The organism is Sporosarcina sp. SAFN-015 (assembly GCF_059415085.1).
Genome location: NZ_JBPFDR010000001.1, coordinates 57672 through 115342, shown reverse-complemented (window position 1 = coordinate 115342; position 57671 = coordinate 57672). Strand labels below are relative to the sequence as shown.

The window sequence follows — 57671 nt, the reverse complement described above, 5'->3', positions numbered from 1 at the left end:
GTAGTTGCGGAGTATACCGGTTTCACAGTGCCTTACGTCGGTTACTTTATAAATTTTGCACAGTCGAAGAATGGAGCACTACTACTGCTGATCCCTGGTTTTCTATTGCTTATCTACTCTGCCTTTACAATTTGGAAGGTTCTTTCTCAAATCGAACTGCCTCAAAAAAAGCAAGCGGATGTATAAGGAGGCACTATTATGAGCAGGTTGTTTCGACTTTTTTCACTAATTTTATTGATCAGCGGATCATGTTTCATACCAATAGCGAGTGTATTTGCGGATGGTGAGAGTGAGACGGACACGAATGAATTGAACATCAGCCTTTCGCCGACAGGTACTTTATTCGACATTAGCAATATGAAGCCCGGCGACTGGGCGCCTCGGACGATTATAGTCAAAAATACGGGAAGCAAAGATTTTGACTATCAAATGAAATTGCAGAACGACGGAGAAGTGAAGCTATTTAATGAGTTATTGGTGGAGATAAAAGCCGGTGACGTGGAATTGTATACTGGGAAATTGTCTGAATTTAAATCGTTGCCGGCGAGAAAACTTGTGAGTGGCAATGAGGAAAGTTTGGACATTACAATTCGTTTTCCAGAGCATCTTGGAAATGATTTTCAAGGGCTATCATCTGCATTTACATTCACTTTTGCAGCGGAAGGGAAAGAAGAGATGGCAGTCCAAGCTATGACAAAAGGGATGATTGACAGTGGGGTATTAGCTTCTTCAGGATTTACCTTGAAAGCTACGTCGGGAAAAATATTTAATTTCATGTTAATTGGTTCCGTGCTGGTTACAGGTGGAATTGTATTTATGATTGTTAGGCATTATAGAAGGATGAAACTGGCTCAATAGACAAGTTTTGGGGGCTGCCTGTGCATGGCGAAACGTGCATGGGTGGCTTTTCATTTATGCTGAGTAGAGAGAATGCGACTTATCTATTTATTCGACAAAAATAGAAGGGATAGCACCGCAGGAATCGACGGAATGCTCCTATCTTAATTGTTATACTAGCCGATAATTAGGACTGATATTGACTTGGAGGGGTGATTTTGCTGAATAGAATCTTAGCAACTGTATTAAAGAAGAACAATAAGAAACTTTTTGTCTCTCTGTTGTCTTTATTGCTCATAGTAGGTATCGTAACTATTTATACCTGGATCATACCGAACGCGAATACAGCCCAATCTGAAGATGGCATACCCGAAATGGTAACTGCATTTGACTATAAAGCAATGGTTACTCCGAACGTCCTTCATCCAAATGGAGGAACGGTAGAGGCTGGCGAGACACTATATAAAAACATCACTACTGCAATCCCTATCGATTTAAAATCCATCATAAGTGCTGATGAAGAAGTACTCGCCAAGGGATCATACGAAGTTCAACTACTTATTAAAGCAGGAGGCAATTGGGAGAGGGCTTTCTCTTTGCAGGACAAGCAAAGCTTTGAAGGGAAAGGAACGGATATATCCGTTATCAGCAGTTCCTATCAAATCGACTTGGGCCAAGTGAATGCTTTTATTCTTCAAGTTGAGAATGAAACGGGAGTGAGGCACCCAAAATACGAACTTGAAGTCGTTCCAACGATTCAAGGAGAACTTCAATACTCGGATAAGGTAAAGGAGCTCGATATCCAGGACAAGCTCATATTCGATTATTTACCTGAGGAAATTAAACTTGCTAGTGAGAAAGCCTACTCTACTGCTATTGAACCTAATGAAAATCAAACTCTGACGAAATCATTCAGTATACTTGGATTATCTATTCCCTTGCTTCTTGTACGAATTATTAGTATATCGTTATTCCTTCTTCTTATATTGTCCATTCTATTTTCGCTCGTATATTTGGACGAGGGTCCGGTGAATGATGACACATCGGAAGCGGAAAGGCTTAGCAAGAAGTACGGAAGGCGGGTGATCCCGATTTCGGAACAAATTGATTTCACAGGAAAGACCATTGTCCATTTCGCTACATTTACATCCATGCTGAAGATTGCGGATGAAATTGAACAACCGATATTTTTCTATGAAAATGGGAATGATGATAGCCAAATGTACCTCATAGTGGATCTATTCTGTGTGTACATGTATGCGCCGAACACCGATATACCACCAGCAAGACCAGCTAAAAACCTTGCAAATAGAAAAGATTATGTAATCGGTTAATATGCAAAAATTTTGGTGCCTGTGCAGCACGCAATTCTGTTTATTCACTACAATTGTATATTGACGCGAATGAAAGTCATCCGTTTAAGACGGATGACTTTTTCATTGTATGAAAATACCTCTGAACGAATTGTCATAAATGCGTCTTACACAGGCAGCTAACCCATCTACAAACAATTCAGCTGGTACAAAAGTATACCGACTTACACAAAGGGAGAAGAAGGAGTCATTAGAAAGTGTATGGATGTGAGCACTAAAGAGGAATGAAAAAGTATCCGAAGGAGGGAAGAGGAGTAGAATCATAGGACCTATACTGAGTACAGATAGAAAAACCCACTAATCAATCTTAGGTAGGCTAAATGATACTTGAGAGTTAGTGCAAAAGAACATGGTTAACTGAAGGGGTAGGTGATAATGAAAAGAATTGCGTTCGGATTCATAACTTGCTGCTTTTTGCTCGCAAGTACCTCAATTTATGCTAAGTCGGAGTTTGCTCTAAATATTGCTCATTCGTTTAAAGGGAAATTTGCATTCATTACTGATCAGTCAAGTGAAGAGGTACAACAAGGAATCTCCTTACTGGAGGAAGCCGTAGCCACACAGCAAGAACAGTCAATGAAAAAAGCAGAACAATCGCTTGAGAATTTCGGTCAAGTAACTGCAAAAGATAAGTTTAATGAAATGAGCAAATACAAGAGCGAATATCTTCAGCAAATCTCAGAAACCCAAGAATCCTTGATGAATAGCGAATGGGTTATGGATGATGAAGATTTGCTAGAAATGATGAATGAAATCGAAAATGATTTTCTCGACGTTTTGGAAGATATTTTATCAGAGTAAGGTTTCTACGGTTCACTCTATGGGTGGACCTACAAATAAAAATAATATATAAAGGGGAGTTATAAAATGGGAATGACTGTTAAGAAAAAAGTATTGGCTGGGGCAATTTCGGTAGGATTATTATCAGGCGTTGGAATGGCATTTGCTAACACAGACGCAGGCGGGGCTTTGAAGTCTTGGTACGATGGGAAGTTTGGCGAAACGTTATTGGCCATTAACTCAGATGTATCAAAATATGCACAAGAGCAATTGCCTGGATTGAAAAATGAGTATAACGGAATGAAAACTGAAGCAGAGACTGACATTAATAATAAGAGGGATAGTGAAATTGGGGCTGCTACAACAGCAATTACAAATGCAAAAGCAAGCAGGATAGCATCGGTGGAAAGTACGAAGGATGAATTGATCGATGGTGCAGGACTAGCTTTCTATAATGAATTCCTTAAAGGTTATTTTGAAATTCAAGAAGCTGGAGACGCAGCGCTAGCATATGCTACTACTGATTTAACTGCATTTACAGGTGAAAAGGGACAAGCAGCTATTGAACAAGTCACTAATGACTTGACTGCAGCGAAAGACGCGGCCGTTACTGAGTTGGAAGAAGCGATTCGAATTGCAAAAGAAGAACTGACTGCCGAGTTAGCAACACAACAGGAAATCAACACTCGTAATTTGAAAAACCGAATCGATTGGAAGATTGACGAAGTGCGTGGACAAGTTGAAGGAATTCTTGCTGACCTAGTTGCAACACAAGAAGGCTTAATTGCCACGAAAGCGGCGGAACTAGAAGCTGAAGCAATTGCTGCACTAGACGAAGTCGTTTCCAGCATCAATGAATAAATAATACTTGTTAGGGCCTGCCGTTTAATTTGCCAGGCCCTAATATTTTAATGAGGGGGTTGCAAAGTGGATACTAGAATAACTAGATATAGAAATAAAAAATTATACTATATGAAAAAGGTTAAATTCCTAATTGGAGCTGTTCTTTTGACTGGGGTACTTGGAAGCGGTGTATCGATCGCTTTCGCAAAGCAGGATGTACATTCACTTCTTACAAATTGGTTTACTTCGAAAAGAGGAACTGCAGTTGAAGAGATCAAAGATGCTATCGAGAATGAACGTGATATTCAAATTGGTCGCATACAAGAACAGTTGCAAATAGAAATTCAACAAGCAAGCCAATACATTGACTCTTTTACGATTGCGGAAAAGGAAATGAGAACTAGCAATTTAAGAAACTATGCCGATGAATTGATCAACAACATGGTAATTGACAAATCAGCTGGGGAAAGTAGTATTCAAAAGGAATTGGATAGTATTTACCAAGAAGCAATTAGGGAAATGGAAAAGGCCATGCAAGGTAGTATTCCAGGCAATTCACCTGGAGTGGAGGCGCCTCAGCCAACTCCTGTGCCTGAGCCTACTACCGAAGTTGAGAATGAAGAGGGTACCGGATCAGATGAGAAAGGAAGCGAAACGGAACCTGGAACAGAGGTCGGTACAGAGGTAGAAACTATACCTGATGTTGAGTCAGACAATCCTGATGAATCAGATGCTGAAATCGAAACAGAAATCATTCAAGAACCTGAACAAGATCAAGAAATTGGTTCTGATGATAGAAAAGGACTTGATATATAATGCATATGATCAAACTTGATGTTGCCCCAACAACTCAAAAGGAAAAAGATACAAATAAAGTTATTGAGAGTATAGTAAGTTGGGTGAAATTTGTGCTGATTGTAGCGGCGATTGTTTTCATTGTTCGCAGTGTAGTCGGTATAACAGTAATAAGTGGCAATTCAATGGCCTCATCAATCAATAACAATGACGTAATTGTAACGAGCAACCTGTTTTACGAACTCGAGAGAAATGACATTATTCTATTCCGGGATCAGCACGGTTTTGATGTTATTAAACGAATTATTGCAGTGCCAGATGACACAGTTGAAATTGTAGGCGGAGCTGTACTTGTGAACGGCGAAGCTGTAAATGAAGAATTCGCAATGGGAACCCCGAATGATATGGCTCTAACATCTGTGCTCAAGGACTCATATTTTGTTATGGGGGACAACAGAACGCCTGGTGAAAGCTTGGATAGCCGGAGTAGTGATGTAGGGTTGATACCGAAGGAAAGAGTAAAAGGTGAAGTGTTCATTTCCCTATATCCATTTAAAAACTTCATGAATCAGTAATTGATATCCCGAATGGTCGAAATTTACCGTTCGGGATATTTTTATGTAAATAAAGCACCTTGCCCGTTTGGACAAGGTGCTTCGATACTGCACGATTAGAAAGGGAAAGCTCCTCGAAATTTTCTCGACTTTTTACGAAACACATTTACCATTCTTCTTCTCATTTTCCTGTCTATAAATGGATATACCATTAGCGGTAATCCTGGAATGATCGAGATAATGATTAAGGCCAGCCAATAAGATTTCTGTGCAAGAAAATAGATGACTGATGAAGGCAGGAAAGGATAAAAGATCCCAACGCGTATGGCTGTTTCGTACTTTCCTGGTTTTTCGGCATGCAACGTGTATTCTGCTTCAACAAGTTGTCCTTTTGTAAGGTTGAGCCTTTCGTGACTTAAATCAATTTGGTTATCATTCGTTGTAATGACGCCGATTGAAGGGATGAAGCCATCATTTCGTAGTTCGGATAACGGTTGTGTTATAACATCACCGACTTGCAAAATACCTAAGGAACTTCCCATAAGAACCCCCTTGCTCGTTTCAGATACCTCATATATAAGCTTCACATGTTGGCTGGAAGCGAGCATTGTACCTCCCATGATCATGGCAATAACAAAGCCGCCACCTATATAGATTAGTTGCAAATCCATGCCTTTATTTTTCTTTTTGTGCCGTCTGCCTGATTTCAATTCTCCGATTCCAATAAGCAAAGCTAAGATGACGGCAAACACGGGCAATACATAAGGATTACCTTGGTATTTTTCCATCCAAAGAGAGAAATAGCCTGCTTTAGGTATGACGAGAGGAGAATCTCCGATTGTAACGGCCTTGGCAGCAATCCATTCTCTTTTAATCAAACCTGACCCCGCTGATTCCTGATCCGTCTGCTTATTGGCATCCCCTTTTGTGATGAATCCTTCTTCATCATTTCCTTCCATTACTCGATGTGCAATCCATCCTTTTGTGGCCAAGCTTCCTTTGTCGGTTGTAAAGAATACGATATCTCCCACATTAATAGTATCTTTTTTGCCTACATTTTTAATCACTACCATATCTCCTCGCTCCCAGACAGGTACCATACTGTCGGAGCGTATAACAGTGAGCAATATCGGCTTTTTCATAATGGCAGATCCGACTGCTGCACTTAGCGTAAGCAGGATAACGAATAGAAGCAGGATGTTAAAAACCTTCGATAATCGCTTCAATATATATTCCCCCTTACTGTAATTGTAAGATAAATATCTCCTGAATTAACCCCTCTCAAGAGGGAGGGGAATGGTACGAAAGTATACTTGTTAGTAGCCATTCGTAGTAGTCTCAAGTATCAAAAGTAGCTTGCAATGTAGACGAAAGAGTTTTAAAAAAGTGTTCTTACGAGCGACGAAGTCTATGAATATCTCTCCTATACTTAAATCAGTTAGACAACGGCGAGGAGCCGAATAAAAGAAGAGGAGATGGTATTTTGAAGACGAAAAAAAGTTTGTTGATGGTAGTGTTGCTGCTAGCCATTTCAAGTTTGATGGCTGCAATGTCGTATTCATCTGCGACAGTGACAAGTGCGATGACAGGAACTGTGAAAACGACGGATACAGCCTTATTGGCACTGAATGCAGGAAAGCACAATGCGGCAAAAATTGAGGACGGCGTATTGAAAATTGACTTCAATAAAGGCAATGTTACAAGTATGCCAGTCAGTACGTACGGTGTTCAAAAACAGAGTGAATATGTATGGGACGGACTTTTCAGCGTGAAAAACAACTCTGAAAACCAAGTTGCAGTAACAATCAAAACAGAAAACAATCCAGCTGCTGGCGTTACTTTGTACGCAAAGGCTGGAAATGGTGAATGGACGAAAATCGACAGTGTCAACGGAGCTTTCATTGGCGAACTACCGATTCCATTTAAGAACTTGAGTAAGCATGAAGTTAATGTAGATATTAAATTGGTCGTTGACAGCAAAGCGTCCCTCGGTAACTTCAATCCTAACTTAGTTGTAGCTGCAGAAGCGCAAGTGAAATAATGTCGAAAAAGGGTTGATGGCATTTGTCATCAATTCTTTTTTCGTAAAAGAAGAAAAGGGGTGTCGAGGTGCGAATGAAGAAAAGTGTATTGATGATCGTTTTATTACTTGCAATTTCAAGCTTAATGGCCGCTATGTCGTATTCATCCGCAACAGTAACGAGTGCGATGACAGGAAGTGTTGTCAGTACAGACGAAGCGCTTCTAGCATTAAATGTCGGAAAACATAATGCGACAACGATTGAAGATGGTGTGTTAAAGATTGATTTCAACAAAGGGAATAATAATTCGTCATTTGGATTGCAAAAAAATAGTGAGTATATATGGAATGAGCTTTTTACTATAGAAAACAACTCGGAAAATATTGTGTATGCAACTATTAAAACCGAATATAATTTGCCGGAAGGCATCAGTGTTTGGGTGAAGAGTGGAAATGATAATTGGACTGAAATCGACAGTATAAGAGGTGCTGATGTTGCGAAATTGACAGCTGCTTCAGGTGTCTCGGCTCAAATGAATGAAATGGCGAAAGTCGATGTGAAAATCGTTGTGGAGAGCAATGCAAGCCTTGGCAATTTTGCTCCGAACCTTGTTGTCAGTGGAGAGGCTGTCGATTAATAGAAAAGTGCTTTTGAAGAATTGATCTATACGGTCAATTCTCTTTTTTTGATTGATGGAAAAATTCGACAAGTAGTGCCAAAATAAAATCTTATTAATCAAAAATAGAACTATACTCCTTACGAGTAATGACAAAATATTCAAATTGCGTTCGTTATAATACTTGTAATACTACAAATTTATCATGGGAACGATGAAATACGTCCTGTATTTGGGCACCTTGGACGTATGGAGTTAATGGTGCAACCGACCTGATTAAATGCGGACAAGCGTCCGATTTGATTGGGTTTTTATTATTTTTGGGAGGTATTTCGGTGAAAAAATACTTATATGGTGCCGTATTATTATTGTTCTTATCATTTTTATTTCTACAAAGTACTAGTTTTTCTAACACGGAACTGCGGAACAAAGCGACAGTATCCTCAGTATCTGAAAGTCATGCTTTATTATCTGTCCATTATGGAGAAGGCCGGCTATTTTGGATAACAAATAACATGGAAACCGTTGTGCAGGTAAGGGACACAGGCGGCATAGCTCCGAATGAATCATTTCAAATCGGACCAGGAAGAAGTGCCGGTTTTACAATTCAAGGCCATCCTGAAGAAATAAGCGAATCGATTTTATTGGATATCGAATGGGATGGTGGATATGCATTGGTAGAGACGACTATTCCCCAATCCAATATAGAACAGATCCTTCTTGAGCTGTTGATAGAAGAGGATGAGAAAGAAGAAGAGGAAGTGGAAAATCCTGAACAAGAAGATAGCGATGAGAAGGAAGAAGCGGTTATTGTGCAAGAAGACCCGGAAGAGGATGCTCCTGAAGAGCATGCGGAAGAATCGCTGCAAGTAGACGAATTAGAAATGACTACCGAAATAGATGATGAAATCGAAGAGTAAAGGAGTGGCTGGTTTGAAACAATTTTTAATGAGATGGAATAAAACACGAAATCTGATCCTTTCTAGTGTCCTTGCTGTATCCATTGCTATTTTAATCTACTCCTTCCTACAACCAACCACTTCAACTACGACGACACATTCAAATCCAACTGGAATTACAACAATATACGACTATAAAGCTACCATCAAACCGAATGTCCTCAATACGTCTGGAGGAACAGTTCCGGTTGGAGATACGATTTTAAAGAAGATTACAACCGCAATTCCGATTGATATGAAAACGATCATTACTTCCACAGAGGATATAGTTGTTGAAGGAGAGCATGAAGTCCAGTTAACAGTGGTCGCCCAAGATCTTTGGGAAAAGACATTTCCGTTGGAGAAAAAACAATCATTTCAACAAAAAGGGACAGCCATATCGATTATGGATGGCACCTACTCGATTGATCTGGATAAAATAAATGCGTTCATTACCCAGGCGGAAGAGGAAACAGGTATTACGCCTTCTAAATATTCCTTACTAGTAACCCCGATGATAAAAGGGACTATTCATTTTGATGGAATCAAAAGGGAATTGCAAGTAAATGAGAACCTTGTTTTCCATTATTTATTCGACAGTATTGTTTTGGCTAGTGAAAAAGAATTTACTTCACCGATTCAGTTCGGCTCTATTGAAACTATTACTAATACACTCAATTTTTTAGGTGTCGTTGTACCAGTAAGCGTTTTAAGGATTTCAAGTTTACTGTCGTCACTAGTATTGTCGCTGCTATGGATTTATGTGAACAATATTATGAAACCGAGAAAACGAAAGTCACAAATTGAATCGATTAATAAAAAGTATGGAAATAGAATTATTGCCGTATCGAGAAATGAAGGCATGGATGGAAAATCAATATTGCTGTTATCAGATATAAAGTCGCTTCTAAAAATAGCGGATGAGAAGGAACTTCCTATTTTCGTTCAACAAGAAGGGGTAGAGAGAGCTAGCTATTTTATTGTGGACGGGAACCAATTATATAAATATGAAGCGTTTGAAGCGCACTTGGCCGTAATCGATGAAATATGGGACGAAGGTAGAAGCATTTATGCGGAAGAGTAAGGAGATTTTGCGAGCATTAACAGGGAGCCTGGGGAATATTCTAAACTTGGCGTTGTTATTTCGGGCTATATCACTACTGTTAACTTCGGTCTTTTTTCTCTTCGGTCCCCAAGCACCATGGATTTTTAAACTTGGCATTATCGGTGCATTATTAGTTGCGGCATGGATCATCGCTGATTTGCAAAAAAGATATATAGGAAATGTAAAAGTGATTCAGGCTATCGTTCTAACTGAAACAATCGGGTTAACGTTATTGTTAATTCCGACTGGGGGCATTACGAGTCCATTCATCTGGTATGCATTGAATCCAGTGCTTATCGCTGCAGGATATTTGGCACCGTTATATTGCTGGGGCGCATTAACATTTTATCTTGGCAACGCGACTTTCATCACGTTCTCGTTAGCTGGAGCAGATTCCATTCGGCAAGTGGTCGAGGAACGATCTTATTTTTATTTAGTCTGTTTGTTGACGACCTTGCTTGTCAGTTTATTTTCCAGACTGACGAAAGAGTTGGATGCTAATGCTCGTCTTCTGCGAATCCAACAAGATGAACTTTTATTCGTGAACGAAAAGCTGAGAATAACGAATGAAAAGTATATAGAAACAATGGAACATATCATGTCTTTCTACCAGTTGACAGAAGGGATGACGAGCAAAAAAAATGCCGGAAAAGTCATGGTGGAAGTGACCGAGTCATTACGGAAATGCACTCGATGTGAAGAGGCTTTTTTCTGGCTTATCAGTGCTGAACAACGAAGTCAGATTGTTAATAGGACAAAATTTGCGGGATTGGAATTGGAGCTGCAAAAAGCCTGGCATTGGATTCGCAATCAAAGTGGGGCATTTGCTGGGAATTTCGGTGAAGAGGTATATCTGATGAAAGTCATTCGCACTTCATCGAATAATGGAGTTGTCGGTGTGAAAATCGGCAATTTACAAGAGGATTGGAAGCCGCTACGTATAAACCGTCCGTTTGAAGCTATAGCAGAACTCGGTGAACTTATGCTTGAACGGATTTCAATGGATCGAATGATGGACCAAATGCTTATATTGGAAGAGCAGAACCGCATTGCGAATGAAATACATGATAGTGTGTCACAAAGATTGTTTGGTATCGTCTATTCTCTTCATAGCTTGAAAGGTAAGAGTCAATTCATGACAAAAGAAGAACTAGATGAGGAGTATACATTTCTATCGGTATCCGCTCAAGAAACAATGAAGGAATTACGGGCCGCTATTTACAGTCTAAGTCCTGTGAAAAAAGGAGAGAAACCATTCTTTTCAAGGATTGCTAAGTATGTTAAAGATTTTGCGAAACTTAATGACATATGCATTAACCATAATCTCGAGGGGCATGAATCAATTCTTTCCTCCGATTTAAAGGAAGCGATTTATCGAATCGTTTGTGAAGCTTGTGGCAATGCGGTGCGCCATGGCAAATGTAAACGAATCGAATTGGAAATATTAATTACCGATGAAAAGACTGAAGTAACAATCTGGGATGACGGAAATGGTTTTCAGTCGATGAGAGGACGAGATAGGAAAGAACAAGGGATCGGCCTTTACAATATGCAGCAGAGTGTCAATTTGTTTGGCGGCAACCTTTCCATTGACAGCCCACCAGATTTTGGGACCACAATCCGCATAGAGATTCCAAAAAGTAAAACAGGGAAAATGAGGGAGATGATAGAGCTATGAAAATTGTAATTATTGATGATCATCCATTAGTAAGAAAAGGTTTAACTGCTATCCTTTCTCTTGAACATGATATAGAGATTCTTGGGGAAGCGGCAAACGGCAAGGAAGGGCTGCTTGTATTGAATTCCTTGAAGCCTGATTTGACGATTGTCGATTTAAGGCTAGGCGACGAATCAGGTCTTGACTTGATTGCCGAAGCAAGAAGGCAAGGCGCAACTTGCAAGTTTGTTGTGCTCACCTCTTCAACGGATAAAGAAGATTTCAGACGGGCAAAAGAAATGGAAGTCGACGGGTATGTGTTAAAAGAAGCGTTGCCGGAAGAAATGTTGCATGCACTACGCATGATCAATAGAGGACGAACGTATTACGACCAAGGTGTGCTCGAATTTGTAATGAAGCCGAGCACCTCTTATAAATCGGAAAAGCAAACCGAAGTGTTAACGCCTAAGGAAATGGAAGTGTTAATGGAACTCGGAAAAGGCTTTTCAAATAAGGAAATCTCCCAAAAAATGTACATCACCGAATATACCGTGAAAAAACACGTTAGCCAGGTTCTTGCGAAGCTCGAACTGGCAGACAGAACACACGCCGCGTTATATGCCAATGCGACTGGGCTGGTTAGATATGTAGTAAATTGAAGTGGGAAACGGGTAGGGTTTTATTCAAACTTCCTGGTGTTTACCATATTGTGTTCATAAACATTAATAAAAAGCGACCATTCTTAAAACAGAATGGTCGCTTTCTTTCACTTCTTATTCTTCAACTTGTTGGGGAAACTTAGGACGAAACGTTTAACATGTCTTTTAGTAATCATTGAAGTATTAATAAATTCAACAAATAAATCATTATCGGTATCGTTAGCAATGCGGCGAGCGTGGAGAAAATGGTTGTGATGACACCCATCTCTTCGTCTGCGGAATATTTAGCAAACAGAATGGAAGAAAGAGTCAAGGTCGGCATGGCTGCCTGAATGAGCAAGGTTTGCAGCATCACCAGATGAAGAGACAAGGTCTTGCCGATTAAGACGGCAAAGACCGGCAGTAAAATGAGCTTGACCATTATCGGCAGCCACAGAGTCGACCGCGATATCTGCAGTCCTCGTGCAGGTTTCGTTTGAAAGAGGTTCATCATCATGATTCCGATATAGAACATGGCCAGCGGGGCTGCAATGGCTGCTAAACGATCAAACAGATCTACAATGAGTAGCGGTGGGCGGTATTGGGAGAGCGCCATCAGTATTCCTATGAAAATCGCAATGATTGGAGGATTGATCATTGTACGCAGCATGCCTAATCCGACTCGCCGGTTTTTTTGAAGCAACAGAGCACCGACAGTCCAGATTGTAAAGTCAACCCCCGCATCAAACATGGCTGCATACAAGGCTCCTTCAGGTCCTAATAGTACAGCGCATAGTGGAATTCCGATAAACCCTGTATTTCCCAAACCAGATAGAATGGCAAGTTCCTTTGCTCGGTCGACTTTCTTATGAAATACAATTGCAAAAAGATAGCCCATGCCAATGCCGAGTACGTTAATGCCAATGGAGAGGAAGAATACAAGTAGTATTTTTTGAAGAAGATCCCCGTTAATGTCCACTTGTAAAATACTCGACAAGATGATGCAAGGCATACCGACGTTTACAATCAGACTAATAAAGACGTTCCGCGTGTCTTCGTTAAAATGGAATGTTCGCGCCAGGATAACTCCAATTGTGATCATTAAGGTGATAATTCCGATGGAGTGAAAAATCAAACCAAGTGTCAACGGGTTCCCCCCTTTCTTACTAGAAAGCACTGTGCTTTATGCACAGTGCTCAACAAATTAGTTTTGGGTTTTGAGGAATTTTAGAATCGAATGGACGAGAAGCAGGGTTCTTGGCTCAAAAGTGTCAAGTTCCATGTATTCATCTGTCCCGTGCCAGTTTCCGCCTACTGGCCCCATTCCACAGATTGTCGGGATGCCCAAGGAGGCAGTGAAGCCCGCATCGGCGGCGCCTTTTGTACGTTGTTCGGTAATATTGATGCCAAGCTCACTGCCTGCACATTTAACTACGTTGAATAGTTTTTCCACACCGCTATGTTTTTCCATCGGCAACATGCCAATATCGCCGGACAGCGTACTCTTGGATCCGTCAATATAAGAATGGTCAACAATTTTACGTATGTTCTCTACTGTTTGTTCGTACTGGTCCAATGTCCAAAAAGCAAGGTGAATGGTAGCTGATGCAGATGGCGACACGACGTTGTTACCAATTCCTCCATGGATTTTGCCGAAGTTGATTGTTATCCCCTTTTCGATATCCATGAGTTTTTTAATTTCAATCATCTTCCTTGCAAGTTCATCGTTAGCACTTATACCATTTTCAATAAAAGCCCCCGAGTGGGCTGCTTTTCCTTCGACATCGATCCTCAAATGGGCTGAACCTTTGCGCGCAGTGACGACTGATCCGTCCGGACGGCCGGGCTCAAGGTTAAATACAGCAAGCGCATCGGCCGCCCGTTCTTCTATAATCGACCGGGAAATAGGAGATCCGATTTCCTCTTCGGATGTGAAAAGAAGTTCAATCTCGCAAATTTCATCTTCCGCAAGCTCTTTCAAGGTTGCAACAGCTTCCATCATGGTCACAAGACCAGACTTCATATCCGATACACCTGGACCTCGAAGCATATCGGCCTCTTTTTTAAATGGACGCTCATTAGCCGTGCCGACCGGAAATGCGGTGTCCATATGTCCCATGAGCAGAATTTTTCCATCCCGTTTTCCAGTCACTTTGGCAATGATCGCATCCCCGTAGGTTGCGTGAGGTTTAACTTCATATGTTATGCCATCCTGGTCAAGCCTTTGTCGGATCAATCGTCCTACCTGATCCACCGACTGTTTGTCCAAAGCAGAACTATCCGTATTTACCAGCTCAGCTAGAAAATCAACCGCCGATGGCTGACGTTCCTTTATGTAACGTGTAATTTCCTTTAGCAGTTCACTTTGCATTTGCTTGTGACTCCTCCTTACGCTTCCAATTTTCTTTTTCTCCATTCTTTCAGAATAATTACCGCAAAGATCGTGAGGGTGACAGCGAGAATCACTGCGCTCACTGGGCGGGTTGCAAAGATGGAAAAATCATTATGCGATAGCAGCATCGAACGACGGAAGTTCGTTTCGACAATCGGTGCCAAAATCAATGCCAATAACATCGGCGCAAGTGGAAGGCCGACTTTTAACATAACGTAGCCTAACAATCCGAATACGAGCATGATCAGCACATCAAATGTCGAGTTCGCAATCGAATACGAACCAAGCAAGCAGAGTACAACGATTGCTGGCATCAGGATTTCTTCAGGAATTTTAAGGATTTTCGGGAACACTTTTGAAGCTCCTAAACCTAAAACAAGCATGAAGATGTTTGCTAGGATCAATGCTATGAAAATACCATAGACAATATCGCCATTTGTCGTAAATAGCATAGGACCTGGTGTCAGTCCCTGAATCATTAATGCTCCAAGCATAACGGCAGTTATTACATCACCTGGAATGCCAAGTGTCAAAAGAGGAACGAGGGCACCGCCTGTGACCGCATTATTAGCCGATTCGGTTGCGGCAATTCCATCAACATTTCCTTTGCCGACTGACGATTTATCTTTTGCAACTCGTTTCCATTCGTTATAAGCGACGAATGATGCTACACCCGATCCAGTTGCGGGGATAATACCGACAAATGTTCCAATAGCGGATGAACGCAACAAATTGAACCAGTTGCGTTTTAATTCTGCAGCTTTCAACCCGATAGAAGAGTTGCCGATTTTACTTCTTAGCTGTTCTGCTTTCCCTTCCAAACGGCTTAATACTTCAGAGATGGCAAACAGTCCAACAAGCGCGGGTACTACATCGATGCCATTCAGTAAGTTTGCATTACCGAACGTAAAACGGTTGACCCCTGTAATAGGGTCCAAACCGATAACAGCAATGAATAGTCCGATTAAACCTGCGATAATCCCTTTTAATAGAGAGTCGCCAGAAACACCAGCAACAATTGAAATTCCGAACAGGGCAAGTGCAAAGTATTCTGGAGGTCCAAACGACAAAGCGACTTTTGCTAGTTGAGGTGCGATGAAAATGAGGGCCACACAGCTAAATAATCCGCCTATGACAGATGCAACTGTTGTCATCGTCAAGGCCTTCTTGGCTTCTCCCTTTTTTGTCAATGCTGGACCTTCCAAAAGGGTAGCTGCAGCTGCAGCAGTACCAGGCGTACCAACGAGGATTGCGGTGATTGAACCAGCGTATACCGCACCTACATATACCCCGAGCAGGGCACTGAAACCGACTACTGGATCTAATCCAAATGTAAGCGGGATGAGTAGGGCCACCCCCATCGTTGCAGTCAGCCCAGGAAGTGCGCCAAAAACAATTCCAAGGCCTACTCCGAGCAGGTTGGCAAGAATTGCGGCCGGTGCTAAGGCGAATAATAAGCCAGCGATGAATTCTTGAGACATGAAGCATCCTCCTTTCGATACGTTAATTTAAGGTAATGGAATCTTAAATGCCAGTGTGAAGATGAAATAGAGTAAAATCGGCAGGATAACCGCAACACCTGCGAGCAACACAACCTTCCGTAATCCAAAAATCCATTGGGCTGCAAGCAGAAACAGGATGGTCGAAATGATAAATCCGACCCAAAAGAAAAGCAGTATATAAGTTATTAACAATGCGATGAATAAGACGATTTTTCCAACAGCAGACCGATCAAACTGAATATGTGGCACGCTTTTTTCTTTTTTCAGACGTAAAGCTCCTCCGACAATCAGCAAGGCTGCAGAAATCGCCAATAGCGTCAAAATCAGTTTCGGAAAGAAATCCGGCCCATAAGCTTGTCCGTTCCCGAATTGTCCGGCCATCAAGAACCCTATTGCTGATAGCAACAATAGAATTCCGCCTGTAGAGATGTCTAAAATTTCTTTTCTCATCTACACATCCCTCCTAGATTAGTTGTTTAGCGATTTGATTACTTCTTTATTCTTTTCATTCTCTTCCATTGTTTTCTTCGTAAACTCCTCTGAATTTAGGAAGGAGATCGGCAAGCCCGCTTTCTTGAACTGAGCGATGACTTCTTCATCTTCGAGGGCCTTCTTAATACTTTCCTCAAGCTTAGTAACGACGTTGTCCGGAGTATCTTTTGGTGCCATAAATCCGAACCATGCACCTGTACTAATCAATTCATAGCCAAGTTCTTTGAACGTTGGTACATCTGGCAGTTCTTCCAGACGTTCGTCAGAAGTCACAGCTAAAATCGTAAGCCCGTTTCCATCATGGGGGAGCAGTTCAGATATTGTGTTAACTGATGCATCAACGTGATTGCCGAGCAGTGCAGTTACTGCCTCTGCTCCGCCTTCAAAAGGAATATGCTCCATGTCGAGATCTCCCTGACTTTCAACAAATGCAGCTGTTACGACATGCTGATGAAGTCCAGCACCGGTCGTTCCATATGTCACACTCTCTGTTCTTGCAACTTCAAGCAATTCATTTAAACTACTAATGCCAGAGCTTGAATTCACAGCAATTCCATAGGGAGCTTCTGTAATTTGTGCAATTTGCTTGAAGTCTTTTGTTACGTCGTACCCTACGTTGTTGGCATTTGGCGTGAGTGTAGAAGGTCCGACCGCTGTGAGGATAATATTATAACCATCCGGTTTTGCCGTTTTCACAGCAGTCATACCTGTAGAACCTGCACCGCCAGGCTTTGAAATGATGTTGACCGTTTGACCAAGATCTTTCTGAATGGAGTCACTAATAATACGAGCTTGAAGATCTGCACTACCTCCAGCGGCATACGGTATCGTCAATGAGATTGCCCGTGAAGGATAATTATCATTCTTGCCTGCATTTGATGCAGCGCCATTACACGCAGCCAACCCCGCTACTAGTCCTCCAACCATTAAAACACTCATTATTTTTTTGAATTTCATTCATTTTCCCTCCCAATATTGTTATCTGATCAAAAATTGATGCTAATTAGAATTTTATATTGAAAACGATTACATGTAAAATATATAATAAGAGTAGAATGTATATAAAAAATATATAAAGGAGGGTTTTTATGGATTTTGATCGGCTGCGGTATTTTATTATGGTCGTCGAAACAGGCTCCATTTCAAAAGCGGCGATTGCCCTCAATATGACACAGCCACCTCTCAGCATAGCCATTCAGAAATTGGAAGAGGAATTAGACGTTAGTTTGTTCATTCGAAGTGGCAAACGACTTACGTTAACGGAGACGGGTCATCTCCTTTATAAACGGGGAAAACAATTGATGCTGTCTACTAGTGAAATTATGAAAGAAGTTGCTGAACACGATTCCGGGGAATACGGAACTGTCACAATCGGATGCTCGACAATTGCTAATATTACGATCATCCCAGAGGTCGTAAAACGACTGAATGAACGGGGAAGTCGTATCACAATCCGTGTTCTTGAAGGGAACACTGCTTTCATTTTAGAACAGCTTCGGCTGCATAAGATGGATATAGGGCTTGTCCGTAATATTTTCGACAAGAAAGACTTCCATACGACCGCCCTGCTGACCGAGTCCCTCTACGTTGCGCTGCCGCCCGGGCATCCGCTTGCGGATAGGAAAACAATCGAATTGAAAGAACTTAAAAAAGAAAACTTTCTTATGCCACACACTACCCTTGGCTACGGCATCTCTGACTTTATATTGGAAGGATGCGATGCAGCTGGCTTTACGCCTAATATTATCTATTGGGGTACCGAAACTTTTCCTATGCTTAACATGGTCCGAGAAAATCTCGGAATTGCATTTGCTCCTGCTCTCTTCCAGAATATTAACAACTATGAACTCCCACCTCTCGTCGAACTAATTAATCCAACCATTGAAGCTAAACTCAACCTAGTTACTTTAAAAAACTCTATCCAAACAGCTGCCACTGAACAGTTCTTGGCGGTGACAAAGGAAGTTATTGAGGAATTGAGATAAGAAGGTCTTGACCTTAAACTTACTCGAACCTTTATAATTAAAATAGGTAGAACATACCGAATTTATTTTCAAAAAGGGGATGGAACAAATGGTTTTCCGTTGGGATGGTGGATTTATTATGGTGGCTTGGGACAAGTTTGAAGAGGGGATTGAATGGTATACCAAGCATATGGGTTGGACTTGTTTAGATAGTGTCGTTACACCTGTCGGAAAAAAGGCATTCCTTAAGATGCCGAGATTAGGTGTGGTGACATTGAAGTCCTTTGAAGGGGAATTTGAACATTTTAAATCTGAAGGCGGTTTTGAAGGACATACTAGGGTAGGATTTGAGGTGGCGAATCTTGAGGATACTCTTGCCTATTTTGAAAAGGAAGGGATCAAGATTTCGAATATGGTTACGTTGCCTGCTGGACAAGTTAGTTTTGATATCCAAGCTTTTGATAATGCAAGGCTGACAGCAGTACACAATAAAGCTTTGGAAGGGCAATTCCCTGAAGCTAGGGTAACGGGTTTTGGTGATGTTAATGTAAGAATAGGTGTAAAAGATATCAATAAGGCGGTCACTTGGTATAAAGAGAACCTTGGGGTTCAAGTAGTAGAACAAAATGACAATTACGCACACTTACAAGTTGAGGATGCATATGACTGGATGCAGCTCTCTCAAGTGTTCTACGACAATATATGGTTGGAAAAAATAGAAGATATGCCTTTCGAAAAAGCAAACCCTACAGTTCGTAATTACTTTGACGTCAGGCCAGAACTATTTCATGAAACGTACATTCAACTTAAGGCAAATGGCTTGCACCCATCTGAAGTTGCTGGTAATCCCCATAATGGCTGGGCAGGTTTTCACTTCTTTGATTTAGATGGAAATCGCATTAACGTTTGGTCTTATCCTGCGTAACGGCAAAAGGAAGTGAAGAGAAATGGGGATGAAAATCAATGAATTTTCGGAGCGAACTGGCTTGCCACCAAGTACTCTTCGATTCTATGATCAAAAAAGATTGTTAGAGCCTAAAAAACGTTTAGAAAACGGCTATCGGATTTATACAGACGATCAACTATCCCAAGCATTAATGATTCATTCACTCCGTTTGGCTGGTATTAGCATTGAAGACATTTATCAGTATTTGCATTCAAATGAGGAAGAGATGGAACGCTTAATTTCCAATTGGAGACATGATGTAGATTCGAAGATATCTTCATTGAAGATTGCCAAACAATATTTAAATGGTGTGACTGCTAAAGAGCAGCATATCAATTTAGTTAAATGGGATGAGTCCGTAGTATTTATATGGTTTAGACATGAAGTGCAAAGAAAAATAAGCCCTTTTCAGTCTGTGATGATCTCGAGTTCAGAGAAGGTTAAAAAATTGGGGCTAGGAGTTAGACCCGGTATTTTTATAAGAACATTAGAATCAAAAGGGAATACAATGGTCGGCGAAGTAGGATTCATCCTGAATAAAGAATATCCATCCAACTTGGGTGATGTGAGTAATATGTATATAGAGCAACAAGAACCAGCGCTTTACGCTACGATGGAGTGTAATGTGCACGATCCGTTTATCTGTTTTAATTTTATGAGGCTCGTCCATCGTTTCGGTTTTAAGTCAAAAGGTTTAAAGTTAGAGAAGTTCGAGTCACCAATCGAAAGTACTTTTAGTTACATGATTCCACTTTTAGCTCCTCATTGATTCTATAAATAATGGGCGTTGGATGAACTGCACCCAAAGAATTTCAAAAAGGTCTGAACGTTAAGAAACTATTCTGGATGAACCCATACTTTAGTAACGAGATGTTATACTTATTATGCAAATTTGACTGATTTTCAATAAGATCAATCTTCCGTAAACGGGGTAGGTTGTTATGAACATAGAATCGACTAAAGGAGTGGGTTTCTTGAAAGCTAAATGTCTCATATTCAATGAATTTGGCAACCCCCAAGAAGTGCTTAAAGTTGAATATAAAGATATTCAACCTCCGAAAGAAGACGAAGTACTTGTGCGCATGGTAGCCAGACCAATTAACCCATCTGATTTAATACCGATAAGAGGTGCTTACTCTCATAGAATTGCATTACCAAATATTCCGGGTTATGAGGGAGTCGGAATTATTGAAAACGTAGGTCCCACGGCATCTCGAAGTCTTATTGGCAAACGTGTTTTGCCTTTGAGAGGAGAAGGCACTTGGCAAGAGTTTGTTAAAACAAAAGCAGAATATGCAGTAGTAATTCCAGATTCTATTGATGACAGTACAGCTGCGCAAATGTACATAAATCCAATTACAGCGTGGGTTATTTGTACGGAAGAATTAGAGTTAAAACCAGATGATGTCCTCTTGGTCAATGCTTGCGGTTCAGCTATCGGGCATATTTTTACTCAATTATCAAAAGTTCTCGGCTTCCGATTAATTGCGATAACCAGGAATGATAAATACTCAAAGGATCTACTAAAGTTCGGTGCTTCTCATGTGATTAATACCTCTCTATATCCATTGCGTGAAACAGTTATGGATTTAACTGGTGGAGTTGGAGCCGATGCAGCTATTGATTCGATTGGAGGAGCAGCTGGTAATAACTTAGCATTTTGTGTTCGTCCTGAAGGTGCTTTTTTATCCTTAGGTCTTTTATCAGGAATCCAAGTAGACTGGGCAAGAATTACAAATGAGACAAAAGTGAATGCAAAATTATTTCATTTGCGGCATTGGAATAATAGGATCTCCGCGAAAGCTTGGCAAGAGACGTTTAACCATTTAATCACATTGATCATAGATGAAAAAATCAGTCTTATGAGGCCTGAATCATATTTCAGCTTATCGGAAATACGGGAAGCCGTTCGGATCGTTGAGTCTTCGGATGGAAATCAAGGTAAGGTGATCTTAACGAACTGATAGGGCCATTTATTGCCTTACATGGTGTGATTGTTGTAAATCATAAACCGAATTCCTTGCTTTAGCGAGGATGTAACAAAGGTACAAAAACTATCTTTTATCCGTGAAGCAAAAAAGAGCTTTATAGCTCTTTTGATTAGACTTTCAAATGCAAAATATGTTGAGGCCCCTTTGGACCTTCATAAAATTCGTTCTCGTCTACAAATCCTGTTTTTAAGTAAAGATTGTAAGCAGGCGTGTTCTTTTGGTTGACACCGAGTACAAATTCATCAGTTCCAAAAAGGTTATTTCTAACAAACTCAGGTAATAGCTGCAGCCCAATTTTGGCTAATCCCTTTCCTTGATTTCTAGCATCGATTGAGAAAGATGTCAGCAAACGAGCAGTAGGATTAGTACTATACTTTAAAAGCTTTTCGCCATCTTCTAGAGCAAAATAACCTACAGGAACACCGTCTTCGAGATTTAAGACATGGTTAGCAGTGCTAGAAACAGAAGGATTGTTGATTTTATCTAATGGCATACTTGTAAATTGGAGTTGTTCTTCCGGTAAATAGTAGTTGGATAGGTGTTCCTCGTATGTATCGGTATACTCAACCAGCACAACTGAAGCTTTAGTAGACAGCATTATACGAACCTCCGAATTAAATTAATCCCAAACACGTACTCTTGGAACCCCAGCCGTTCTTAAATAATCCAGTAATTGACCGGTATGGACTGATTCATGATAGGCGACTCTTAGCAACATATCACCCAAACTTCTTATGTAACCTGAATCAGAACGATCAATATTAATATTTGATAAATCTTCTTTTGAAAATGACTTAACCGTTTCTAAGAACTGATTTCTAAATGGTTCTGCAAATTTCAATTCCGCATCTACAGTAGAAAAAGGTCTATTTTCAAATGGAGAGTCAAATACCTCCAAACTGCCCCTATTTTGGATGGCTAAATGGTAATAATGCTCACTTTCTAGCACATGCCTAATCGTCTCTATACAAGTCATTGCCTCATCGTCGGGCTTCCAGTTCAGTTTTTCTTCGGGGATCGATGTCCATACTTTAATACTTCTTCTTCGTACTTCGCTGAAATTTAATAAAATTAAATCGATTGAGTTCATCATTTATTCTCCTTTCATCGGTATGTATTAAATATACACGAATGAACGTTCGGAAGAAAGGATAGATTTTGGGAGAGCTATTAAAAAAACAGAAGTTAGATTTAAAGTCTATCTTCTACTGCAACGTCGAATTTTGATACGATGGTTTCTTATACTACTAAAAAGGCTGGTAGGAACATTTCCGTAATGCTGATTGCTGCCGTTTTGGCAACTAAAAATGGATTCGGTACGTGTAGGAGTGTTGTAATTGGGTCTTCTGAGATAAAAAACGACCGCATAAGCAGTCCTCTAAATCTATTTCACTTTCGATCGTTCAACAGAAAGAGATGCAAAGATGACAATAGGCGAGATCGTCACAATCAGAAGTATTATTTTCACTATGTTTTCCATGGAATCGGCCTTGACGAAGTTAAATATCGTAAACCATAGCGCAATGATCGGTAGAATGAGCTTATTTATATGTTTCATTAGTAAAAACTTCATGCTTCTTCTTACTTTAACGACCGTCCCGATATTAGGGATGTCCAATTCGTTTCTTGTCGTTGCAGGAATACCGATATATAAGTGACTATCTGTAAATTCGTCTTCGACTTTAAAAACTTCCCCAATATGTTTTGTATCTAAGTCAAGTATCGGTAATTTCACACGTTTCCCGTTGTAGGCAATGACGATTTTTTCGCTTTCTTCGACACCTAGAAATCTCCTGATGTTTGGGTGGATTCTAGAAACTTTATGGCTTTCATCGAACGGATAAATATATCCAATTCGCAGCTCTATCTCACGATATCCGATGAACCAATTTCCGATAGTTTTTACTGTGTTATTACAAATAGATAATATCTTTTTTATGATTTTTCGAGTCATTGAGACACTCTCAATGGGTGATTGAGTAATGACAAGTTTTGTATTACTATCTTTTTCTAAGTTGAGAAGTAACATATGATATCGGTTGATAAAGACTTTATTTTGTGTCATGTTGTCTTTTCTTGCGCGTAACTGTAGCTTCATTCTAAAGCCAGTCTTGATATTTATGAGTTCCACTTGGTTAGAGTACTTTGCAATTAGATCAGGGGAGGCATAGACAATTTTCTTTTTAATATCATCCACTTTTGGAATTCCTCGATTGATAAATTGAAATTCAGCGGGATGAATGAAGATGGACTTCGTTTTGGAATCCAAACATTGTAAGCACCTTTTCGATAGTTTTGCTTGTCCAATTTGGATAGTAGAATTGGAAAGAATCATACATCTAACTTCATTGCCGTATTCGTCCCCGACTGTAACATAAAGATGGTTTTCCGTTTTTAATTTTGTTAAATCGTTTGGGTGAACTTCTATTTGATGTCTTGCGACGAATGAAGGCGTGTTTGTCAAAATATAGCTGGGTGTTTCCATTACAATGATTCCTTTCCGAAGTGATCGACAATGTCAACTAACGATTGCAGCAATGTCGAAAACTGAGCCGTATTATTCGGGTTGCGATACAAATAATTAATCTCCATTTGTATCGCATTGATGTTCAGTTTATGTTTAGTGAAGTGAGTGACCGTTCCTTTATGGGAAGCAGGGAATGTATCATTCAATCGAATATCATGAATTCCATTCTGATTGAACAGACTTTTCATAATGGAAACACTTGTTTCGTCAATAGACGTTCCATCCATCGTTCCTAAATCGATATCGAATTCTCGAGTGGCGGCAGCACCATGCAAATCGATCACAAGACGAATATCATGTTGTGTGCAAATTTCTTTAACCGCATCTTTGTATTTGCCGCCAATCGTGTAGTTTGGATCTTCATCTGCTATTCGATTACTATAAATACAAAAACAGTTTGTATAAAGTTGAATAATAGACGCAATCGTCCCCGTATATAAATCCGCTTTTTTCACTTCATTATTCCTCATATGATTGACAGAATGCGGTGCTGAAAGTAGCACCGGCTTCGTCCCAAGCTTCACATCATATGGAAAGAGAGAATGTTCAAATCCATTGTAGTCATTATAAGAAAATTGGCTTTCGATAATATCCGACATGCTCTTTACATCCGATTTAGAGAACATAATCTGCTCCTTTTTCAGTGAATTCTACTACATAGTAACATAGTGTGATAGGATGGTTTGGGAAATTTTTCGGAATTCCCTGGCCTGTTTTATTGCAACTGGCTTGCAACGCAATGAAGCGTAATCGCAACGCAATGAATGGGGCTCGCAACGCAATGAAGCGTAATCGCAACACAACGAACGGGGCTCGCAACGCAATGAAGGGTAATCACAACACAATGAACGGGGCTCGCAACGCAATGAAGCGTAATCACAACACAACGAACGTGGCTCGCAAGGCAATGAAGTGTAATCGCAACACAACGAACGTGGCTTGCAAAATAATGAAGCGTAATCGCAACGCAATGAACCGGGCTTGCAACGCAATAAAGGCAAATCGCAATGCAATGAATGTGGCTCGCAACACAACGAATGAGACATCTCTCCGCAAGCATGTGCTCAAGTTTTTCAACAGCTTCTAGTGATTCCATTTAACTATGCATTTTTAATCGTTTTATTGCAAAAGTAACAACAAATGGATAATATAAAAGTAGCTGTGTATATGGGTAGTGGAGGGAGAAAAGACATGGTGTTAAGTATCAACAAACGTACTGAAATATCCTCTGATAAGTTGTATGATTTCTTTCAAGAAAACTTCGATAAGCAATATGAACAAAATGAAATTGACGTCACGGAGTTGGAACTGTCGATTGAAGATATAAAAACGAATTTTAAACCGGAAAAGAATCCGGTCGTAAAGGACTTGGTCAGTGAGTACGGCGAGGTTATTTCCACGACGGTGATAAATGCATTCGGGCTAGGGCCTTTCTTTCATCAAAAAGATCAAACTGGTGGACAGGTTACGACCATACATAATGCACAAAACGAAATTTATGCCAATGAACAAACTTCTTATCGGCGTGAAAAATATAAATATAAAGCAGCCGCGGATCAGGTCCGTGCGGAGAATTTTAATAAAAACGGTGCTTATATAGATGGTTATACAGGCAAAGTTACCGATTCACCGAATGTGGATCATATCGTTCCGTTGAAAAGCTTCCATAAAAACGGCGGTTTCATGCTGAGTGATGACGCGAAGGCAAATTTCGCAAGTGACAAACGGAATTTGATTGTCATCGATGGATCTGTGAATAAATCAAAGAGCGACCAATCATTGGAGGAATTCATTTCAAATACGCCTAAAAGTCAGGAGGCCACAAATAAGGAGCGATTCGGTTTGGATGGCCGACGTACGCGTGCAGCGGGACAACGGGGAAACGAAGCTTACGATGATCATGCACCTACAAAACTACAGAAGGCCACTTACTATACAAAAGAAGGCGGAAAAGCGGCCGTTACAGAAGGATTGACGTTGGGCATTCGCCAAGCATGGGGCATGTTTATGTATGTCTTCTCAAAGGAGCTTTTTGAGGAATTTAAAAAAGAACGCAGTGAGTTCAAAAGGTACTATAAAGAAAAAAGGCTGACGAAAGAACTGAAGGCAATGCTTTCACGTGTTGTGACGAAAGTGAAGAACCAGCTTTCCAATATTATGAGTGCGTTAGGCGAGGGGATTGTTTCCGGCTTTTTCAGCAGTATTCTCACAACGATCATCAATTGCTTTAAAACGACAACGAAAAGGATTGTCCGCATTATACGGGAAGGTGTGCTTTCGATTGTCCGGGCAATAAAGATGCTGATTTTCCCGCCAAAGGATATGACTTATCAGGAAGCGATTCGGGAAGCTATTAAGTTGTTAGTCTCCGGTTTGTTTGTTGCAGGGGGATTATTCATTGAGGAAATCGTTGAGAAGAAGTTGGTAGCGCTCGGGATTCCTGGTGGCATTGCAAATATTATTTCAACGACGTTAGTCGGGATTATGACGGGAATTTGCATCGTGACGGTTGTTTACTTGATTGATAAGTTAGTGGACGAACTCCCTTCGACGAAGACGCTTGTTGAAAAATCGAAAGAATTGATGCAGCACGGGAATAAGCTGGAACTTCAATATAGCGCGGTTTCCAAGGATATTTTTTATGATAAAGACGAGCATTTCATGAAACGGATTAAAAGGACAGATCAAAATGTAGACGACATGATCGACTTTTTTGACAAGGAGGATTAACATGCCACTACCATTAGCCATTATTGCCGGTGCCGCTGCGCTAGCCGGGGCAGCAGGAGCGACGGGATATGTAGCGGGACGCAAATCCCGAAACGCAGAAGTTGCTGAACTAAAAAATACGATTATCCAGTTACAACAGCAAATCGAAAAGTTGAATACAATTATCGAAAAGCAAAATCATACGATCCAAGTGTTAAAGGCAGAAAATAAAAGCCTGAATGCACTGCGGATTATTGAAAAAAGCAAGTTGAAAAAACGTACGCGCGGCGCGATTTTGTTTGAATATGCGATGTTTGAGTATATGGAATTTCTGCGGTTAGAAGTGAATGGCACCCGTGATTTGGATGAAACGGAAAGTACAATCTTCGCCATCCTCGATAAGATGTTTCACGGAAAGAGCATCTTGTTGGAGGAGAAGGGCTTGATTAAAATGTATATTTCCAATAAATATTCCTATGAAGTGAAGCACTTAATTTCATTGAATGAAAATGCATTAGAGAGTGTCGATGGAGGTCAACATGCTTCTTAGTATCGTGTATTTCATAATCGGCTTTGTAAAGCAGTTATTCTTCGGAGGGCTAGGTCTCGGCCTCGTTTCGTTAATATTAGGATTCCTATTCCCGCCGGCCCTTTTTGTTGTCGTCCCTTTAGGTGTGATAGGGTTATTGATATCCTGTTTTACAGAAGGGAAGGAAATGGCGTCGGATTACTTGGCTGCGAAACAAGCAAATAAATATAGGAAAAGAAATATTAAGGCAGCCGAAAGAAAGAAAAAGAAGCTCAGAAAAGTATTCGATGAACATGAACTATTTGAGTTTGACCGTGCACTGCGTGAGGTGAACCGTGAATTCCAATCATAATGGCTCTTTTCCGTGTACAATGTGTGGCGGGTGTTGCCGCAACATCGACAAAGTGGAGGAGTTGGCTGAGTACAACAATGGCAAAGGTGTCTGTGTCTATTTGTCTCCTACAACGAATTCATGCCTGATTTACAACCGAAGGCCGGAGATTTGCAGGATTGATAAGATGTATGAGCGTCACTATAAGGATACATTGTCGTTAGAAGAATTCTACGACTTGAATAAAAAGGCTTGCAATGAAATCCAGGAAGCGTTGAGTTTGCCTAGCTCATTTCGTTTGACGTGATGTAGAGGGGCGTAACAAGAAGGTTGATATCATAGAAAAATAAAACGAACGTCCGCACTGGACGTTCGTTTTGTGTTGCATGATTTAACAATCTTGAATGTGGCCATGTACTCCGTAACATTCACATCAATTGATGAACCTTATCTAAATCCACATTCCCACCCGAAATGACAGTTACAATGTTTTTACCTTGGATATTTACTTTATTGAACATAGCCGTTGCTACCGTCGTAGCACTCGATGGTTCTATCAGTTGTTTCGTCCTTTCTAAAACGAAGCTGAATGCCTGCCGGATTTCCTCTTCGCTCACAAGGACAAGATCGTCAAGATACTTCATAAGAACAGGGAAGGTGAGGTCGCCTGGTTGACTGGATCTTAATCCATCCGCGATGGTAGCAGTAGCATCAATCGCGGTGATTTTCTTGTTTTGCAATGACAGGTATGTGTCATCGGCAAGCTCAGGCTCTACACCGATCACTTTTATTTTCGGATTCGTTTCTTTAATGGCAGTCAGAATTCCGGATAGAAGTCCACCGCCTCCGATAGGGACAATGATCGCATCGACATGTTCCACCTGATCCAATATTTCTAATCCAACCGTTCCCTGTCCCGCCATAATGAATGGGTCGTCATAAGGAGGGATGAATATACCGTTTTCAAGATCGGCAATCGCCTGTGCTCTTGGTATGCGCTCTGCAGATGTAGTCCCGCACATTTCGACTTTGCCATTGTAAGCTTGAATGGCGTTCACTTTACATTTGCTAACAGTTTCAGGAACGACAATTGTAGCCGGAACTCCATATTTATTGGCAACGTAAGCAACGGCTTGGCCGTGATTGCCAGATGACGCTGCTGTTACATACTTCGCGCCATTTTCAATCGCATGTATAACTTTGTTGCTTGCTCCTCGTATTTTAAACGAACCTGTCTTTTGTAAGTGCTCCGATTTTAAAAATAGCTGATTGCCACATAGTTTGGAGAGTTGTTCGGATTGTAGAATTGGCGTTATATGCGCGATAGCGCTGATACGTTCTCTTGCTTCTTTCACTTCTTGTAATGAAATCATGTGCTTTATCCCTCCTATTTGCCTAGCAAAGTGTCACTTCCATTATACAGCTAATAAATAGAATCAATGTTACATTCGGAAATATTTAAAGTCAATCGCAACGCAATGAAGGCGGTGTGTATCACAATGAAAGTCAATCGCAACACAATGAAATCGGCGCGCAACACAATGAAAATGCCGCAATAACCTAAATAGAACAGGCGGCGAAAAACGAATCGTTTTTCACCGCCTGTTCTTTCTGTCCGCAGAGCGTTTCAATCAAATGTTAGAAATCAATCCCAATCGCCGCACCATTACGACTGGAATCGGCAACTCCTTTGTAAATGCCTTCTTTCTGGTCAATCCAGATGCTTTGGACATTCCCGATTACCGTTGAGTTCTCACCGAATTTATGGCCCATCTTCCGCAATTGCTCCATCACTTCTTCTGGAATGCCTTCTTCATAGCGGTAGGAAGAGGTGTTGTTCGTATAGATTCTTGGCTCTTCGACTGCCGCTTTTAGTTCCATGTCATAGGCAATGGAATGGATGATCGTTTGCAGCACCGATGTGATGATAGTCGGGCCACCCGGCGATCCGACGCTCATGACCGGCTTGCCATTTTTATAGACGATTGTTGGTGTCATACTGCTAAGCGGTCGTTTATTCGGTTCGACTTGATTCGCCCCGCCTGGCACAGCATCAAAATCAGTTAGTTCATTATTCAGCATGATGCCATAGCCCGGTACCATGATGCCTGTACCGAATAATTGCTCGATCGTTGTTGTGTAGGAAACGACATTGCCCCATTGATCAGCAACAGAGAAGTGTGTTGTCTCGCCCGGATTTTTATCATCCGGTTGTTCGACAATTACAGCTTCCTTCGCTGCACTCTCATATGCCCATGGGTCTCCAGCTTCCGGTTTTTCATTCATGGAGTCAAGATTAATCAAGGCTAAACGCTCTTGAATGTAGTCGGGGTGAAGCAATCCTTCTAATGGAACATCAATAAATTCCGGATCTCCTGCATAAGCCGCGCGGTCTGCGTAGGCAAGGTGCATCGCTTCCGCAAGCAAATGATATTTCTCCCATGATTTCACATCGTATTGAGATAAGTCTACGCCGTCAAGGATGCCAAGCATTTGAAGCAAGAACACTCCGCCTGAACTTGGTGGCGGCATGCTAGCAATCTGGTAGCCTTTGTATTCTCCCCAAATTGGCTCGTCCAACGTCACCTCGTAAGCTGCCAAGTCTTCAGTTGTCATAGAGCCGCCGTATTGCTGGACAACGTCTGCAATCGCCTCGGCAATTGCTCCTTTATAAAATGCATCAGTTCCTTCTGTTTTAATAAGTTCAAACGCTTTTGCCAAATCGCTTTGAATGAGAATGTCCCCTTCACGCAATGGTTGTCCATTCGGAATGAATACATCTTTAGCCGCAGTTCGGTGAAGCATTGCTTTATTATCCTCAATTGCCTCTGCAAGAACATAGTCAATTGGGAAGCCATCTCGTGCGAGTTGAATAGAAGGGTCGATCAATTCCTCCATCGACATTGTTCCCCATCGTTCAAGCGCTTCTTCAAGACCTTTCAACGTTCCAGGCACGCCGACAGCCTTACCGCCAGTTGCTCTTTCTGCAAAAGGGATCGGGTCTCCGTGGTCGTAAAGGAACATATCCGGTGTAGCTCCAGCAGGCGCCCGCTCACGGCTGTTCAAGATTAACGTCTCATCTGCTTCAGCATCATAATACATAAGGAATCCGCCGCCACCGATACCTGACATCATCGGTTCGGTGACGTTCAAAGCAAACTGGATCGCAACCGCAGCATCAATCGCATTTCCTCCGTTTTTAAGAACCTCAGCTCCGATTTGACTCGCAAGCGGATGCGCGGTCGTCACCATACCATCCAGACCAGTCGCCACCTGACGATAATTGTCGTAATTCATATCCAATTCTTTAGCCATCCCCATAGGCAACATACTGAACACGAGCACCAAACTTAACGGAACTGCAAACAGCCATCTCAAACGCTTCTTCATCATCCCACCCCTTAAAAAGTAGTTGTGAACTGCCAATTTTGTAACTGGAAGCCTCCCTTCTCTTTATTGTGGAAAATTGTAGTGAATAGACTACAATAATACGATTATATTGAATTGGTTGATAAATTGCTAACTATATACTTCGAGAATGGAAGTTTTGGATTTTAGAAGGGGGATTAGTGAAGAAAAGCTTTCTAGGAAAAGAAGAAGTCAACCAGATGGCTGGTTGACTTTTATTGTTCATTTAATGAATAACAAATACTCAAGAGGGATCCATTCTCCAGGATGCACCGAAACTGAATTGCTGATGCCGTATCCGAAAATATAGTATCCTTTTTGATAATCCTAGGAGCTGAAATGTCCATATGGATGTTGCTTACGTCCAAAATTGTCGCGAATGCTCCTCCGATCATATTCGTTAATTCGCAGCAAAAGGAGTCGAGCATATCACCATCCAATGCCAAGCCATACATTCTCTGCGCAATTGAATTAAAGGCATCGTGGTTACCAATGATGGCCAATTGCCCTTTCAAGTCTCCGATGGTTTCGATCATAATGCCGTGTTCGATGTGGTGCAATTGCTGTAGTACTGGTTTTTCAAAAGCTATCTCCATCGGGACAATGTTTTTTATGGACGTGTAAATGCCATTCGATAAGAAGTGAATGTTGTCTTTTATGTTTGTATTTATTTCTTCAGCTAGTACCACGTTACAATCTCCTTCAATTTATTGTTACCGCTTCATTGCCTGCATGTGTCGCTTTCAAAGCGATAAGGCTCAGATCTTTTTCACTGATTCCGAGTGTTTCCGCTAGTGTAAGCGCTCCTGAATAGTCCAAACGTTCAAGAGCCTGGACGATGCGAAGATAAGGAGTCATTTCTGTCTTATGTCCGCATAATGTATCAATGATCTCCGTCGTTACAGGCATCAACGGAAAGATATAGGACGGTTCCTGCTTCAGAATGACATCGATAAGTGAAAACATTCCTAACATGTAGTATTCATCTGTGTTCTGCTTTCCGCAATGTGCAGCTAACAGTTCACATAAATTTGCTCGTGCTACTGAATAGTTCATCAACACCTTTGCACGCCCATCCGGTTCTTGGGAGCATTTTTGATAAATGGCCAGAAATTGAATCCATTTATTAAAATCTTTCAACCCCATAATGACAATCGCTTGATGAACGGAGATGACTTTCTTTGAAGACTTGAAAGCATATGTGTTCAAGTGCTTTAGAAGTTTATAAGACAATGATATGTCCTGCATAATTAAAGCGGCAATTTTCTCAATGTTGGGTGTCTCTTCATTCAACAATTTTAGAATTTCAAAATAGAGCAACGTGTCAGCGGGTAATTTATTGTTCTTCACGATATCAGGCTTCGCAAAAAAATAACCTTGGAATAGTTCATAGCCTATTGATTTTCCTTGATTAAATTCTTCTTCAGTCTCCACTTTTTCGGCTAGAAAGGTGATATGAGGGTACGTCGTTTTTAAGGATTCAATGGCGGCTCGCTGTGATTCGGTAGTGGACATAAAATCAACTTTTATGAGATCGATTAGTTGAAATAAGGCCGGGTACAAATTGAATTGCTTTTGAAGAATAAAGTCATCTAGCGCCAGTTGGAATCCGGCCCTCTTTAACTTTTGCAGTTTGGAAAGAATGACGGGAGTAATTTCCACATCCTCTAGAATTTCAATGATAATCCGATCCGGGTCGAGCGTGTCAAAAATATCCGTCGTGAGAAGTGAAGCTGAAAAATTGACGAATGTTTTCTTTGCTGCAATATGCTCAAATCCTGGTGACAAATATGTGTTGACGATAACTCCGATTGTAGCAATCTCCGGATCGATATCCGGAAAAAAGTTTTTATTGCTATTTCGATAAAGTAATTCATATGCAAATAAATTACCCTTCGCATCTAAAATAGGTTGTCTTCCTACAAAAATTTCTTCCAATTCCTCGCACCTCATTAGTTTTAATTATCACAAACACATTTGAAGTAGAGTCTAAGGTGGTATACGGAAATAAATCAGATGGGAAAAATAATCTTTTTCCCATCCGATTTATTCACTTTATACTTTGAATCGACCGACCATCTCTTGCAAATCCTCAGCCATTTTTGAGAGGGAGGCAGAGGAGTTTGAGATCTCTTCCATTGATGCCATCTGTTCTTCAGAAGCTGCTGCAACATTTTGTGTGTTGGATGCGGAAGTATGTGCGATACTTGCCATTTCCTCAATTGACGCGTTAATTTGTTCCGCGCTTGCCGCCACTTCTTCCGTGATCGCTGACACTTCTTGAATTTGGCCTGCGACATTTTCGATTGACTCCAATATTCTTCCGAATCCATCATCTGTCTGTTGGACGGCAGTCAATCCGAGCGAGACTTCTTCCGTTCCTTTTTGCATAACGGTAACAGCATGGTTTGTATCTCTTTGTATTTGATTGATCAGACCAGTAATTTTCTCGGCTGATATTTTTGATTGCTCTGCAAGGTTCCGAACCTCGTCGGCAACGACAGCAAATCCTCTTCCATTTTCCCCAGCGCGTGCCGCTTCAATCGCGGCATTTAATGCCAACAGATTCGTCTGGTCCGCGATCCCTGTAATCACTGCGATGATTTCACCGATTTCGTTCGACCGCTTTTCCAATTGGCGAATGACAGCAGCCGTATCATCTACAGTGGCGTGAATCGTATTCATTTGCTGGATGACCTGTAGTAAAGACTCGTGGCCAAGATGCGCTTCTTTAGTCGTTTCAACAGCTACTTCCGAAACTGTGGAAGTTGTTTCCGCAATTTGCTGTATGTTGTCAGCCATTTCTTGCATCGATGTAGAACTTTCGGCAGCCCCTATCCCTTGAGCTTCTGCGCCGGAAGCGACTTCCTGAATGGATGAGGCGATTTGGCTTGTCGCCATTGTCGTCTGCTCGGTGCTTGCAGTTAACTCTTCAGAAGATGCAGCCACTTGCTGTGAAGTGAGACTTACTTGTTGTATCATCTGCCGTAGGCTGCCTATCATTTGATTAAATGACGTAGCTAATTCACCAAGTTCATCTTTTGAATTGATAGCAAGCTCTCTTGTTAAGTCGCCTTCCCCTTCCGCGATTTCCTTCAATTGAAGGTTGATCGTCCGGATTGGCCGAACAACTGAACGAACGAAAAGAAGGCTCAGGATGACTGCGATGACTCCAGTAATGACCAATGCTAGGGCGATCGATGTTAATAATGAAAAAATCGTCTCCCCAACTACAGAAATTGGAGGGCCGACTAACCACATGCCAATCACTTCGCCATTTTTATTAGTAATTGGCTGATACATCGTTAAGTGTTTCTGTCCGACAATATCAGCTTCCCCTATGTACGTCTCTCCCTTATCCAAAACGATGGCCGCAATTGTGGGATCACTTTTCGTTCCGATTGCTCGTTCTCCATGTTCACCAATAACATTTGTCGCAACTCTAATATCCCCTTGGAAGATGGTCACTGCGCCATTTGTGATGGCACCGAGCTCTTCCAACAACTTATTGTTACCAGTCATGATAGAGTTGCCTTTATATAGCTCACCATTTTTAATATCCCAATCGCCCTCATACTTTTCATCTAGCCATTTATAGCCGATTTCAGAGACGATTTTCACTCTATCCTCATACACATTCATCATACTTTTATCAATTTGAAAAAACGCCACAACTCCAATGACAAGTGATAAAAAGAGGATAATTCCAATGACTAAAAGGTTGAATTTCGTCGAAATACTGTTGCGTTTTAATCTTTTCAACTACAAGACTCCATTTCTAATTTGTATTCCATAGGACTAATATACTTAAAATTTCAACCTAACTATAGTATCACTAAATTTGAAGAATGCCAAGTAGGGTAGGACTTTTTGCCGTGATATATTGGTTAGGTTTTTTAAGAGTTATTACATAACAGTTTGAAAGTTTTCGTGTGATAGAGGGGGACTTAGTCTGTGAAAATCAATGATCACCTGGCTTCTGTATAGCTGAAGCCAGGTGATCATTATTTTTACTGTGGAAGTCTGTATTTGACAGATATTTTGTTTTGATTGAACAGAGCTCTTCAAGTTATTCGATTTTCGTCCCATTTCCAGAAACAAGTTTCAATTGATCATTTTCGTAGCGTACTTCGTATGTCACCTTGTATTTGCTAAACTGGCTGGATCCGTTAACGAATTCTTTGGCGGTAATGATACCGACTATCGAAACAGTATCATCGGTTATAGTAGAGGTTACATTATCGATTTCGACAGAATCAGTCATTAAATAGCCATTCCGGAAATTTTCGAAATCCGTATTTGATTTCCATTTGCTTCCTAATAGGGAGTATGCAGTGACATAGTCTTGATAATTAATGTTCTCATAGAAATAATTCACAAGATATAATGCATAATCTTCCATTGAATATGTTGTTTCTTGTGAGTATAAATCGTTGGATGCGATGTTAACTTCAGGTAATGCAGTCATCGGAGAGGCTGACCAACCTTCCAATATATGAATGACGTTGACAATCGGGATGCTAAATCCGATAGTACCTTGGTCAATTCCTGCTGAATTAATTCCTATCACTTCACCTGTTTTACTATCAACAAGTGGTCCACCGCTATTTCCAGAAGTGATAGGAGCAGAAATTTGAAAGACATCTTCGTAGTGAAATGGCTCTAGATCAAAGTCACGGTCGACGCCGCTAATAATGCCAGTCGTGACTGTATTTTGAAGGCCTAATGGACTTCCTAATGCCAACACTTCATCCCCGATTTCCGCTTTTCTTTCTTTTGCTATTTTAAGCGGTGTTGTTCCTTCTAATGCGCTAACTCGAACGACTGCGATATCAGTATCTCTGCTAATGCCAATGACAGTTCCTGTGAATTCCCGTGAATCAGACATGCTGACTGTCACGTTTTTTGCATTGGCGACTACATGTGCATTTGTCACTATGTCCCCTTTATGATTATAAAGAAAACCGGAACCTAAAGAACCATCAGGTAATTGGATTTTAACAACAAGTTTTTCAGTTTCATGGATTATCTCTTTAAGTTCAGTTGGAACTACCTTGTCATCTGTTTCCGTTGTATCTGTCTGTACTAGCAAAGCAGATGGAGCTGTTAGTTGCTTGGGGACGAGGTTCTTAATTGTAATAAACCCATAAATACCTCCGCCTAAAATTAGCAGAGAGAAAGAAATACTAATGACCCAATTTTTCATACGATTCACCTTCTTCAATCGAGGTACCATGTAATATTGTCGATTTCTACATACACATCTTGGTAGACCCCGTAATAAGTATATTCAAAGAATCCCCATTTCCCAGGATTCAAGTAATAAGGATAAACGGTTGTACTCCCACTTCTAAGGTAGGTGTTGTATTCATCGTAAATCGAATACTCAACCGTAACATTATATAGGCTTCTTGTTGCTATGTTTTGAACGTTACCAGAGATGTATAAGTCCCCATACTCATCAATTTCTACTGAAAAATCGTCTACATATACAGCCTTCGTTCTGTTTTCCAAATCCTCTAATGCAGCAACCTCCATTGCCTTTTCAATTTTTTCTTGTTCAGCTTTCTCGAATGCAGTTTTGCTATCTACAATACGATTTTTCAGTGCCAATAGCTTTTCATGATTTGCTGCAAACTGAAGCCCATTATCAACCGTTGAAATCGCATCAGAAAATTGATTTTCAGCAAGGTGTTTTTCTACCTTGTCACTACTGATTTGCATAATTTTATTCACAATTTCATTCTTTACGGAACTTGCCTCTTTTTCAGGCAAAGTTGATAAAACGGATAACTTGCCTCCAAGTTGGTCGATGGTAGTTAATTCATTCAGCTCTTTTTTGATTGTTCCGACGGTAATATGTACTGTTTGTTGTTCAGTTTTTGTTTTGTGATGATCAAATAGGGTGCTATCTTCTTTATTCAAATCCTCTTTTAATGTGATAAGAAGAGTAGACGCCTTTACAAAATCCGCCTTCTTGATGCTATTATTGATTTTATCGGCCTGTTCTTCATATTTCATTGCTCTCTCAATCAGACTCAAGTCATCATGTAGGGCGGAATATTGTGGGCGAAGTTTCTTTGCTTTTCTTAATAGAGATGAAGCTTTTTCATAATCCTTTGAAATGGCTACTTTTTCAGCTTCCGCCATCATCCCGATAACATCCTCGTTAATTGACTTTTCATGTAGATAATAAAATAGTAGACCTGTCGCTACTAAGGCTAATGTTGCAATTGGAAAAATGTACGGCAGCCAGTTCACTTTTGCACTTTTATCATTATTACGCTTCATGACGACCCCTTCTTTTTCATTTACAGGTAATGCAGTTTCATGTTGTGAAGGGACATCAATTTTTTCTTCCTCGGCCAGTTGCATCTGCTTTCCACAACTGGAACAATACTTTGAGTCATTCGCATTTTTTTCTCCACACTGATTACAATACATGCCTATCCTCCTATATTTCTCTATGAGAAAATCTTACCATATAATTGATTAAATAAAATATTATGCTTGAAGAATCGTTAGAGTAATTTACACTCATTATAAAATGGTTTACCCCGATGCGACCGAAGCGGAAGACGGATTTATTTACTGACTGGGAACGTGAGTGAGTTTGAAGGGATAACTGATATGGGAAGGGATGCTATCGTTTTATGATGGCATCCCTTTTCATGTCTCGATAATTTGCTAATGCTAATTGAAACATTTCTTTTACAGGGGAGTTCCTGAAACTGTAAGACTTACTCAATACCCTAGAGTGACAACAATAATGGAGGCAACGAGACTAAATGAAAAATAAACAGCGCCAAGCAATAGAATATGTTTAATACTTGGATACTCTTTTTTATAACCCAGTTTTTCACTATTTTTGCCTTCGAAGCTTCGTATGGATTGCTCTCTTTTATTGACAGTTGAAAAGAAATGTTTAGAAGAAGAGATGAAGGCATTGAAAAATCCAGCTTGAATGACTACTATCACGCTTCCAATGAGTAAAAAAAAGAGCCCGATAAAAAAGATGATATCCAATAAGTGGACAAGATTCATTGGTGAGAATAGTAGTGTACAGATACTTAACAGGAAAGGTACGGTAAGTAAGGAGGCGAAAAACAACTTTTTCATTGGTAGTATACTCCTTTAAGTTCTATAGGGAAATCAGCCTCTAAATAATTTATTGATAATTTAAATTCTTATTGCTAATTAGAATGTTAGCGCTTATAATTGTATAAATATTTCATAAATATTACAAGGGGGGAACAAAGATGAAGAATAAAAAATGGCTGGCATTTATTTTCCTAACAATTTTTGCTCTTGTTTTATCTGGTTGTAACTTCAATTCATCAGATAAGGATAAAGGGAGTAACGAAGGAAAAGAAGGTACTGCTAAAGAAGGCGAGACGGCAAAAGCAGATCAAGTGCTAAGATTAAGTGCTTCAGCGGAAATTCCAACAATGGATTCAACAAAAGCGCATGATGGCGTTGCTTTTAACGTTTTGAACAATACCAACGAGGGTCTTTATCGCCAAGATGAAAACAATGAAAGTATTTTGGCGTTAGCTGAAAAACATGATGTAAGTGAAGATGAAACTGTTCATACATTCACATTAAGAGATACGAAATGGAGCAATGGGGATCAGGTAACCGCTGCCGATTTTGAGTACGCTTGGAAACGTGTCATGAGAGAAGCAGCGCCCTATAACTATATGATTGCTACGGCTGGCATTAAAAACGCAGAAGCCATTATGAATGAGGAAATGGATGCGGATGAGCTTGGTATCAAAGCGACAGGTGATCTTACACTTGAAGTGACACTCGAAAGTCCGAATCCATTGTTTGTAACGCTGCTTTCTTTCCCTACATTCCTTCCGCAAAATCAAAAATTTGTTGAGGAGCTCGGAGATCAATATGCACTTGAAGCAGAAAATGTGTTAGCAAATGGACCATTCAAGCTTGTTAGCTGGACGCATGAGCAAGGATGGACACTGGAAAAGAATGAAAATTATTGGGATGCTGACAATGTAAAACTCGACAAGGTTGAAGTCATTGTTGTAAAAGAGCCTTCCACAGGAGCCAATCTATATGAAACTGGAAAACTTGATCGTACCATACTGACATCTGCTCTCGTTCAACAATACGAAGACGACAAGGATTTTCAAATTGAAAAGGAATCCGATATCATTTTTTTACGATTTAATCATAGCCACCCAGTCCTTGGAAATCCAGAAATCCGTAGAGCCATTAATATGGCCATTGATCGTGATGGGCTGACGGATATCATTTTGCAAGATGGATCTGCACCTTTATATGGAGTTGTAGCAGGGGGGTATTATTTCTCTCCAGATCAAAAGGACTACCGTGAGCTTAACGGCGATATTAATAAAGGCACGCCAGAAGAAGCCAAGGCATTGTGGGAAAAAACTTTAGCCGAAATTGGAGAAAAAGAAGTCACTGTATCTATTAACATTGCTGATTCTGAATCACATAAGAAAGTTGCAGAATATTTGCAAGCACAGCTTGAAGATAATCTTCCAGGATTTAAGCTTGAAATTAAAGCGGTACCATTTGCGCAACGCCTTGAAATTGAAAAAGCTATCACATATGACATTTCTTTATCATCTTGGGGACCAGACTATAGTGACCCAATGACTTACTTGGATATGTGGGTGAAAGGCGGATCGGCCAACCGTATGGGTTACGACAATCCAAAACTTAACAACTTGGTTGCGCAAGCCTATGTCGAAACGGATTTAAGCAAACGTTTTGAGATGTTGCTGGAAATTGAAAAAATCTTATTGGTTGAAGATGCTGCAATCGCACCGCTTTACCAAGAGGGAACTGCAATTCTTAAGCGGGGTACTATCAAAAATTTAGTAAAACACCCATCAGGCGCTGAATTTGATTACAAATGGGCTTATATCGAGGAGTGATAGTAACAGAAGCGTCAGAAAAGCGGGGGTGTCCAACTGGCGCACCCCTCTTTTTTAATTTTATGAACAGATCAAAGTATTTTGAGATAGGGGGGGCAATGTGAAAGGTTACATGCTTAAGAGACTGGGATTCATGATTGTTACGCTTTTCGTCATTGTGACCGCCACCTTTTTTCTTATGCAGCTTATACCGGGAACGCCATTTACGAATCCCGAAAAGTTAACAGAGAAACAGTTGGTAATTCTCAATGCGAAATACGGTTTGGATCAACCGGTAGCAATTCAATACCTGAAATACCTCGGAAACCTATTACAGGGTGACTTAGGTTATTCGTTTCAATACGAAGGACGGACTGTCTTCAGTATGATTGGCGATCGAATCGGCCCATCTGCATTCATTGGCCTGCAAGCGCTTATTTTTGGCTCCATTATTGGTCTTTTGCTAGGCGTGTTTTCTGCCTTGAGACATAACTCTGTCTATGATTATACGTCTGTGACAATTGCGGTTCTTGGTATGTCGATTCCGTCCTTCGTATTTGCAGCACTTTTGCAATATTATGTAGGGGTAAAACTGGAGTGGCTCCCCGTTGCTCTATGGGAAGGGTATTCAAGTACAATTCTGCCTTCGTTTGCTTTGTCGGTAACAGTTATCGCGACGGTGGCTAGGTTTATTCGAAGTGAAATGCTGGAGGTGCTTGGACAGGATTACGTCACGACCGCTAGAGCAAAGGGATTGGGCGAGTCGGCAGTCATTGTAAAGCACGTCACTCGGAATGCGCTCATTCCGGTAGTCACAATGCTTGGTCCATTGGCAGTGTCCATTATGACAGGTACGCTTGTAATCGAAAAAATATTTTCCGTTCCTGGGCTCGGGGAACAATTCACTTTATCGATCCTAGTTCTCGATTACAGTGTCATTATGGGGATTACGCTTTTCTATAGTGCTCTATTCATATTAGTCGTCTTCATCGTTGACATTCTTTACGGGTTCTTGGATCCCCGAATTGACTATAAGGGGGCAGAACAGGTATGAAAACAATCAATGTAAAAGAGAAAAAAAATCGTATTGATTCGAAGCCGCCATTTGCCGAGCCTCCTGATGATCTATTTGTTGCTGCTCCACTGGACCGGGACGTCAGTGAAGAAATATTGACCCCGTCCATATCTTTTTGGAAAGAAGCAAGGGAGCGCCTATTCAAAAACAAGGGGGCGGTTTTTTCTCTCATTGTCCTTGTACTATTAACGCTCTTGGCTTTGGTAGGTCCGGCAATAAATGAACATAGTTATCGTAGTCAAAACTTAGCGCACTCTAACCTACCGCCAAAAGTATCTGGTCTCGAATGGCTTGGTTTTAATGGTAAGGATGTAAAAGGCAACGACTTATATGCAACAAGAAATATAGAAGAAAATTATTGGTTTGGAACAGATGAGTTTGGAAGGGATTTGTGGACAAGGGTTTGGAAAGGAACGCAGATTTCATTATTCATTGCAGTTGTGGCTGCTGCGCTAGATTTGGCAATCGGTGTTCTCTATGGAGGCATATCCGCTTTTTACGGAGGGCGGCTCGATAATATAATGCAACGGATAATTGAAGTTCTAGTTGGTATACCAAATTTGATTGTGATTATCTTGTTCATTCTCATTTTGGACCCCGGAATTACTTCCATCATCTTGGCGCTTATCGTTACCGGCTGGGTAGGGATGGCACGTGTTGTGCGTGGGCAAATCCTACAACTGAAAGGTCAGGAATTCATCCTAGCCTCTAGAACACTAGGGGCATCGAATGCACGACTAATAGGTAAACATCTATTGCCAAACGTAATGGGTCCTGTCATTGTTACGGTCATGTTCACGATTCCGACGGCTATATTTTTTGAAGCATTTCTAAGTTTCATCGGTCTAGGCTTACAGGCTCCGCTTGCTTCTCTTGGAGTGTTAATTGAAGATGGCTATAAATCTATGCGTTACTTTTCATATAAACTTATTTTTCCTGCAGTTGTTATCAGTTTGATCATGATTTCTTTTAACTTACTAGCAGATGGTCTCCGTGATGCTCTGGATCCGAAAATGAGAAAATAGGGAGGGTCAAAAATTGAAAGAAGATATACTAGACGTAGACAATCTGCACGTTTCATTCAAGACCCGAAACGGAGCAATTACTGCGGTGAGAGGCGTCAGTTTTTCATTGAAAAAGGGAGAGACCCTCGCAATTGTTGGTGAATCTGGTTCTGGAAAGTCTGTTACGGCAAAATCGATCATGCGGTTATTGCCTAAACATAGCGCTGTAATTCCGCAAGGCGAAATTAAGTTTGAGGGCCGGGATTTATTGGACTTGTCATTACAAGATATGCAGAAAGTGAGAGGTTCAGAGATTTCCATGGTATTTCAAGACCCGATGACATCATTGAATCCAACGATGAAAATTGGCAAGCAAATTATGGAGGGACTTAAGAAACATCAAAATTTGACAAAAAGTGAGGCAAGGCAAAGAGCGTTGGAAATGTTGGAGCTTGTAGGAATACCAAATGCGAAAAAAAGAATTGATGCTTATCCGCATCAGTTTTCGGGTGGGATGCGGCAGCGTGTAGTGATTGCGATGGCATTAGCATGTATTCCTAAGGTATTAATTGCCGACGAGCCGACAACAGCCCTAGACGTTACTATCCAAGCGCAAATTTTGCAGCTCATGAAAAACTTGCAAGAAAAAATGGATACGGCAATTGTGCTTATTACGCATGATCTTGGTGTCGTTGCGAATATGGCTGATAAAGTGGCAGTTATGTATGCTGGAGAAGTGGTAGAGTATGGGACGTTGGATGAAATATTTTACGAAACGCAACACCCATATACGTTAGGACTTCTGGGTTCAATGCCGAATTTAAATGTTAAAAGATCAGAACCGCTTATACCTATTCCGGGTTCTCCTCCGGACTTAGCAACCTTGGGGACTGGATGTCCTTTCGCGGCAAGATGCCCGTATACGATGGCAGTGTGCCATGATTATCATCCACGGAAAACAGAGTTAAGTGAGAGCCACTCTGTATTATGTTGGATGCAAGATTCTCGCGCGTCACGAAATCATGCACCTGAAACAGTTGGGAGTGCAGAGCGATGAAGAAAAATGAAGATTTGCTAGTCATTAATGATTTAAAAAAACATTTTAAAATAAATAGAAAAGATACGTTGAAGGCAGTGGATGGAATTAGCTTTACGATTAAAAAAGGAGAAACTCTCGGCCTTGTTGGCGAATCAGGTTGTGGCAAGTCGACAGTTGGAAGAACAATCACTCAAATTTATCAGCCAACAAGCGGTGAAATCCTATTTGATCGTAAAGATGTCCATGCAAAGTATAGTAAGGAAGAGAGTAAAAAGAAAAAGCGTGATATGCAGATGATTTTTCAAGACCCATACTCGTCTCTTAATCCACGTTTGACTGTTATGGAAATCATTTCGGAAGGTTTGCTTATTCATGCACCAAATATATCCGAGAAAGACCGCGAACAACAAGTAAATGAATTGTTGGAACTTGTTGGATTGAATAAAAATCATTCGGGGCGCTATCCCCATGAATTCAGTGGGGGACAAAGACAGCGAATAGGCATTGCCCGTGCACTTGCCGTAGATCCGCAGTTCATAGTGGCGGATGAGCCGATTGCAGCTCTCGATGTATCCATCCAGGCTCAAATCGTTAACTTGTTGAAAACATTACAAGAAGAAAAAGGGTTGACTTATTTATTTATCGCACATGACCTGTCGATGGTGAAATACATAAGCGATCGAATTGCAGTCATGTATTTGGGAAAGATTGTGGAGTTGACGGAAAGTGAAAATCTGTATGAAAATCCAATGCACCCTTATTCGGAGGCACTGCTTTCAGCAATTCCACTACCTGATCCTAATTTAGAGCGCTCTAGAATTCAAATTCTGTTAAAAGGCGATGTTCCTAGCCCTATAGATATTCCAAGCGGCTGTCGGTTCCACACAAGATGCCCGAAAGCAATGGACGTATGCTCTAAACTTGCTCCTGAATTTGTCGAAAGGAAGCCAGGACATTTTGTCGCTTGCCATCTATATGATGAAGAACTGATGGCTAGAAGGGGTTAGTAGATTGGAGTATCTATTGAATCTAAGGTGTTATCACTAAATCTTGACTTTACAACCACTCATCTATCATTATCTGAAAACAACAAAACTATTGACGAGAAATGTCGAAATTGCTATGCTTATGTCAATCCCGTTACTAGAGGGAATTGAATAGTAAATTACCGGGTAGAGACGATGAGAACCCGGCGAAGCCATTTATGCAGCCTGTTACAGGTAACTGCATTTATTAGGCTTTGCCGGTTTTTTTGTGTTAATGAAGGAGGGAAGTTTGAAAAGACGGCCGTTTAGAAGGGAATATCGTAAAGATTCGTATTTCAAAATTTTTAAATGAAAAGGGGAAGATGTATGGCTTTCGATTATTTGGACTCGCCAGCAGATCCGCAGAAACTTGAAAAATTTCAACGGAAAGTGAAGATTGTTTCGGCGGGGGGAACATTTTTAGACGGATTTGACTTGACGATTATCGCTGTGGCAATGCCTTTGATTTTAAAACAGTGGAGTATAATGCCTTGGGAACAGAGTCTCCTTACGGCATCTGCTATTATCGGTTCTTTTATTGGTGCAGCATGGCTTGGGCGGCTAACCGATAACTTCGGACGAAAAGCGATGATTACGATTGACTTAATTGCATTTGTCTTATTTGCAGTTTTGACAGCGGTTGCACCGAATGTTATTTGGCTCATTGTCTTTCGATTTTTACTCGGGATCGGGATTGGTGCCGATTATCCGATTTCAGCTACATTGGTTTCTGAATTCAGTTCAACGAAAAATAGGGGTAAGCAGGGAACGTTCCTTGCAGCTATGTGGTTTGTCGGTGCGGTTGTCGCTTATATGAGTGGAATCGTCTTTGCTCCGTTAGGTGATCATGCTTGGCGGTATATGTTCTTGTTGGGGGCTATTCTTGCTCTTATCATTTTCATCTTCCGGATCGGTCTACCAGAATCACCTCGTTGGCTTGTTTCAAAAGGGCGGGAAAAGGAAGCGCAAGAAGTCATTTTCAATATTACAGGAAGTAAAGTCGACCTACTCCCGGAACCGAAAACGAAAAAAGTTCCGCTTAGCACGCTGTTCTCGAAGAAGTTGATTAAACGAACCATCTTCGTTTCAGGATTCTGGTTCTGTTACTCGACTTCTTACTATGGCATTTCCATGTATACACCGACTATTCTTTCGGCGTTTACACAGGGAGATCTACATAAGACGTATGTAGCTTCCTCGATTGTCAGCATCTTAGGGCTCTTCGGGGCTATCATTGGTATGAACCTCGTTGAGCGTTGGGGCCGTCGTCCATTGCTTATCACGTCATTCGCAGGATTGACAGCGGGTCTGCTAGTTCTCACATTCAATCCACATCCGACACTCGTGTTCTTGGTCGTTCTTTTCAGTATTGCGGTCCTTTTTGCAAACATGGGTGGAGGAATTTTGAATTTCGTTTATCCGACAGAATTGTTCCCGACAAGCCTGCGGGCAGGAGCATCCGGATTTGCGACTTCTGTTAGCCGGATCGGTTCTATCTTAGGTGTATTAGTCTTCCCGAACGTTGTCGCTGTATGGGGGAATTCTGCTGCATTAGGTGTATTTGCCGGTGTAGCACTCGTTGGGCTACTGATCACTTACACGCTTGCACCTGAAACAAAAGGCATCAAGTTGGAAGAAATTAATGCTGAGTTTGAAACGGTTAAACATCAGTAATACGAGGAGGAGTTCTGGATGGAAAAGTGGTTTAGTCTTTGGTCTGCAGGCCAAGAGAAAACAGCTGAAGATATGGCGGCAATACGAAACGCCGGCTTTGACGGAGTCGAAATATGGGCGGAGCATCTGACTGCCGAAAAAGATATGGAACTCGCGAAGGAAGCGGGACTCAAAATCGGTTTGCACCTTCCTTTCCATGATTTGAATCTAGCTTCCCCATTTCAGGAAGTTGAGGACTTGATCTTCAAAGTCAATGAGCAATGGTTTAAAAAACTTAAGACTTATGGCGGGGGACATGCTGTCATTCACGGCGGCATGGCTTGGGCTTCTGAAGGTCATGCAGAGGCGAAGAAGCTTGTCATCGATCGGCTCACTCGTACGCGCAAAATGGCTGAAGAGCTCGGCAGCACACTGTTATTTGAAAATCAAATCCCGGACAAGTTGAATTATACGCATATTTTCCCTTCCACGGTTGACGAATGGTTGGAAATCTTGGAGGAGACCGGCACAGCAGCTTGTTTAGATACAGGTCATTTGGCGGTTCTCGGTGCACCTCTTGAGGAAACGATTTCCCGGTTGGGCAAGCTCCTCGCTTCCGTCCACTACTCTGACAATGATGCAAAGGGAGATTTGCATCAATTGCCTGGAGACGGAAAAACAGGAATCAATACAGAATCACTTTTGAACGTGTTACAGAAGCATCACTATGACGGACCGATTGTGTTTGAAATCAATCCATATACGTATAGTTTGGAAGATATCATCCGACATCCGTCAGCACAATTTTCATATTGACAATAAGCCGTGAGAAGCGGATCAGGGGGTGAGCTGATGCAGATGGAATGGTTGCAACTGGCTGATGTTGAAATGATAACAAAGCTTAGTATTTCGGCGGTTCTTGGTCTCGTCATCGGATTGGAGAGAGAGTTGAAGCGCAAGCCTCTTGGGCTGAAAACGAGTCTCGTCATCTCCATCATCAGCTGTTTGCTGACAATCGTTTCTGTTGAATCCGCCTATTCTTTCCCGGGCAGCGATGACGTCCGGATACAGATGGATCCGCTTCGGCTCGCGGCACAAATTGTTTCTGGCATCGGGTTTCTTGGAGCGGGCGTCATCCTGCGACGGGGAAATGAACGAATATCCGGTCTGACGACAGCGGCGATGATTTGGGGAGCGGCAGGAATCGGCATTGCAGTTGGTGCAGGTTTTTATATAGAAGCGATTTTCGGTGTTCTTCTCCTTCTCATAAGTGTTGAACTGATTCCGCTTTTTGTAAGTCGCTTCGGTCCGAAGCGTTTGAAAAGAAGAGATCTGACTCTCCGGATTACAGTGAATCAGTCCGAAGGCATCAAGACGGTGATGGACGAACTTACGAAACAGCGGTTTTCCATTTCACAGTCGAGAATTAAAGATTTACAAGACGAAGAACAGCATCTTTTGGAGATTAAGACGAGGGTGAATGTAAAGCATTCATTACCCCGGATTTACTTCATGATTAAAGAGATTGATTATGTACAAAACGTTGAAATCATCAGTTGACAGCGGGGGGAGCAGGTTGGCAAAAGGCTATATTTTTGACTTGGATGGAACCATATACTTAGATGATGATATTATCCCGGGTGTGCCTGAAGCTATTCAGGAGTTGAAAAATCGGGGTGACAAAGTCGTCTTCTTGACGAATAAATCAATTGCCCGTCGAACGGATTATGTAACAAAACTAAATGGCTTAGGAATAGAAGTGGAATTGGATGAAGTGATCAATTCCAATTATATTACAGCTCATTATTTGAAAAACGAGATGGCTCCCGGGGATGCGGCATATGTCATCGGAGAACAGCCGTTATTCGATGAATTGCAGGAGGCTGGCATTGAGTTGGCGTCTGAAGCGGCGTGTGCAACGCATGTCGTCTTAGGATGGGATCGCCAGTTCACTTATGAAAAATTGAATAATGCTTTTCAAGCGTGGCGGAACGGGGCAGAAATCATTGCGACGAATCCAGACCGTACTTGTCCTGTGCAAGGCGGGGAAATTCCAGACTGCGGCGCGATGATTGGCGCTTTAGAGGGGGCAACAGGTCAACCCGTGAAACAGATTACGGGCAAACCTTCCTCCTTGATGTCGAAATATGTATTGGAAAATGTGTTGAAATTGAAAGCCGACCAATGTTATATGGTCGGTGACAGGTTGGAAACAGATATCCGGATGGCAAACGAAGCAGGCATCCATTCTGTTTTAGTGATGACTGGCATTACGACAACAGCCATATTGGAAACAGCAACGGATCGTCCTGCGTTTGTCTTGGATAGTGTAAAAGATATCGCTTCTTTATAAATCGAAATTCCACATGGCTGGATTTCCTGAAGAGACTGCTAATGCGCCCGCTTCAAGTGCAGCATGGACTTCTGAAATATCGGTGATAAGCCCTCCGGCAATGATCGGGAAGTCAAGCTCTCGTGATAGTTGGTCGATAATTTTAGGCATAATGCCTGGTAGGATTTCCACTGCATCTGGCTTGCACGATTTCACCATTTCAATCCCTTTATTAATCGCACCCCAATCCAGCAGGAAAATCCGCTGAATCGTTTTTAAACCAACTTCATGGGCCATTTTCACAATATGGCTTTTTGTTGTGATGATTCCTGTCGGATTCCAGTATTCAGCTACGTAGTTGAGCGCATTTTTGGAATTGGAAAGTCCGTCAATAAAGTCGAGATGGAGAAATACATGCTTGTCCGCAGCACGAAGTTGTTGTATATAATCAGCAATTGTCATCAGATTACCAGTCAAAAGAAAAACGATATTCGAATTGGACGTGAGTGCGGGTTGCAAGTCCGCTTCACTTTTTACAGAGGCGATCATTTGAGATTCGACCATATCGACTAGCCTCATATTGTTTCATCCTTTCTATTACGTGGGATAAATCTATACTACCATAAGGAATGTGTGGAAAAATAGAATTAAAAAGGTCAGAGATTAAAGAGAAGGCCATTGCAACCCCTGCAATTATGCAGGGCTATTGTAATGGCCATTTTTCTATGAAGGAGTGTTACGAATGGAGACTTTTTCTTTTACAAATCGGAAAGCCACTTTACAAACATTGGACGATCAGCACTATGATGTTGTCATAGTCGGAGGGGGCATTACAGGTGTTGGGATTGCGCTCGATTGTGTCACGAGAGGGTTGAAAACCGTCCTTGTGGAAATGCAGGATTTTGCTGCAGGCACTTCAAGTCGATCCACGAAATTGGTGCATGGCGGGTTACGCTATTTAAAGCAATTTGAAGTTGGCATGGTGGCGGAAGTCGGCAAAGAAAGGGAAGTTGTCTATCGGAATGCGCCTCATGTGACTCATCCTGAATGGATGTTGCTTCCTATATATAAGAAAGGGACATTCGGCAAATATTCCACTTCGCTCGGCTTGAAAGTATATGATTTCTTAGCGGGCGTTAAAAAGAAGGAGCGCCGAAAAATGCTAGACCGCAAACAAACGGTACAGCGTGAGCCGTTGTTGAACGAGTCAGGTTTGCTTGGCAGCGGCTATTATGTCGAATATCGTACCGATGATGCACGGCTTACAATTGAAGTAGCGAAGAAAGCTGCCGAACATGGAGCTGCATTGATTAATTACGCAAAAGCAGAGTCTTTCACATATGATGCGAACGGCAAAGTGAATGGTCTTTATTTTAAAGACCTGATTTCAGGATCGAGGTATCGACTGAAGGGAAGCCGGATCGTCAATGCGACCGGCCCTTGGGTGGAAAGCGTCATTGGCATGGACCGCAAAATTGAAGGGAAGAGCCTGTTTCATTCCAAAGGTGTTCATATCGTCATAGACGGAAACAAATTCCCGCTCCGGCAAGCGGTCTATTTCGATACGCCGGATGGCAGAATGGTATTTGCTATTCCGCGGAATGGGAAAACATATATTGGAACAACGGATACCGAATATAAAGGCAATCTTCAACGACCGCAGGCTACTGAAGAGGATATCAACTATTTACTCGACTGCATCCGCTTCATGTTTCCGAAAGTTCAGTTGGGTAGAAAAGATGTGGAGTCAACATGGGCTGGCGTCAGACCGCTGATCCGTCAGGAAGGAAAAGGCCCATCCGAGATTTCAAGGAAAGACGAAATCTGGACTTCGGAAACAGGTCTTATTACCATAGCAGGCGGCAAGTTGACGGGCTATCGAAAAATGGCCGAAACAGTTACGGATCTGTTATGTGAACAACTACGAACGGAAGGAATTAGCTGCAAAAACTCCGTTACAAAGGACCTTCGATTGTCCGGGGGGGACTTCCGTGATCCGCGGGACTATAAAAAATTCATAGAGGAAGAGTCCAATAAGCTCGCGAGACTCGGGATTTCGTTAGAAGACGCCACAAGCATTGCGGCTATGTACGGGACAAATACACGAATCATTGGGAGCTTAGCGGACAATGTACTAACAGACTCACCATTGCCTCTATCTATTAAACTCGTCTTGCAATATGCAATTGACTATGAAATGGCGATGACTCCCGTCGACTTTTTCATGCGCAGAACAGGCGCCGTTTTCTTTAATATCGACTGGGTGAATAAATGGAAACACGAAGTCGTCGAATATATGGCGGCCATAATGGGCTGGACGGCTGAAGAAAAAGAAATGCATTGGGGCGAGTTGGAGGCAAGGATTTGGGAAGCCGTGGAAGGGAATTGAAAATAGGTGCGAAAATAGGTGCCTGTGCAGCACACTATTCCGATAATACACTACAATTGCATATCCAAAAGTAAGAAAATGCATAATAACAACTATGTGTTAAATTAAATTCAGATTTTTATTCACTATGTTCAATAGTCATAAATGTTTGCTGCACAGGCACCAACACAATTAGAATGGGTGCCTGTGCAGCGCACTATTCCGTCAATACACTACAATTGCATATTCCGAAAACAAAAAATCAGCCGTTGCAGAGAACGGCTGATTTTTTTATGCATTATCATGCTAGTAGTTGAACAGTCATAAATGTGTCTTGCACAGGCACCTCATTTAACACCGCTTAAAGTGGAGAGGGCTTGTTTATAGACTGGCAGGTCGATCATTTTGTTGTCTAGCTGGATTGCTGAAAGGCCGTTAGATAATGCGTCTTCGAATGATGCGACAACTTTATTTGCCCACGCAATATCTGAATCGGATGGGGCGAATAATTGATTGACAGGTTCAAGTTGTTTTGGATGGATGCATAATTTCGCAAACATGCCAAGGTTTTTTGCCCGTCGAATCTCTGCGATAAGACCTTCTTCATCTGATAGATCAATGAACACTGTATCAATTGGTGAAGACAAGCCTGCAGCCCGTGAAGCGACTACGAGAGCTGATCTCGGGTAAATGAGCTCATGGCCATGGGCAGAGATGGATGTGTTCAAATCCAAACAATAATCCACGGCGCCAAATGCTAATCTCAAGATTTGATTACTGCAGGAAGCGATGTCATATGCGTTTAAAACACCTTTAGCCGTTTCGATTAGTGGAATGATAGATTGATCTGGTACAATCCTATCCACTAATTGATGGACATCTGCGGGCGATTCGGTTTTAGGCAGCATGATGCCAACGCCAGCGAATTTTGAAACCATCTCTACATCTTCTATATAAAAGGGAGTAGAGGAGTCATTGACCCGGACATATAATTTCGGTTCAGAAGGAAGTGTAGTTTCTGATAAAAACTCATTCACCAGTTCCCGTACTTTCCCCTTCTCATTGAAAGCGATGGCATCTTCCAAATCGATAATGATGGCATTTGCTTTTCCAGCTAGAATTGCCTTTTCTATACGATCTGGACGATTGCCTGGAACAAACAGATAAGATGTTATCACTTTTACAATCATCTCTTTCCAGTTATTTGATAAGAGCCAGTGAAATCTGCGGGAATATGACGATGATAATTAATACGATGACAAAAATTGCGTAAAACGGTACAACGCCTTTGATGACTTTCTCTACTTTTTCTCCGGTTATTCCGCTGACAACGAATAAGTTCAGTCCCACTGGCGGGGTAATCATCCCTAATTCCATGTTCACTACCATAATGATCGCAAAGTGGATGACGTTAATGTCGAGTGCGGCTATGATCGGCAGGAATATAGGTAAAGTGATAAGTATTATTGCAGTTGGCTCTAGGAACATGCCGAGTACAAAGAAAAGCAAACTGACTACAATGAGAAATGTCCATTTATTGAAGCCGCTATTGCTCACCCATGCAGCAAATTCCTGCGGGATCTGTTCTGTTGTGAGGAACATTCCTAGTACAAGGGCGGATGCGATAATCAAGAAAATCATCGCAGTCGTGTTTACGGACTCCATAAGAATTGCCTGCATTTTGGACCATGTCAACTCCCGATAAATGAAAATTGACACAATCAGTGCATATAGACAAGCTAAAAAGGATGCCTCGGTAGGAGTGATGACGCCGGTATAGATAGCACCAAGTATGAGAACTGGCATAATTAGCCCCAAGAGGCTTTTAAAGTTGGCATCCAGCGCTTTCTAAGCGGAACTTTTTCCAAACCGCCGTAGCCTTTTCGATAAGCAACAAACACAGCATAAACAATGAGTGCCACTCCGAGCAATGCTCCCGGTAAAATTCCAGCCGAGAACAACTTTCCTGTCGACTGTTCAGAGACGGATCCATATAAAATCAAAGGAATGGATGGCGGAATGAGGATGCCTAACGTACCAGCAGCTGCAACTAACCCCATCGAATATCGCTTTTCATAACCTGCCTTTACCATCATCGGTATCATAATACTTCCAATCGCTGCTGCTGTTGCAGGGCTGGAACCAGAAATTGCCGCAAAAACCATACATGTAACAACGGTAACAACTGATAATCCGCCTTTTGTATGTCCAATCCATGACTGGATACACTCTATCAAGTATTTTGAAATTCCGCCTTGCGCCATGATCAAGCCGGCGAATACGAAACCTGGTATGGCCATTAGTGTTGTACTGTTAACTCCAGTAAACATTTTCTGAATAACAGTGCTTACTGAAAAATCGACCATGAAAAGACCTACGATACTTGAAACTGCCAAACTGATCGCCACAGGCACCCTTAAAAAGGCTAACGCGAAAAGTAATAGGATTACGACTATTGCTGCCAATGATGATCCACCTCGCTTGTAGAATCTTCTTTTCTAATGAAAAATCGATGTGCCTTTTCGATAAAACGAATAAATAGTAGTGTGCCTGAGATTGGCATGATTAAATAGTTGATCCAAATCGGGAAACCTACATCGATCGTTTTTATTTTTTGCGAGTAAGCGGCTAGTACCATTTCCATGCCGGTCCAAATGATGAAGACGCTGAAGGTGAGTCCGACGAGTAGGGTAACGACATTGGCAATCTTTTTGTACAGTGGCCCTGCTTTGTCATATACAATATCAATTGCGATATGCTTGTCATCCCTCAAGGCAGTTGAAAAGCCGATAAAGATTGCCCAAACCAATAGCATCGTATAAATCTCAGTCGCCCAGCTTTGGGAATTGCTCATTACATAGCGCATAAAAACGGAATATAAACTAACCCCAATACCGACGGAGAAGAATATCCACGTGAAAGCGTTTTCAATTTTAGCTAAAGTTTTCATGTTTTACTTACCCCCTACATGTTTGTTGTTGTGCAGAAAAGCTACTGTTGTGCCACCCCCAAGAGGAAATGTATTTTGGATACAGATTGTTAAACTACATAATAGTACACTGCTAATAGAATATCAATACTAAATATTTTACATAGTTTAATTTTTTGGATAGTTCTTTACATTCTTTTTTCGGTATGCTAGATTGATTGTGAGTTGTATCCAAAAACCGTGGAATTGACAGGAGGGGGGATTCTACAGGGACATTCGGCATTACCGTTCAAACATTATGGGAGGAGGATTTACATGGGGAAAAAGTATTCTTTGTTCGTATTTCTTTTGATGTTGGTATTGGTTTTATCTGCATGTAGCAAGGATGATAGCGCAAGTGGGGATGCGGGAAGCGATGATGGAATCACGGAAATGACTTTGAAGTTTTCGCACGTAGTAGCTGAGAACACACCGAAACATCAAGGTGCTCTCGCTATGAAGGAATATATTGAGAAGGAATCAGATGGAAAGATTAAGGTGGAGATCTATCCGAACAGCTCATTATTCGGAGATCAGGACGAATATCAAAACTTGGTAGCGAATAATATCCAATTTATCGCACCTGACCTATCTAAATTCGTTGGGAATAATCCACAATTCAACATGCCGTCCTTGCCATTCCTGTTTGCCAATGATGAACAGGCGATTGAATTCTGGGATGGGGAAAAAGGTCAAGAAATTCTAAGCAGTTTGACTGACGATGGAGTGTTAGGTATTTCCATGTGGCCGAACGGCGGGAAGCATCTGACTAATGATGAAAGACCGATTAAGGAGCCTGCTGATTTGAAAGGATTGAAATTCCGTACACAAGGTGGGCAATTATTGGAGACGATCTATAAGACTTTGGGGGCAGGATCTGAATCCATTCCATTCGGAGAGTTGTACACAGCGTTAGATCAAGGTGTCGTTGATGGCCAAGAAAACACATTCAGCAACATTGAATCGAAGAAGTTCCACGAAGTTCAAAAGTATATGACAGTCATGAACCATACGCGCGTAGATTATGCAATCTTCACGAATACAAAGTTCTGGGACGGCTTAAATGATGCAACTAAAGAAATTGTTGAAGCCGGAATTGCGGAAGGAACTAAGGTTGCGCGAGCAGAAGCGAAATCTCTAAATGACCAGGCGTATGAAAAGTTAAAGGAAAGCGGCTCTATTGAAATTATCGAACTCACTCCTGAACAAGTGGAGGAATTCCGTAATGCTCTAGCACCGGTTTATGACGAATATCGCGATGTAATCGGCGCTGATGTAATCGATGCGGCTTTAGAGATTTCTAAGAAATAACGACAAGACTTAAAACGATTGAAAAGTTGAACATAGTATGGGCAACTTTTCAATCACTTCTATTATGGGGGATGAAGAATTGGTTACGAAAGAGCTGGTTTCTAATTGTTTAACGACTTCATTTGATCAAATTCCGGATGAGGTAAAGACACACGGGAAATTAAGTCTATTGAATTGGCTTGGGGTAACAATAGGGGCTGCCAATGACCGTTCTATCGATATGTTAGTTGACTTGTCGAAGGAATTGCAATCCGCCGAACAGGTGTCGTTGTACGGAAGGGATGAAAAAGTTGACTTGCTGATGGGTGTATTGATTAACGGAACCGCTTCCCACATTTTTGATTACGATGATACCCATTTAGACACGATCCATCATCCTAGTGGTCCAATTGCTCCGGTTGTATTGGCATTGGGGGAACATTTGAATTTGAGCGGGGAAGAAATACTTCATGCATTTATTGTAGGTTGTGAAGCTGAACTCCGAATTGCTAATGCTGTTTATCCAAGTCATTATCAGCTGGGGTGGCATATTACGAGCACAACAGGTGTATTTGGTGCAGCGATAGCCGCCGGTTTATTGCTTGAATTGGATGAAGAGAGGATGTCTTGGTCGCTAGGAATTGCGGGAACCCAATCATCGGGTCTAAGGGAAGTGTTTGGAACGATGACGAAACCGTTTCATCCTGGAAAAGCCGCGCAAAATGGGTTGTTGGCCGCATTGCTCGCAAAAAGAGGATTCACGAGTTCAGAGCAGATATTAGAAGCGAAAAGAGGTTTTGCCAATGTGCTTGCTCCTGAACATGATTTGTCAAAGGTCAACTCTAACTGGGGCTTTGAATGGGAGTTGGCAAAAAACAGCTTCAAACCATATGCATGCGGTATTGTCCTTCACCCGTCAATTGATGCGTGCATCCACTTGAAACAGGAAGTGGATGAAAAAGACCTTGAATATATTGAGCTGAAAGTGAATCCGTATGTACTTGAATTGACCGGAAAGCAAAATCCTAAAACAGGGCTCGAAGGGAAGTTCAGCATCTATTTCACGGGGGCAGTTTCTTTCTTAACAGGGGATGCCAGTGAAAAACAGTATACCGATGAAAATGTAAAAGACCCTGCCATTGTGGAATTACAGTCGAAAATCCGCGTCGTTGTCGATGAGATGATGAAGGAAGAAGAAGTGCTGGCGAAGGCAGTTTTGCATGATGGAACTAGCATCGTATATGAGGTGAAGCATGCAAAAGGCAGTCTTGGAAATCCGATGACGCTTGAAGATATCATTCATAAATTCAAAGGTTTAGCAAGTGATGTTTTATCAAACGAGACAGAATCGGATCGGTTGATTCATAACATATTGAATTTGGAAAGAGTGGAATCCGTTAAAGAGTTAACAGGAAGATGACTTTATTTTTATTTATTTTGGATACAAAATCCAACACTCGTTATGTGAAAAGGAGGAGCTTGGCATGGAGGGTCCGCTAAAAGGCGTAACAGTCATTGATATTACAACAAATATTTCGGGGCCAAGTTTGACGATGATTTTAGGTGATTTAGGCGCTGACATCATTAAAATAGAACGTCCATTCATCGGGGATGATTCCCGGGGCATGGGGCCGTTATGGGAAGGCGAAGGAGTCTATCATCTGCAAATCAATCGAAATAAGCGTTCAATTGTCATTGATTTGAAGAGTGAGGAAGGGAAAGAGCTGCTATATAAGTTCGTGCAAGAAGGAGATGTCTTCGTCGAGAACTTCCGGCTCGGAAAGGCAGAAGAAATCGGTTTTGGCTACGAAACGTTGAAAGCGCTTAATCCTAGCTTGATTTATTGTTCGCTGACGGCCTATGGACAAGAAGGACCGGATAGCAAAAAACCCGGATACGATGCAATCGTTCAAGCAGAGACGGGGATTATGAGCATCAATGGACCTCCCGGAGGGGAATCAGCTAGGGCGGCAGTTTCTATTTTGGACCAAGGAAGCGCCATGTGGGGCGCAATCGGGGTACTCTCTGCGTTATTACATAGGGAGCGCACAGGCGAAGGTCAAAAAGTGGAGACTTCATTGTTTGAAACGGGTGTCTTTTGGACGGGTTATCATTTACTCTCTTACATGGCGACCGGAGAAGAACAAGTGAAAATGGGAACGGGACATAGCTCCTTCGCTCCGTATGGGGCATTCAAGACGAAAAACGGTGAACTCATGATCGGAATATCAAATGACTCGCTGTTCGGAAAGCTATGTAAAGCGTTGGATAAAGAAGAATGGATAGAAGATCCGAAGTTTAAGAGGAACTTAGATAGAGTTAAAAATCGAAATCAATTATCTCGTGAGATTGAACAGGTACTTAGCAGCCAAGATGCTTCCTATTGGTTAGAACGAATTGATCAAGCCGGCGTTCCTAGTTCTATTATCCGAAACATTTCATCGATGATTGATCATCCACAGATGGAGAGCACACAGATGTTGGAAGAAGTTGCTCATCCGTTAATCGATGAAATGAAGCTTGCTCGTTTGCCGATCAGGTTATCGGCTTCGCCTGTCAGGATTAGAAAAGCACCGCCTCTATTAGGAGAAGATACAATTTCGATACTGCAAGATAGTGGTATTTCGCAGGAGACAATTGATGAGCTTTTGTCTAAAGGAGTCATCCAAACTAAAAAAGTTGAAAGGGTTGCCAAAATATGAACAGTGAAAAATTCGAAAAAGGGTTGGAAATTAGACGAAGCGTCCTAGGAGCAGAGTATGTTGATCAATCCATTGAAAATGCGAATGAATTCAACATGCCGATGCAGCAATTAGTTACCGAATATTGCTGGGGAGAGGTTTGGTCAAGGCCAGGGCTGCCGAAAAAAACAAGAAGTATGTTGAACCTTGCCATGATTACAGCATTGAACCGTCCACATGAGCTGAAGCTGCACGTCAGAGGCGCGCTGAATAATGGCGTAACTAAGGATGAAATCCAAGAAGTTCTATTGCAAACAGCAATCTATTGTGGCGTACCTGCTGCAATAGATAGTTTTCGTGTAGCAAATGCAGTGTTTGAGGAAGA

General features: G+C 41.4%; 57 protein-coding genes, 1 pseudogene and 1 riboswitch (2 of these 59 cut by a window edge). Of the genes and pseudogenes, 35 read left to right on the top strand and 23 right to left on the bottom strand.

The window, feature by feature from the left end:
• The 7 genes from sipW to lepB form a co-directional block, all read left to right on the top strand.
• On the top strand, positions 1-186 hold the 3' end of the coding sequence (gene sipW, locus ACR65H_RS00550) for a signal peptidase I SipW (protein ID WP_440498108.1). It extends 375 nt beyond the left edge of the window; the window shows 186 of its 561 coding nt (coding positions 376-561); the start codon falls outside the window, past its left edge; it ends in the stop codon at positions 184-186.
• Between the two features lie 12 nt (positions 187-198).
• Positions 199-858, top strand: a complete 660-nt coding sequence (locus ACR65H_RS00545) for a hypothetical protein (protein WP_440498107.1) — start codon at positions 199-201, stop codon at positions 856-858.
• Between the two features lie 197 nt (positions 859-1055).
• Positions 1056-2171: a DUF5305 family protein gene (locus ACR65H_RS00540; RefSeq protein ID WP_440498106.1), complete on the top strand. Its 1116-nt coding sequence runs from the start codon at positions 1056-1058 to the stop codon at positions 2169-2171.
• A gap of 414 nt (positions 2172-2585) precedes the next feature.
• The gene (locus ACR65H_RS00535; protein ID WP_440498105.1) at positions 2586-3011 is read left to right on the top strand and encodes a hypothetical protein; all 426 of its coding nucleotides are present in this window, start codon (positions 2586-2588) and stop codon (positions 3009-3011) included.
• A gap of 66 nt (positions 3012-3077) precedes the next feature.
• Positions 3078-3851, top strand: coding sequence for a hypothetical protein (locus ACR65H_RS00530; RefSeq protein WP_440498104.1), 774 nt, complete (start codon positions 3078-3080; stop codon positions 3849-3851).
• A gap of 66 nt (positions 3852-3917) precedes the next feature.
• A complete protein-coding gene (locus ACR65H_RS00525) occupies positions 3918-4649 on the top strand; it encodes a hypothetical protein (protein ID WP_440498103.1) in 732 nt (243 codons plus the stop codon).
• The gene (lepB, locus tag ACR65H_RS00520) at positions 4649-5203 is read left to right on the top strand and encodes a signal peptidase I (RefSeq protein WP_440498102.1); all 555 of its coding nucleotides are present in this window, start codon (positions 4649-4651) and stop codon (positions 5201-5203) included. Before ACR65H_RS00525 ends, lepB begins: the two co-directional genes overlap by 1 nt.
• A 95-nt stretch (positions 5204-5298) precedes the next feature.
• Here the strand turns inward: lepB and ACR65H_RS00515 are convergent, their stop codons facing one another.
• Positions 5299-6408 carry a signal peptidase I gene (locus ACR65H_RS00515; RefSeq protein WP_440498101.1) on the bottom strand — a complete coding sequence of 370 codons (1110 nt, stop codon included), beginning with the start codon at positions 6406-6408 and terminating at the stop codon, positions 5299-5301.
• Between the two features lie 257 nt (positions 6409-6665).
• Between ACR65H_RS00515 and ACR65H_RS00510 the strand changes: the two genes are divergently transcribed.
• From ACR65H_RS00510 to ACR65H_RS00485, 6 genes are all read left to right on the top strand, one after another.
• A complete protein-coding gene (locus tag ACR65H_RS00510) occupies positions 6666-7223 on the top strand; it encodes a DUF1102 domain-containing protein (RefSeq protein ID WP_440498100.1) in 558 nt (185 codons plus the stop codon).
• 74 nt (positions 7224-7297) lie between these two features.
• Positions 7298-7840, top strand: a complete 543-nt coding sequence (locus tag ACR65H_RS00505; RefSeq protein WP_440498099.1) for a DUF1102 domain-containing protein — start codon at positions 7298-7300, stop codon at positions 7838-7840.
• A gap of 177 nt (positions 7841-8017) precedes the next feature.
• Positions 8018-8100, top strand: a riboswitch (cyclic di-GMP riboswitch).
• A 54-nt stretch (positions 8101-8154) separates the two neighbouring features.
• The gene (locus tag ACR65H_RS00500; RefSeq protein ID WP_440498098.1) at positions 8155-8739 is read left to right on the top strand and encodes a hypothetical protein; all 585 of its coding nucleotides are present in this window, start codon (positions 8155-8157) and stop codon (positions 8737-8739) included.
• 13 nt (positions 8740-8752) lie between these two features.
• Positions 8753-9841, top strand: a complete 1089-nt coding sequence (locus tag ACR65H_RS00495) for a DUF5305 family protein (RefSeq protein ID WP_440498097.1) — start codon at positions 8753-8755, stop codon at positions 9839-9841.
• 46 nt (positions 9842-9887) lie between these two features.
• Positions 9888-11540, top strand: a complete 1653-nt coding sequence (locus tag ACR65H_RS00490; RefSeq protein WP_440498096.1) for a sensor histidine kinase — start codon at positions 9888-9890, stop codon at positions 11538-11540.
• On the top strand, positions 11537-12178 hold the full coding sequence (locus ACR65H_RS00485; RefSeq protein WP_440498095.1) for a response regulator: 642 nt from the start codon (positions 11537-11539) through the stop codon (positions 12176-12178). Before ACR65H_RS00490 ends, ACR65H_RS00485 begins: the two co-directional genes overlap by 4 nt.
• A gap of 172 nt (positions 12179-12350) precedes the next feature.
• On the opposite strand, the gene ACR65H_RS00480 is transcribed toward ACR65H_RS00485, so the two are convergent.
• The 5 genes from ACR65H_RS00480 to ACR65H_RS00460 are packed head-to-tail and all read right to left on the bottom strand — an operon-like array spanning position 12351 to position 17500.
• Positions 12351-13304 (bottom strand): AEC family transporter, encoded by a 954-nt coding sequence (locus ACR65H_RS00480; RefSeq protein WP_440498094.1) that lies wholly within the window; start codon positions 13302-13304, stop codon positions 12351-12353.
• A 57-nt stretch (positions 13305-13361) separates the two neighbouring features.
• Positions 13362-14528 (bottom strand): M20 family metallopeptidase, encoded by a 1167-nt coding sequence (locus ACR65H_RS00475; protein ID WP_440498093.1) that lies wholly within the window; start codon positions 14526-14528, stop codon positions 13362-13364.
• Between the two features lie 17 nt (positions 14529-14545).
• Positions 14546-16030 carry a tripartite tricarboxylate transporter permease gene (locus tag ACR65H_RS00470; protein WP_440498092.1) on the bottom strand — a complete coding sequence of 495 codons (1485 nt, stop codon included), beginning with the start codon at positions 16028-16030 and terminating at the stop codon, positions 14546-14548.
• A 27-nt stretch (positions 16031-16057) separates the two neighbouring features.
• Positions 16058-16501 carry a tripartite tricarboxylate transporter TctB family protein gene (locus tag ACR65H_RS00465; protein WP_440498091.1) on the bottom strand — a complete coding sequence of 148 codons (444 nt, stop codon included), beginning with the start codon at positions 16499-16501 and terminating at the stop codon, positions 16058-16060.
• An 18-nt stretch (positions 16502-16519) separates the two neighbouring features.
• A complete protein-coding gene (locus ACR65H_RS00460; protein WP_440498090.1) occupies positions 16520-17500 on the bottom strand; it encodes a Bug family tripartite tricarboxylate transporter substrate binding protein in 981 nt (326 codons plus the stop codon).
• Positions 17501-17631: 131 nt separating this feature from the next.
• On the opposite strand from ACR65H_RS00460, the gene ACR65H_RS00455 reads away from it, so the two are divergent.
• From ACR65H_RS00455 to ACR65H_RS00440, 4 genes are all read left to right on the top strand, one after another.
• Positions 17632-18528 (top strand): LysR family transcriptional regulator, encoded by an 897-nt coding sequence (locus tag ACR65H_RS00455; protein WP_440498089.1) that lies wholly within the window; start codon positions 17632-17634, stop codon positions 18526-18528.
• A gap of 88 nt (positions 18529-18616) precedes the next feature.
• Entirely contained in the window at positions 18617-19432 is an 816-nt protein-coding gene (locus tag ACR65H_RS00450; protein ID WP_440498088.1) for a VOC family protein, read from the top strand.
• A gap of 22 nt (positions 19433-19454) precedes the next feature.
• Positions 19455-20222, top strand: a complete 768-nt coding sequence (locus tag ACR65H_RS00445; RefSeq protein ID WP_440498087.1) for a helix-turn-helix domain-containing protein — start codon at positions 19455-19457, stop codon at positions 20220-20222.
• 205 nt (positions 20223-20427) lie between these two features.
• The gene (locus tag ACR65H_RS00440; RefSeq protein ID WP_440498086.1) at positions 20428-21417 is read left to right on the top strand and encodes a zinc-dependent alcohol dehydrogenase family protein; all 990 of its coding nucleotides are present in this window, start codon (positions 20428-20430) and stop codon (positions 21415-21417) included.
• Between the two features lie 136 nt (positions 21418-21553).
• On the opposite strand, the gene ACR65H_RS00435 is transcribed toward ACR65H_RS00440, so the two are convergent.
• The 5 genes from ACR65H_RS00435 to ACR65H_RS00415 form a co-directional block, all read right to left on the bottom strand.
• A complete protein-coding gene (locus tag ACR65H_RS00435; RefSeq protein ID WP_440498085.1) occupies positions 21554-22042 on the bottom strand; it encodes a GNAT family N-acetyltransferase in 489 nt (162 codons plus the stop codon).
• A 21-nt stretch (positions 22043-22063) separates the two neighbouring features.
• Entirely contained in the window at positions 22064-22534 is a 471-nt protein-coding gene (locus ACR65H_RS00430; protein WP_440498084.1) for a DinB family protein, read from the bottom strand.
• Between the two features lie 149 nt (positions 22535-22683).
• Positions 22684-22812, bottom strand: coding sequence for a hypothetical protein (locus ACR65H_RS00425; RefSeq protein ID WP_440498083.1), 129 nt, complete (start codon positions 22810-22812; stop codon positions 22684-22686).
• A 16-nt stretch (positions 22813-22828) separates the two neighbouring features.
• The gene (locus tag ACR65H_RS00420; protein WP_440498082.1) at positions 22829-23929 is read right to left on the bottom strand and encodes a hypothetical protein; all 1101 of its coding nucleotides are present in this window, start codon (positions 23927-23929) and stop codon (positions 22829-22831) included.
• Positions 23929-24597, bottom strand: coding sequence for an N-formylglutamate amidohydrolase (locus ACR65H_RS00415; RefSeq protein WP_440498081.1), 669 nt, complete (start codon positions 24595-24597; stop codon positions 23929-23931). The genes ACR65H_RS00420 and ACR65H_RS00415 overlap by 1 nt, the downstream gene beginning before the upstream one ends.
• Before the next feature lie 565 nt (positions 24598-25162).
• On the opposite strand from ACR65H_RS00415, the gene ACR65H_RS00410 reads away from it, so the two are divergent.
• Genes ACR65H_RS00410 through ACR65H_RS00395 form a run of 4 tightly spaced genes read left to right on the top strand, consistent with a single transcriptional unit; the run spans position 25163 to position 27847 of the window.
• Positions 25163-26701, top strand: coding sequence for a DUF1524 domain-containing protein (locus tag ACR65H_RS00410; RefSeq protein ID WP_440498080.1), 1539 nt, complete (start codon positions 25163-25165; stop codon positions 26699-26701).
• Position 26702: 1 nt separating this feature from the next.
• On the top strand, positions 26703-27230 hold the full coding sequence (locus ACR65H_RS00405; RefSeq protein ID WP_440498079.1) for a hypothetical protein: 528 nt from the start codon (positions 26703-26705) through the stop codon (positions 27228-27230).
• Complete coding sequence (locus tag ACR65H_RS00400; RefSeq protein ID WP_440498078.1) at positions 27220-27561, top strand: hypothetical protein; 342 nt, start codon at positions 27220-27222, stop codon at positions 27559-27561. Before ACR65H_RS00405 ends, ACR65H_RS00400 begins: the two co-directional genes overlap by 11 nt.
• Before the next feature lie 19 nt (positions 27562-27580).
• Positions 27581-27847 (top strand): YkgJ family cysteine cluster protein, encoded by a 267-nt coding sequence (locus ACR65H_RS00395; RefSeq protein WP_440498575.1) that lies wholly within the window; start codon positions 27581-27583, stop codon positions 27845-27847.
• Between the two features lie 121 nt (positions 27848-27968).
• Here ACR65H_RS00395 and ACR65H_RS00390 read toward each other — a convergent pair whose 3' ends face one another.
• The 8 genes from ACR65H_RS00390 to ACR65H_RS00355 all read right to left on the bottom strand — a co-directional run bounded on the left by ACR65H_RS00390 (position 27969) and on the right by ACR65H_RS00355 (position 38067).
• Positions 27969-28913, bottom strand: a complete 945-nt coding sequence (locus tag ACR65H_RS00390; RefSeq protein ID WP_440498077.1) for a threonine ammonia-lyase — start codon at positions 28911-28913, stop codon at positions 27969-27971.
• 265 nt (positions 28914-29178) lie between these two features.
• Entirely contained in the window at positions 29179-30930 is a 1752-nt protein-coding gene (gene ggt / locus ACR65H_RS00385) for a gamma-glutamyltransferase (protein WP_440498076.1), read from the bottom strand.
• Positions 30931-31163: 233 nt separating this feature from the next.
• Positions 31164-31637: a chemotaxis protein CheX gene (locus ACR65H_RS00380; protein ID WP_440498075.1), complete on the bottom strand. Its 474-nt coding sequence runs from the start codon at positions 31635-31637 to the stop codon at positions 31164-31166.
• A 13-nt stretch (positions 31638-31650) separates the two neighbouring features.
• Positions 31651-32886, bottom strand: a complete 1236-nt coding sequence (locus tag ACR65H_RS00375) for an EAL and HDOD domain-containing protein (protein WP_440498074.1) — start codon at positions 32884-32886, stop codon at positions 31651-31653.
• A 117-nt stretch (positions 32887-33003) separates the two neighbouring features.
• A complete protein-coding gene (locus ACR65H_RS00370) occupies positions 33004-34710 on the bottom strand; it encodes a methyl-accepting chemotaxis protein (protein ID WP_440498073.1) in 1707 nt (568 codons plus the stop codon).
• 307 nt (positions 34711-35017) lie between these two features.
• A complete protein-coding gene (locus ACR65H_RS00365; protein WP_440498072.1) occupies positions 35018-36154 on the bottom strand; it encodes a S1C family serine protease in 1137 nt (378 codons plus the stop codon).
• Between the two features lie 14 nt (positions 36155-36168).
• Positions 36169-37239, bottom strand: coding sequence for an FxLYD domain-containing protein (locus ACR65H_RS00360; RefSeq protein ID WP_440498071.1), 1071 nt, complete (start codon positions 37237-37239; stop codon positions 36169-36171).
• 453 nt (positions 37240-37692) lie between these two features.
• Positions 37693-38067, bottom strand: coding sequence for a DUF3899 domain-containing protein (locus ACR65H_RS00355; RefSeq protein WP_440498070.1), 375 nt, complete (start codon positions 38065-38067; stop codon positions 37693-37695).
• A gap of 140 nt (positions 38068-38207) precedes the next feature.
• Here ACR65H_RS00355 and ACR65H_RS00350 point away from each other — a divergent pair, with 140 nt between their 5' ends.
• The 9 genes from ACR65H_RS00350 (at position 38208) to ACR65H_RS00310 (ending at position 48000) form a co-directional block, all read left to right on the top strand.
• Complete coding sequence (locus ACR65H_RS00350; protein ID WP_440498069.1) at positions 38208-39872, top strand: peptide ABC transporter substrate-binding protein; 1665 nt, start codon at positions 38208-38210, stop codon at positions 39870-39872.
• Positions 39873-39972: 100 nt separating this feature from the next.
• Positions 39973-40905 (top strand): ABC transporter permease, encoded by a 933-nt coding sequence (locus ACR65H_RS00345; protein ID WP_440498068.1) that lies wholly within the window; start codon positions 39973-39975, stop codon positions 40903-40905.
• Positions 40902-41951, top strand: a complete 1050-nt coding sequence (opp3C, locus tag ACR65H_RS00340) for an oligopeptide ABC transporter permease (RefSeq protein ID WP_440498067.1) — start codon at positions 40902-40904, stop codon at positions 41949-41951. Before ACR65H_RS00345 ends, opp3C begins: the two co-directional genes overlap by 4 nt.
• A 13-nt stretch (positions 41952-41964) precedes the next feature.
• Positions 41965-42987, top strand: coding sequence for an ABC transporter ATP-binding protein (locus ACR65H_RS00335; RefSeq protein WP_440498066.1), 1023 nt, complete (start codon positions 41965-41967; stop codon positions 42985-42987).
• On the top strand, positions 42984-43976 hold the full coding sequence (locus ACR65H_RS00330; RefSeq protein ID WP_440498065.1) for an ABC transporter ATP-binding protein: 993 nt from the start codon (positions 42984-42986) through the stop codon (positions 43974-43976). The genes ACR65H_RS00335 and ACR65H_RS00330 overlap by 4 nt, the downstream gene beginning before the upstream one ends.
• A 345-nt stretch (positions 43977-44321) precedes the next feature.
• Positions 44322-45668, top strand: coding sequence for an MFS transporter (locus ACR65H_RS00325; protein ID WP_440498064.1), 1347 nt, complete (start codon positions 44322-44324; stop codon positions 45666-45668).
• 18 nt (positions 45669-45686) lie between these two features.
• Positions 45687-46463, top strand: a complete 777-nt coding sequence (locus ACR65H_RS00320; protein ID WP_440498063.1) for a sugar phosphate isomerase/epimerase family protein — start codon at positions 45687-45689, stop codon at positions 46461-46463.
• 42 nt (positions 46464-46505) lie between these two features.
• Positions 46506-47207: an MgtC/SapB family protein gene (locus ACR65H_RS00315; RefSeq protein WP_440498574.1), complete on the top strand. Its 702-nt coding sequence runs from the start codon at positions 46506-46508 to the stop codon at positions 47205-47207.
• Positions 47208-47223: 16 nt separating this feature from the next.
• Entirely contained in the window at positions 47224-48000 is a 777-nt protein-coding gene (locus ACR65H_RS00310; RefSeq protein ID WP_440498062.1) for an HAD-IIA family hydrolase, read from the top strand.
• Here ACR65H_RS00310 and ACR65H_RS00305 read toward each other — a convergent pair.
• On the bottom strand, positions 47995-48558 hold the full coding sequence (locus ACR65H_RS00305) for a glycerol-3-phosphate responsive antiterminator (RefSeq protein WP_440498061.1): 564 nt from the start codon (positions 48556-48558) through the stop codon (positions 47995-47997). The two genes, ACR65H_RS00310 and ACR65H_RS00305, sit on opposite strands and share 6 nt — an antisense overlap.
• 163 nt (positions 48559-48721) lie before the next feature.
• On the opposite strand from ACR65H_RS00305, the gene ACR65H_RS00300 reads away from it, so the two are divergent.
• Positions 48722-50368: a glycerol-3-phosphate dehydrogenase/oxidase gene (locus tag ACR65H_RS00300; protein ID WP_440498060.1), complete on the top strand. Its 1647-nt coding sequence runs from the start codon at positions 48722-48724 to the stop codon at positions 50366-50368.
• 326 nt (positions 50369-50694) lie between these two features.
• On the opposite strand, the gene ACR65H_RS00295 is transcribed toward ACR65H_RS00300, so the two are convergent.
• The 3 genes and pseudogenes from ACR65H_RS00295 to ACR65H_RS00285 all read right to left on the bottom strand — a co-directional run bounded on the left by ACR65H_RS00295 (position 50695) and on the right by ACR65H_RS00285 (position 53297).
• A complete protein-coding gene (locus ACR65H_RS00295) occupies positions 50695-51525 on the bottom strand; it encodes an HpcH/HpaI aldolase/citrate lyase family protein (RefSeq protein WP_440498059.1) in 831 nt (276 codons plus the stop codon).
• Between the two features lie 22 nt (positions 51526-51547).
• Positions 51548-52755, bottom strand: a pseudogene (locus tag ACR65H_RS00290) (TRAP transporter large permease).
• 44 nt (positions 52756-52799) lie between these two features.
• On the bottom strand, positions 52800-53297 hold the full coding sequence (locus ACR65H_RS00285) for a TRAP transporter small permease (protein ID WP_440498058.1): 498 nt from the start codon (positions 53295-53297) through the stop codon (positions 52800-52802).
• Between the two features lie 294 nt (positions 53298-53591).
• Between ACR65H_RS00285 and ACR65H_RS00280 the strand changes: the two genes are divergently transcribed.
• The 4 genes from ACR65H_RS00280 to pcaC all read left to right on the top strand — a co-directional run.
• Complete coding sequence (locus tag ACR65H_RS00280) at positions 53592-54626, top strand: DctP family TRAP transporter solute-binding subunit (protein WP_440498057.1); 1035 nt, start codon at positions 53592-53594, stop codon at positions 54624-54626.
• Positions 54627-54663: 37 nt separating this feature from the next.
• Positions 54664-56025, top strand: a complete 1362-nt coding sequence (locus ACR65H_RS00275) for an MmgE/PrpD family protein (protein ID WP_440498056.1) — start codon at positions 54664-54666, stop codon at positions 56023-56025.
• A 64-nt stretch (positions 56026-56089) separates the two neighbouring features.
• Entirely contained in the window at positions 56090-57307 is a 1218-nt protein-coding gene (locus tag ACR65H_RS00270; RefSeq protein ID WP_440498055.1) for a CaiB/BaiF CoA transferase family protein, read from the top strand.
• Positions 57304-57671, top strand: partial view of a 4-carboxymuconolactone decarboxylase gene (pcaC, locus tag ACR65H_RS00265; RefSeq protein WP_440498054.1) — the 5' portion only. 13 nt of this gene lie beyond the right edge of the window; the window shows 368 of its 381 coding nt (coding positions 1-368); the start codon lies at positions 57304-57306; its stop codon lies beyond the right edge, outside the window. Before ACR65H_RS00270 ends, pcaC begins: the two co-directional genes overlap by 4 nt.

Coding starts and splice junctions, on each gene's coding strand:
- ACR65H_RS00545 (WP_440498107.1), top strand. CDS start 199: ATGAGCAGGTTGTTTCGACTTTTTTCACTAATTTTATTGATCAGCGGA.
- ACR65H_RS00535 (WP_440498105.1), top strand. CDS start 2,586: ATGAAAAGAATTGCGTTCGGATTCATAACTTGCTGCTTTTTGCTCGCA.
- ACR65H_RS00530 (WP_440498104.1), top strand. CDS start 3,078: ATGGGAATGACTGTTAAGAAAAAAGTATTGGCTGGGGCAATTTCGGTA.
- lepB (WP_440498102.1), top strand. CDS start 4,649: ATGCATATGATCAAACTTGATGTTGCCCCAACAACTCAAAAGGAAAAA.
- ACR65H_RS00505 (WP_440498099.1), top strand. CDS start 7,298: ATGAAGAAAAGTGTATTGATGATCGTTTTATTACTTGCAATTTCAAGC.
- ACR65H_RS00485 (WP_440498095.1), top strand. CDS start 11,537: ATGAAAATTGTAATTATTGATGATCATCCATTAGTAAGAAAAGGTTTA.
- ACR65H_RS00475 (WP_440498093.1), bottom strand. CDS start 14,528: ATGCAAAGTGAACTGCTAAAGGAAATTACACGTTACATAAAGGAACGT.
- ACR65H_RS00470 (WP_440498092.1), bottom strand. CDS start 16,030: ATGTCTCAAGAATTCATCGCTGGCTTATTATTCGCCTTAGCACCGGCC.
- ACR65H_RS00465 (WP_440498091.1), bottom strand. CDS start 16,501: ATGAGAAAAGAAATTTTAGACATCTCTACAGGCGGAATTCTATTGTTG.
- ACR65H_RS00460 (WP_440498090.1), bottom strand. CDS start 17,500: ATGAAATTCAAAAAAATAATGAGTGTTTTAATGGTTGGAGGACTAGTA.
- ACR65H_RS00455 (WP_440498089.1), top strand. CDS start 17,632: ATGGATTTTGATCGGCTGCGGTATTTTATTATGGTCGTCGAAACAGGC.
- ACR65H_RS00450 (WP_440498088.1), top strand. CDS start 18,617: ATGGTTTTCCGTTGGGATGGTGGATTTATTATGGTGGCTTGGGACAAG.
- ACR65H_RS00445 (WP_440498087.1), top strand. CDS start 19,455: ATGGGGATGAAAATCAATGAATTTTCGGAGCGAACTGGCTTGCCACCA.
- ACR65H_RS00435 (WP_440498085.1), bottom strand. CDS start 22,042: ATGCTGTCTACTAAAGCTTCAGTTGTGCTGGTTGAGTATACCGATACA.
- ACR65H_RS00430 (WP_440498084.1), bottom strand. CDS start 22,534: ATGAACTCAATCGATTTAATTTTATTAAATTTCAGCGAAGTACGAAGA.
- ACR65H_RS00425 (WP_440498083.1), bottom strand. CDS start 22,812: ATGCGGTCGTTTTTTATCTCAGAAGACCCAATTACAACACTCCTACAC.
- ACR65H_RS00420 (WP_440498082.1), bottom strand. CDS start 23,929: ATGGAAACACCCAGCTATATTTTGACAAACACGCCTTCATTCGTCGCA.
- ACR65H_RS00415 (WP_440498081.1), bottom strand. CDS start 24,597: ATGTTCTCTAAATCGGATGTAAAGAGCATGTCGGATATTATCGAAAGC.
- ACR65H_RS00410 (WP_440498080.1), top strand. CDS start 25,163: ATGGTGTTAAGTATCAACAAACGTACTGAAATATCCTCTGATAAGTTG.
- ACR65H_RS00405 (WP_440498079.1), top strand. CDS start 26,703: ATGCCACTACCATTAGCCATTATTGCCGGTGCCGCTGCGCTAGCCGGG.
- ACR65H_RS00400 (WP_440498078.1), top strand. CDS start 27,220: ATGCTTCTTAGTATCGTGTATTTCATAATCGGCTTTGTAAAGCAGTTA.
- ACR65H_RS00395 (WP_440498575.1), top strand. CDS start 27,581: ATGTGTGGCGGGTGTTGCCGCAACATCGACAAAGTGGAGGAGTTGGCT.
- ACR65H_RS00390 (WP_440498077.1), bottom strand. CDS start 28,913: ATGATTTCATTACAAGAAGTGAAAGAAGCAAGAGAACGTATCAGCGCT.
- ggt (WP_440498076.1), bottom strand. CDS start 30,930: ATGAAGAAGCGTTTGAGATGGCTGTTTGCAGTTCCGTTAAGTTTGGTG.
- ACR65H_RS00365 (WP_440498072.1), bottom strand. CDS start 36,154: ATGAAAAATTGGGTCATTAGTATTTCTTTCTCTCTGCTAATTTTAGGC.
- ACR65H_RS00360 (WP_440498071.1), bottom strand. CDS start 37,239: ATGAAGCGTAATAATGATAAAAGTGCAAAAGTGAACTGGCTGCCGTAC.
- ACR65H_RS00355 (WP_440498070.1), bottom strand. CDS start 38,067: ATGAAAAAGTTGTTTTTCGCCTCCTTACTTACCGTACCTTTCCTGTTA.
- ACR65H_RS00350 (WP_440498069.1), top strand. CDS start 38,208: ATGAAGAATAAAAAATGGCTGGCATTTATTTTCCTAACAATTTTTGCT.
- opp3C (WP_440498067.1), top strand. CDS start 40,902: ATGAAAACAATCAATGTAAAAGAGAAAAAAAATCGTATTGATTCGAAG.
- ACR65H_RS00330 (WP_440498065.1), top strand. CDS start 42,984: ATGAAGAAAAATGAAGATTTGCTAGTCATTAATGATTTAAAAAAACAT.
- ACR65H_RS00325 (WP_440498064.1), top strand. CDS start 44,322: ATGGCTTTCGATTATTTGGACTCGCCAGCAGATCCGCAGAAACTTGAA.
- ACR65H_RS00320 (WP_440498063.1), top strand. CDS start 45,687: ATGGAAAAGTGGTTTAGTCTTTGGTCTGCAGGCCAAGAGAAAACAGCT.
- ACR65H_RS00315 (WP_440498574.1), top strand. CDS start 46,506: ATGGAATGGTTGCAACTGGCTGATGTTGAAATGATAACAAAGCTTAGT.
- ACR65H_RS00305 (WP_440498061.1), bottom strand. CDS start 48,558: ATGAGGCTAGTCGATATGGTCGAATCTCAAATGATCGCCTCTGTAAAA.
- ACR65H_RS00300 (WP_440498060.1), top strand. CDS start 48,722: ATGGAGACTTTTTCTTTTACAAATCGGAAAGCCACTTTACAAACATTG.
- ACR65H_RS00285 (WP_440498058.1), bottom strand. CDS start 53,297: ATGAAAACTTTAGCTAAAATTGAAAACGCTTTCACGTGGATATTCTTC.
- ACR65H_RS00280 (WP_440498057.1), top strand. CDS start 53,592: ATGGGGAAAAAGTATTCTTTGTTCGTATTTCTTTTGATGTTGGTATTG.
- ACR65H_RS00275 (WP_440498056.1), top strand. CDS start 54,664: ATGGGCAACTTTTCAATCACTTCTATTATGGGGGATGAAGAATTGGTT.
- ACR65H_RS00270 (WP_440498055.1), top strand. CDS start 56,090: ATGGAGGGTCCGCTAAAAGGCGTAACAGTCATTGATATTACAACAAAT.